General features: G+C 64.5%; 48 protein-coding genes (1 of these 48 cut by a window edge). 24 read left to right on the forward strand and 24 right to left on the reverse strand.

Annotation, left to right across the window (positions count from 1 at the left end):
* Positions 1–60: the 3' portion of a dihydroneopterin aldolase gene (folB, locus tag OEJ36_RS19040; RefSeq protein WP_263402850.1), read on the forward strand. It extends 294 nt beyond the left edge of the window; only the last 60 of its 354 coding nucleotides appear in the window; its start codon lies beyond the left edge, outside the window; it ends in the stop codon at positions 58–60.
* Entirely contained in the window at positions 51–593 is a 543-nt protein-coding gene (gene folK / locus OEJ36_RS19045) for a 2-amino-4-hydroxy-6-hydroxymethyldihydropteridine diphosphokinase (RefSeq protein WP_263402851.1), read from the forward strand. The genes folB and folK overlap by 10 nt, the downstream gene beginning before the upstream one ends.
* Here the strand turns inward: folK and OEJ36_RS19050 are convergent.
* From OEJ36_RS19050 to OEJ36_RS19105, 12 genes are all read right to left on the reverse strand, one after another.
* Positions 566–1798 (reverse strand): multifunctional CCA addition/repair protein, encoded by a 1233-nt coding sequence (locus OEJ36_RS19050; protein WP_263402852.1) that lies wholly within the window; start codon positions 1796–1798, stop codon positions 566–568. The genes folK and OEJ36_RS19050 overlap by 28 nt on opposite strands.
* On the reverse strand, positions 1764–2345 hold the full coding sequence (locus tag OEJ36_RS19055; RefSeq protein ID WP_263402853.1) for a hypothetical protein: 582 nt from the start codon (positions 2343–2345) through the stop codon (positions 1764–1766). Before OEJ36_RS19055 ends, OEJ36_RS19050 begins: the two co-directional genes overlap by 35 nt.
* A gap of 59 nt (positions 2346–2404) precedes the next feature.
* Entirely contained in the window at positions 2405–3970 is a 1566-nt protein-coding gene (locus OEJ36_RS19060; RefSeq protein WP_263402854.1) for a SpoVR family protein, read from the reverse strand.
* A gap of 10 nt (positions 3971–3980) precedes the next feature.
* Positions 3981–5252 carry a YeaH/YhbH family protein gene (locus OEJ36_RS19065; RefSeq protein WP_043244110.1) on the reverse strand — a complete coding sequence of 424 codons (1272 nt, stop codon included), beginning with the start codon at positions 5250–5252 and terminating at the stop codon, positions 3981–3983.
* Between the two features lie 112 nt (positions 5253–5364).
* Entirely contained in the window at positions 5365–7287 is a 1923-nt protein-coding gene (locus OEJ36_RS19070) for a PrkA family serine protein kinase (RefSeq protein WP_263402855.1), read from the reverse strand.
* A gap of 278 nt (positions 7288–7565) precedes the next feature.
* Positions 7566–7895, reverse strand: coding sequence for a thiosulfate sulfurtransferase GlpE (gene glpE, locus OEJ36_RS19075; protein ID WP_263402856.1), 330 nt, complete (start codon positions 7893–7895; stop codon positions 7566–7568).
* A complete protein-coding gene (locus OEJ36_RS19080; RefSeq protein ID WP_263402857.1) occupies positions 7892–8716 on the reverse strand; it encodes a symmetrical bis(5'-nucleosyl)-tetraphosphatase in 825 nt (274 codons plus the stop codon). The genes glpE and OEJ36_RS19080 overlap by 4 nt, the downstream gene beginning before the upstream one ends.
* Before the next feature lie 11 nt (positions 8717–8727).
* Positions 8728–9108, reverse strand: coding sequence for a Co2+/Mg2+ efflux protein ApaG (gene apaG / locus OEJ36_RS19085; RefSeq protein WP_263402858.1), 381 nt, complete (start codon positions 9106–9108; stop codon positions 8728–8730).
* 38 nt (positions 9109–9146) lie between these two features.
* A complete protein-coding gene (gene rsmA / locus OEJ36_RS19090) occupies positions 9147–9950 on the reverse strand; it encodes a 16S rRNA (adenine(1518)-N(6)/adenine(1519)-N(6))-dimethyltransferase RsmA (RefSeq protein WP_021221593.1) in 804 nt (267 codons plus the stop codon).
* 121 nt (positions 9951–10071) lie between these two features.
* Positions 10072–11061 carry a 4-hydroxythreonine-4-phosphate dehydrogenase PdxA gene (pdxA, locus tag OEJ36_RS19095; RefSeq protein WP_263402859.1) on the reverse strand — a complete coding sequence of 330 codons (990 nt, stop codon included), beginning with the start codon at positions 11059–11061 and terminating at the stop codon, positions 10072–10074.
* A gap of 78 nt (positions 11062–11139) precedes the next feature.
* Positions 11140–12432, reverse strand: coding sequence for a peptidylprolyl isomerase (locus OEJ36_RS19100; RefSeq protein ID WP_031288521.1), 1293 nt, complete (start codon positions 12430–12432; stop codon positions 11140–11142).
* On the reverse strand, positions 12413–15193 hold the full coding sequence (locus OEJ36_RS19105; protein WP_263402860.1) for an LPS-assembly protein LptD: 2781 nt from the start codon (positions 15191–15193) through the stop codon (positions 12413–12415). The genes OEJ36_RS19100 and OEJ36_RS19105 overlap by 20 nt, the downstream gene beginning before the upstream one ends.
* A gap of 127 nt (positions 15194–15320) precedes the next feature.
* Here OEJ36_RS19105 and OEJ36_RS19110 point away from each other — a divergent pair, with 127 nt between their 5' ends.
* The 3 genes from OEJ36_RS19110 to OEJ36_RS19120 are packed head-to-tail and all read left to right on the forward strand — an operon-like array spanning position 15321 to position 17786.
* Positions 15321–16346, forward strand: a complete 1026-nt coding sequence (locus tag OEJ36_RS19110) for an aminoglycoside phosphotransferase family protein (protein ID WP_263402861.1) — start codon at positions 15321–15323, stop codon at positions 16344–16346.
* Complete coding sequence (murU, locus tag OEJ36_RS19115) at positions 16343–17017, forward strand: N-acetylmuramate alpha-1-phosphate uridylyltransferase MurU (RefSeq protein ID WP_263402862.1); 675 nt, start codon at positions 16343–16345, stop codon at positions 17015–17017. The genes OEJ36_RS19110 and murU overlap by 4 nt, the downstream gene beginning before the upstream one ends.
* A 1-nt stretch (position 17018) precedes the next feature.
* Complete coding sequence (locus tag OEJ36_RS19120) at positions 17019–17786, forward strand: TerB family tellurite resistance protein (protein WP_263402863.1); 768 nt, start codon at positions 17019–17021, stop codon at positions 17784–17786.
* Here OEJ36_RS19120 and OEJ36_RS19125 read toward each other — a convergent pair.
* Positions 17783–18835, reverse strand: coding sequence for an alpha/beta hydrolase family protein (locus OEJ36_RS19125; protein ID WP_263402864.1), 1053 nt, complete (start codon positions 18833–18835; stop codon positions 17783–17785). The genes OEJ36_RS19120 and OEJ36_RS19125 overlap by 4 nt on opposite strands.
* A 142-nt stretch (positions 18836–18977) precedes the next feature.
* Between OEJ36_RS19125 and OEJ36_RS19130 the strand changes: the two genes are divergently transcribed.
* The 12 genes from OEJ36_RS19130 to trpC all read left to right on the forward strand — a co-directional run bounded on the left by OEJ36_RS19130 (position 18978) and on the right by trpC (position 32199).
* The gene (locus OEJ36_RS19130) at positions 18978–21377 is read left to right on the forward strand and encodes a PAS domain S-box protein (protein ID WP_263402865.1); all 2400 of its coding nucleotides are present in this window, start codon (positions 18978–18980) and stop codon (positions 21375–21377) included.
* Positions 21374–22003 carry a response regulator transcription factor gene (locus tag OEJ36_RS19135; protein WP_021221602.1) on the forward strand — a complete coding sequence of 210 codons (630 nt, stop codon included), beginning with the start codon at positions 21374–21376 and terminating at the stop codon, positions 22001–22003. Before OEJ36_RS19130 ends, OEJ36_RS19135 begins: the two co-directional genes overlap by 4 nt.
* A gap of 153 nt (positions 22004–22156) precedes the next feature.
* The gene (locus OEJ36_RS19140; protein WP_021221603.1) at positions 22157–23266 is read left to right on the forward strand and encodes an ABC transporter ATP-binding protein; all 1110 of its coding nucleotides are present in this window, start codon (positions 22157–22159) and stop codon (positions 23264–23266) included.
* A gap of 52 nt (positions 23267–23318) precedes the next feature.
* Positions 23319–24350, forward strand: a complete 1032-nt coding sequence (locus OEJ36_RS19145; RefSeq protein ID WP_021221604.1) for an ABC transporter substrate-binding protein — start codon at positions 23319–23321, stop codon at positions 24348–24350.
* A gap of 69 nt (positions 24351–24419) precedes the next feature.
* Positions 24420–25652, forward strand: a complete 1233-nt coding sequence (locus OEJ36_RS19150; protein WP_263402866.1) for an ABC transporter permease — start codon at positions 24420–24422, stop codon at positions 25650–25652.
* Between the two features lie 11 nt (positions 25653–25663).
* Positions 25664–26491, forward strand: a complete 828-nt coding sequence (locus OEJ36_RS19155; RefSeq protein WP_021221606.1) for an ABC transporter permease — start codon at positions 25664–25666, stop codon at positions 26489–26491.
* Positions 26492–26627: 136 nt separating this feature from the next.
* On the forward strand, positions 26628–27296 hold the full coding sequence (gene rpe, locus OEJ36_RS19160; RefSeq protein WP_021221607.1) for a ribulose-phosphate 3-epimerase: 669 nt from the start codon (positions 26628–26630) through the stop codon (positions 27294–27296).
* A complete protein-coding gene (locus OEJ36_RS19165) occupies positions 27296–28135 on the forward strand; it encodes a phosphoglycolate phosphatase (protein ID WP_021221608.1) in 840 nt (279 codons plus the stop codon). The genes rpe and OEJ36_RS19165 overlap by 1 nt, the downstream gene beginning before the upstream one ends.
* A gap of 88 nt (positions 28136–28223) precedes the next feature.
* A complete protein-coding gene (trpE, locus tag OEJ36_RS19170) occupies positions 28224–29711 on the forward strand; it encodes an anthranilate synthase component I (RefSeq protein ID WP_263402867.1) in 1488 nt (495 codons plus the stop codon).
* 10 nt (positions 29712–29721) lie between these two features.
* Positions 29722–30315, forward strand: coding sequence for an aminodeoxychorismate/anthranilate synthase component II (locus OEJ36_RS19175; protein WP_021221610.1), 594 nt, complete (start codon positions 29722–29724; stop codon positions 30313–30315).
* A gap of 1 nt (position 30316) precedes the next feature.
* Positions 30317–31366, forward strand: coding sequence for an anthranilate phosphoribosyltransferase (gene trpD / locus OEJ36_RS19180; protein ID WP_021221611.1), 1050 nt, complete (start codon positions 30317–30319; stop codon positions 31364–31366).
* On the forward strand, positions 31363–32199 hold the full coding sequence (gene trpC, locus OEJ36_RS19185; protein WP_263402868.1) for an indole-3-glycerol phosphate synthase TrpC: 837 nt from the start codon (positions 31363–31365) through the stop codon (positions 32197–32199). The genes trpD and trpC overlap by 4 nt, the downstream gene beginning before the upstream one ends.
* A gap of 54 nt (positions 32200–32253) precedes the next feature.
* Here the strand turns inward: trpC and crp are convergent, their stop codons facing one another.
* A complete protein-coding gene (gene crp, locus OEJ36_RS19190; RefSeq protein ID WP_021221613.1) occupies positions 32254–32898 on the reverse strand; it encodes a cAMP-activated global transcriptional regulator CRP in 645 nt (214 codons plus the stop codon).
* A gap of 238 nt (positions 32899–33136) precedes the next feature.
* Between crp and OEJ36_RS19195 the strand changes: the two genes are divergently transcribed.
* Together OEJ36_RS19195 and speD are read left to right on the forward strand one after the other, a co-directional pair.
* The gene (locus OEJ36_RS19195) at positions 33137–33559 is read left to right on the forward strand and encodes an OsmC family protein (RefSeq protein ID WP_021221614.1); all 423 of its coding nucleotides are present in this window, start codon (positions 33137–33139) and stop codon (positions 33557–33559) included.
* A 226-nt stretch (positions 33560–33785) separates the two neighbouring features.
* The gene (gene speD / locus OEJ36_RS19200; RefSeq protein ID WP_021221615.1) at positions 33786–34580 is read left to right on the forward strand and encodes an adenosylmethionine decarboxylase; all 795 of its coding nucleotides are present in this window, start codon (positions 33786–33788) and stop codon (positions 34578–34580) included.
* A 127-nt stretch (positions 34581–34707) separates the two neighbouring features.
* On the opposite strand, the gene coq7 is transcribed toward speD, so the two are convergent.
* From coq7 to OEJ36_RS19215, 3 genes are all read right to left on the reverse strand, one after another.
* Positions 34708–35355 carry a 2-polyprenyl-3-methyl-6-methoxy-1,4-benzoquinone monooxygenase gene (coq7, locus tag OEJ36_RS19205; protein WP_263402869.1) on the reverse strand — a complete coding sequence of 216 codons (648 nt, stop codon included), beginning with the start codon at positions 35353–35355 and terminating at the stop codon, positions 34708–34710.
* Positions 35356–35423: 68 nt separating this feature from the next.
* Positions 35424–36233 carry a formylglycine-generating enzyme family protein gene (locus OEJ36_RS19210; RefSeq protein WP_263402870.1) on the reverse strand — a complete coding sequence of 270 codons (810 nt, stop codon included), beginning with the start codon at positions 36231–36233 and terminating at the stop codon, positions 35424–35426.
* Positions 36233–36571 (reverse strand): histidine triad nucleotide-binding protein, encoded by a 339-nt coding sequence (locus OEJ36_RS19215; RefSeq protein WP_263402871.1) that lies wholly within the window; start codon positions 36569–36571, stop codon positions 36233–36235. Before OEJ36_RS19215 ends, OEJ36_RS19210 begins: the two co-directional genes overlap by 1 nt.
* Positions 36572–36660: 89 nt before the next feature.
* Here OEJ36_RS19215 and OEJ36_RS19220 point away from each other — a divergent pair, with 89 nt between their 5' ends.
* Positions 36661–38142, forward strand: a complete 1482-nt coding sequence (locus OEJ36_RS19220; RefSeq protein ID WP_263402872.1) for an AAA family ATPase — start codon at positions 36661–36663, stop codon at positions 38140–38142.
* A gap of 43 nt (positions 38143–38185) precedes the next feature.
* Here OEJ36_RS19220 and OEJ36_RS19225 read toward each other — a convergent pair whose 3' ends face one another.
* From OEJ36_RS19225 to hemJ, 5 genes are all read right to left on the reverse strand, one after another.
* Positions 38186–38974 carry an SDR family NAD(P)-dependent oxidoreductase gene (locus tag OEJ36_RS19225; RefSeq protein WP_263402873.1) on the reverse strand — a complete coding sequence of 263 codons (789 nt, stop codon included), beginning with the start codon at positions 38972–38974 and terminating at the stop codon, positions 38186–38188.
* Between the two features lie 53 nt (positions 38975–39027).
* Complete coding sequence (locus tag OEJ36_RS19230; RefSeq protein WP_263402874.1) at positions 39028–40146, reverse strand: DUF805 domain-containing protein; 1119 nt, start codon at positions 40144–40146, stop codon at positions 39028–39030.
* Between the two features lie 96 nt (positions 40147–40242).
* A complete protein-coding gene (locus OEJ36_RS19235; RefSeq protein WP_263402875.1) occupies positions 40243–41505 on the reverse strand; it encodes an alanine racemase in 1263 nt (420 codons plus the stop codon).
* Positions 41502–42464, reverse strand: coding sequence for an NAD(P)H-dependent flavin oxidoreductase (locus tag OEJ36_RS19240; protein WP_263402876.1), 963 nt, complete (start codon positions 42462–42464; stop codon positions 41502–41504). Before OEJ36_RS19240 ends, OEJ36_RS19235 begins: the two co-directional genes overlap by 4 nt.
* 31 nt (positions 42465–42495) lie before the next feature.
* Positions 42496–42921, reverse strand: a complete 426-nt coding sequence (gene hemJ, locus OEJ36_RS19245; protein ID WP_021221624.1) for a protoporphyrinogen oxidase HemJ — start codon at positions 42919–42921, stop codon at positions 42496–42498.
* Between the two features lie 192 nt (positions 42922–43113).
* On the opposite strand from hemJ, the gene OEJ36_RS19250 reads away from it, so the two are divergent.
* The 3 genes from OEJ36_RS19250 to erpA all read left to right on the forward strand — a co-directional run bounded on the left by OEJ36_RS19250 (position 43114) and on the right by erpA (position 44690).
* Positions 43114–43839, forward strand: a complete 726-nt coding sequence (locus OEJ36_RS19250) for a DUF6776 family protein (protein WP_263402877.1) — start codon at positions 43114–43116, stop codon at positions 43837–43839.
* 5 nt (positions 43840–43844) lie between these two features.
* The gene (locus tag OEJ36_RS19255) at positions 43845–44258 is read left to right on the forward strand and encodes a polymer-forming cytoskeletal protein (protein ID WP_263402878.1); all 414 of its coding nucleotides are present in this window, start codon (positions 43845–43847) and stop codon (positions 44256–44258) included.
* Positions 44259–44339: 81 nt separating this feature from the next.
* Entirely contained in the window at positions 44340–44690 is a 351-nt protein-coding gene (gene erpA / locus OEJ36_RS19260) for an iron-sulfur cluster insertion protein ErpA (protein WP_031288532.1), read from the forward strand.
* 62 nt (positions 44691–44752) lie between these two features.
* Here the strand turns inward: erpA and OEJ36_RS19265 are convergent, their stop codons facing one another.
* Together OEJ36_RS19265 and OEJ36_RS19270 are read right to left on the reverse strand one after the other, a co-directional pair.
* Positions 44753–45844 (reverse strand): anhydro-N-acetylmuramic acid kinase, encoded by a 1092-nt coding sequence (locus OEJ36_RS19265; protein WP_263402880.1) that lies wholly within the window; start codon positions 45842–45844, stop codon positions 44753–44755.
* Positions 45845–45848: 4 nt separating this feature from the next.
* Positions 45849–47288 (reverse strand): peptidoglycan DD-metalloendopeptidase family protein, encoded by a 1440-nt coding sequence (locus OEJ36_RS19270; protein WP_263402881.1) that lies wholly within the window; start codon positions 47286–47288, stop codon positions 45849–45851.
* A gap of 181 nt (positions 47289–47469) precedes the next feature.
* Between OEJ36_RS19270 and tyrS the strand changes: the two genes are divergently transcribed.
* On the forward strand, positions 47470–48669 hold the full coding sequence (gene tyrS / locus OEJ36_RS19275; RefSeq protein WP_263402884.1) for a tyrosine--tRNA ligase: 1200 nt from the start codon (positions 47470–47472) through the stop codon (positions 48667–48669).
* The last annotated feature ends 66 nt before the right edge of the window (positions 48670–48735 follow it).

A 48735-nucleotide genomic window follows, 5' to 3' on the forward strand; every position in this document is an offset into this window, starting at 1 on the left:
CCCGGTGCGGTCCCCGCTGCCAGCAGCGTTGGCGTGGAGATTGAACGCGGATGCCGCTGATACCGGTTCTGCTGGGCCTGGGCAGCAATATCGGGCGTGAAGAACACCTGCGGGCCGGCCTCGATGCGCTGGCCGCTTTCCTTCATGAGATCCATTGCTCGCCGGTGTTCGAAAGCCAGCCGGTGGGCATCAAGAGCGGGCCTTTCTACAACCTGGTGGTGGCGGCGATGACCGACCTGCCACTGATGGCGCTGGACCGCCGCCTCAAGTTCATCGAGGCCGACAACGGCCGCTATGCGCCGGACCGCAAGGGCTTGCCCCTGGATATCGATGTGTTGCTTTACGACGACCTGGTGGGCAGCTTCGATGGCCTGGCATTGCCACGTGCGGAGGTGTTGAAGAACGCGTTCGTGCTCTGGCCCCTGGCACTGGTAGCGCCTGAGCGCCTGCACCCGGGTGAGGGGCGCAGCTTCGCGGAGCTTTGGGCAGCGGCGCAGATCCAGCAGCAGCTTTGGCCGGTGCCTTTCGAATGGCAGGGGCGCCAGTTGACGCCCTCCGATCTGCTTCAGGCCTTCCCCGCGCCTTCCTTGTAGGCCTTCAGTGCCTTCAGGCGCTCGAGCCTGAGCGCTTCGCCCAGTTCCGCCCCCTTATAGCCCTTCTCCAGCAGTGGCTGGACCGCTACTGCGCGCGCGGCTTCGGCGGCGCCTCGCAGGTAGTCGGCCTGGGGGTATTCGCGTTGCTCCAGGCCGTGCCGGCCTCGGGCGTCCATCTCGCAGGCCGCGATGAATTCCTCGAAGCGCTGCGGGCGGCGGTAGACATCGAAACGGGCGAGCAGCTCTACCAGGGTCGAGGCGCGGAGTTCGGTGGCGCGGTGGGCATGTGTGTGGAATTCGCCCACCAGTATTGCCAGTTCTTGGCAGTCCCGAGGCGCCTTGCAGCGTTCGTTGACCTGCTGGATCAGCTTGAGGCCGCGCTGTTCGTGGGCTATGTGCCGAGGCCATTCCTCTTCGGGCGTCTCGCCTTTGCCCAGGTCGTGCAGCAGGCAGGCCCAGCGCACGGTGAGGGGCTGGTCGTGTTCCGCGCACTGTTGCAGCACCGCCAGCACGTGCAGCCCGGAGTCCACCTCCGGGTGATGATGCTCGGGCTGGGGCACGCCGAACAGGGCGTCCAGTTCCGGCATCCAGGCTTGCAGTGCACCGCAATCGCGCAGCACCTGGATGAACACGTCCGGGCGCGGCTCCATCAGGGCGCGGGAGATTTCCTTCCAGCTGCGCTCTGCAGTCAGGGCGTCCAGCTCGCCGGACTCGGCGATTTCCCGCATCAGTGCGATGGTTTCCGTCGCGACGCTGAAGCCGAGTGGCGCATAGCGGGCGGCGAAGCGGGCCACGCGCAGCACGCGCAGCGGGTCTTCGGCGAAGGCGGGGGAGACGTGGCGGAGGATGCGTTGTTCAAGATCGCGCTGGCCGCCATAGGGGTCGACCAGCGTGCCGTGTTCGTCTTCGGCGATGGCGTTGACGGTGAGGTCGCGGCGGATCAGGTCCTCTTCGAGGCTGACGTCCGGGTTGGCGAAGAAGGTGAATCCGCCATAGCCGCGCCCGCTTTTGCGTTCGGTGCGTGCCAGCGCGTATTCCTCGCCGCTCTGCGGGTGGAGGAACACGGGAAAGTCCGCGCCGACCGGCTTGAAGCCCTGTTCGAGCATTTCTTCGGCGGTTGCGCCGACCACGACCCAGTCCACTTCCGTGACCGGGCGACCCAACAAGCGGTCACGAACCGCGCCGCCCACCTTGTATATCTGCATGCTCACCTCCGAGGGTGCGGAGGATAGCAGCCCGCTCGCTGGCTGCGATGGGGATTTGCCGGGTTAGGGCTTCCACTGCGCTTTGCAGCAGCTCGGCGCTGTCCCAGGCGGGACTCAGGCCGGTGCTGGCGATGCCCTCCCAGAGCACCTGGCCGTCCAGGTCGGTGATGCGCAGGCGCAAGGTACCGGTTTCATCACGCAGGCGGTGGATGGCCTGGTAGGGGCCGAGCGGGCTGGGCGGTGCCTGGTCCACCTTGAGTTCCAGCGGTGCGTCCTGCAGGGCCAGCCAGTAATAGATGCGCAGCTCGGGCGCCTGGCTTTCGTGATAGCCACGGGTCGCCAGGCCTTGGCGGAGCAATGGGTCGAGCCGGGCGTAGTGCTCACGATAGGGGGCTTGGCCGAGCAGCGCCTGTTCCGGAGGAACCAGCTGGAAGCTGTGGCGAGCGGTCAGGTCGCCGCCGTCCGGGTGCAACACCTGGATGCTGGGGATATGGGTGGAGCAGGTGGCCAGGACCAGGCACAACAGCAGGACGAGGAACAGGCGCATCGACGCTCTCCATGGGCGATGACCGCATGCTCGGGGGCGCCCGGCATGCGGTCAACCGATCAAATGGGCGGGATGACCAGGTCCAGGCGCGGGTATTCGCCGTCTTCGCTGCGCTCGCCCTTGGGCGGTACGTGATGAGTACCGGTGATCTGCTCGCCGTTCATGGTTTCCAGGTGGATGTCGAAGCCCCAGAGGCGGTGCAGGTGGCGCAGCACCTCCTCGGTGGATTCGCCCAGGGGCTTGCGGTCGTGTTGCTGGTGGCGAAGGGTCAGGGAGCGGTCGCCACGACGGTCGACGTTCCAGATCTGCACGTTGGGCTCGCGGTTGCCGAGGTTGTACTGCGCCGCGAGGGTTTCGCGGATCTGCCGGTAGCCGGGCTCGTCGTGGATGGCGGGGACCAGCAGCTCGTCCTTCTGGTCGTCATCGAGGATGCTGAACAGCTTGAAGTCGCGGATCACCTTGGGCGACAGGTACTGGAGGATGAAGCTTTCGTCCTTGAAGCTCTTCATGGCGAATTTGATGGTGGAGAGCCAGTCGCCGCCGGCGATGTCGGGGAACCAGCGTTTGTCTTCCTCGGTGGGCTCCTCGCACATGCGGCGGATGTCGCGGTACATGGCGAAGCCCAGGGCGTAGGGGTTGATGCCGCTGTAGTAGGGGCTGTCGAAGCCGGGCTGGAATACGACACTGGTGTGGGACTGGAGGAACTCGAGCATGAAGCCTTCGGTGACCAGGCCTTCGTCGTAGAGGTCGTTCATCAAGGTGTAGTGCCAGAAGGTGGCCCAGCCTTCGTTCATGACCTGGGTCTGGCGCTGGGGATAGAAGTACTGGGCGATCTTGCGCACGATGCGCACGATCTCGCGCTGCCAGGGCTCCAGCAGCGGTGCGTGCTTCTCGATGAAGTAGAGGATGTTTTCCTGGGGTTCCGGCGGGAAGCGCCGGTTGTCCTTGTCACCGCCCTTGCCCGCTCCCTTGGGAATGGTGCGCCAGAGGTCGTTGATCTGCTTCTGCAGGTGCTCTTCGCGCTCCTTTTGCCGGCGCCGTTCTTCTTCGGCGGAAATCGGGTAGGGGCGCTTGTAGCGGTCGACGCCGTAGTTCATCAGGGCGTGGCAGGAGTCCAGCAGGTCTTCCACCGCGTCGATGCCGTGGCGCTCCTCGCATTGCATGATGTACTGCTTGGCGAACACCAGGTAATCGATGATCGAACTGGCGTCGGTCCAGGTGCGGAACAGGTAGTTGCCCTTGAAGAAGCTGTTGTGGCCGTAGCAGGCGTGGGCGATCACCAGCGCCTGCATGGTGATGGTGTTTTCCTCCATCAGGTAGGCGATGCAGGGGTCGGAGTTGATCACGATCTCGTAAGCCAGGCCCATCTGCCCGCGGGAGTAGCCTTTTTCGGTGGCCAGGAAGTGCTTGCCATAGGACCAGTGGTGGTAGCCCAGCGGCATGCCCACAGAGGCGTAGGCGTCCATCATCTGCTCGGCCGTGATGACTTCGATCTGATTGGGGTAGGTGTCCAGGGCGTAGCGCTCGGCCAGCCGGCTGATCTCGCGGTCGTAAGTGCGGATCAGGTCGAAGGTCCACTCCGACCCGGTGGAGATGGGTTGCCTTTTCTTCTCTGTGGCAGTCATGTCACGGCCCTCAGGTAACCAGTCGGCGCTGGAAGAGTTCGCGGAACACGGGGTAGATATCGCCGGGGGAGACGATCTGCTGCTGGGCGAAGGTGTCGGCGAAGGTGTCGCAGACCTGCTCGTATTCGAACCACAGCGCCTGGTGCTCGCGCGGGGTGATCTCGACGTAGGTGTAGTACTGCACGAAGGGCATGATCTGCTTGATCAGGATGTCCCGGCAGATGGGCGAGTCGTCGTTCCAGTTGTCGCCGTCCGAGGCCTGTGCCGCATAGATGTTCCATTCGTTGACGGGGTAGCGCTCGGCCATGATCTCCTGCATCAGCTTGAGGGCGCTGGAGACGATGGTGCCCCCCGTTTCGCGGGAGTAGAAGAACTCTTCCTCGTCGACTTCGCGGGCGCTGGTGTGGTGGCGGATGAACACCACTTCGATCTTGTCGTAGTTCCGTTTGAGGAACAGGTACAGGAGGATGAAAAAGCGCTTGGCGATGTCCTTGGTCGCCTGGGTCATGGAGCCGGAGACGTCCATCAGGCAGAACATCACCGCCTTGGAGCTGGGGTTGGGCTGCTTGACCAGCAGGTTGTACTTGAGGTCGAAGGTGTCGAGGAAAGGCACCCGTTCGATTCGCGCCCGCAGCTTGAGAATCTCCGCTTCCAGTTCCTGGATGTCGCCGAAGTTGTCCGGCTCCTCCCGCTTGAGCCTGGCAAGTTCCTCCCGCGCCACACGCAGCTTCGCGCGGCTGGAACCGGAAAGGGCAATGCGGCGGGCATGGGCCGAGCGCAAAGTGCGGATGATGTTGATGCGTGAGGGGTTGCCCTCGTTGCTGATACCGGCGCGCACGGTCTTGAAGGTGTCGGAGCCGGTGAGGTGACGCTTTACCAGGTTGGGCAGCTCCAGGTCCTCGAACATGAAGTCGAGGAATTCTTCCTGGGTGATCTGGAAGACGAACTCGTCCATGCCTTCGCCGGAGTTGCTGGCCTTGCCACTGCCGCGCCCGCCGCCACCGCCTTGCGGACGGGGGATGCGTTCGCCTGTGGTGAATTCCTTGTTGCCCGGGTGGACGATGGTCTGCCGGCCGCCACGGCCGTGATGCAGCACGGGCTCGTCGATGTCGCGGCCGGGAATGCTGATCTGCTCGCCATGCTCCATGTCGGTGATGGAGCGGCGGCTGACGGCTTCCTCCACCGCCTTCTTGATGTGGTCGCGGTACCGCCTGAGGAAGCGCTGGCGGTTCACCGTGCTCTTGTTCTTGCCGTTCAGGCGTCGGTCGATCACGTAGCTCATGGATGCCCCTCCGGGGCAGCTTCAAGTCGCAGGCTGCACGCTGCAAGGAGAAGCGCAGGGCATCGGCCCCCGCTCCTTCTTGCCGCTTGAAGCCTGGAGCTTGTGGCTGCTGTTACTGCGACTTGCGTACCCGCAGGTACCACTCGGACAGCAGGCGAACCTGTTTCTCGGTGTAGCCGCGCTCGACCATGCGTTTGACGAAATCGTTGTGTTTCTGCTGTTCGTCCTTGCTGCCCTTGGCGTTGAAGCTGATGACCGGCAGCAGGTCCTCGGTGTTGGAGAACATTTTCTTCTCGATCACCACCCGCAGTTTCTCGTAGCTGAGCCAGGTGGGGTTCTTGCCGTTGTTGTTGGCCCGGGCGCGCAGCACGAAGTTGACGATCTCGTTGCGGAAATCCTTCGGGTTGCTGATGCCGGCGGGTTTCTCGATCTTCTCCAGTTCTTCGTTGAGGGCGACACGGTTGAGGATCTCGCCGGTTTCCGGGTCGCGGTATTCCTGATCCTGGATCCAGAAGTCGGCGTAGAGCACGTAACGGTCGAAGATGTTCTGGCCGTATTCGCTGTAGGACTCGAGGTAGGCGGTCTGGATTTCCTTGCCGATGAACTCGATGTAGCGCGGTGCCAGGTATTCCTTGATGAAGCGCAGGTAGCGCTCACGCACTTCGGCGGGGAATTGTTCCTGCTCGATCTGCTGTTCCAGCACGTAGAGCAGGTGAACCGGGTTGGCTGCCACTTCGTGCGGATCGAAGTTGAACACCTTGGAAAGGATCTTGAAGGCGAAACGGGTGGAGAGGCCGTTCATGCCTTCGTCGACGCCAGCGGAGTCGCGGTATTCCTGGATCGACTTGGCCTTGGGGTCGGTGTCCTTGAGGTTCTCGCCGTCGTAGACGCGCATCTTCGAGTAGATATTGGAGTTCTCCGGCTCCTTGAGGCGCGAAAGGGCTGAGAACTGCGCGAGCATCTTCAGGGTGTCGGGCGCGCAGTGGGCGTTGGCCAGGGAGCTGTTGGCCAAGAGCTTGTCGTAGATCTTGATCTCGTCGTTGACGCGCAGGCAGTAGGGCACCTTGACGATGTAGATCCGGTCGATGAACGCCTCGTTGTTCTTGTTGTTGCGGAAGCTGTGCCATTCCGATTCGTTGGAGTGAGCCAGCAGGATGCCCTGGAACGGGATCGCCCCGAGGCCCTCGGTGCTGTTGTAGTTGCCTTCCTGGGTCGCGGTCAGCAGCGGGTGCAGCACCTTGATCGGCGCCTTGAACATCTCGACGAACTCCATCAGGCCCTGGTTGGCCCGGCACAGCGCGCCCGAGTAGCTGTAGGCGTCGGCATCGTTCTGCGGGAATTCCTCCAGCTTGCGGATATCCACCTTGCCCACCAGGGCAGAGATGTCCTGGTTGTTCTCGTCACCGGGCTCGGTCTTGGCCACGGCGATCTGGTTGAGGATGGAGGGGTAGAGCTTGACCACGCGGAACTGGCTGATGTCGCCGCCGAACTCGGCGAGGCGCTTGGTGGCCCAGGGCGACATGATGGTGGAGAGGTAGCGGCGGGGAATGCCGTAGTCCTCTTCGAGGATGGCGCCGTCTTCGGTGGCATTGAACAGCCCGAGGGGCGACTCGAACACCGGCGACCCCTTGATCGCGTAGAAGGGCACTTTCTCGATCAGTTGCTTGAGCTTCTCGGCCAGGGAGGATTTGCCGCCGCCCACTGGGCCCAGGAGATAGAGGATCTGCTTCTTCTCTTCCAGGCCCTGGGCGCCGTGGCGGAAGAAGGCGACGATCTGGTCGATGCAGTCTTCCATGCCGTGGAAGTCGGCGAAGGCCGGGTAACGGCGTATCACCTTGTTGGAGAAGATCCGCGAAAGCCTCGAGTCGGTGGAGGTGTCCAACAGCTCCGGCTCACCGATGGCCATCAGCATCCGTTCGGCTGAGGTGGCATAGGCGCTGCGGTCCTGCTTGCACAGGTCGAGATATTCCTGAAGGGAATATTCCTCCTGGCGGGTCGCCTCGAAGCGTTGTTGGAAGTGGCTGAAAATGCTCATTGCGTCACCTCGCTGGATACTGGGAGCCGGCGGGATCGGATATGCGGGTGCGGGCAGTCAGCCGACGAGTCAGCCGATGAGAATCCCCCAGAACACCTAATGGTCGCTGCCGATGGCCCGGAACCGGTGTGCCGGCTCTCCCCTTTTGGATGGCCTGACCTAAGAGTAGTTCGGAATCCGGGAGGTCAAGGATGACGGAAGGATAACAAGAGATTGCCGTTCGTCAGGCCGCAGCGCTAGGCCAGTGATGGCGCGGGATTGCGCCATCGAGAAAATTTTTACTCGGCGCTGCCCTGGGCGACTTCGGCGGGGTAGGTGGCGCGCCAGAGCTCGAAGCCACCGTCCAGGCTGTAGACGTCGGAGAAGCCCTGGCCCACGAGGTAGGCGGCGGCCCCCTGGCTGGAGTTGCCGTGGTAGCAGGTGACGATCAGGGGCTTGTCGAGGTCGGCCTTGGCGATGAAGTCGGCGAGGGAGTAGTTGTCCAGATGCTGCGAGCCGGTGATGTGGCCATTGGCGTAGCTCTGCGGGTCACGGATGTCGACCACCTGGGCACCTTGTTCGCGCAGTGCCTGGGCCCGCTCCGGGGGGATGCGTTGGAATTCGCTCATGCTTTGTTCTCCTCGCAGCTGCAACTGATGCGTTCGCCGCTGTCGACGTTCAGAAGGGTCATGGCCCCGCCCCAGACACAGCCGGTGTCGAGGGCGAAGAGGCCGGGTTCGTCGCATTTGCCTTCCAGGGCCGCCCAATGGCCGAAGATGATCTTCTGACCACGGGTCTTGCGTTCGGCGTGGCTGAACCAGGGGGCGTAACCGGGGGGGGCGGTATCAACGCCTTCCTTGCTTTTCAGGTCCAGAACGCCATCGGCCGTGCAGAAGCGCATGCGGGTGAAGTAGTTGGTGATGACACGCAGGCGGGCAATGCCTTGCAGGTCACTGTCCCATTTCGCCGGCTCATTGCCGTACATGCCGTCAAGGAAGAGTGGCAGGCGCTTGTCATCCAGCAATACCTCCTCCACTTCGGCGGCACGTTTCCGCGCTTTGGCCAGGGTCCAGTTGGGCGGGATGCCGGCGTGGACCATGGCGATGTCGCGCTGCTCGTCATAGTGCATCAGCTTTTGCTGGCGCAGCCATTCGAGCAGGTCGGCGGCATCAGGCGCTTCGATGATCTCGCGCAGGGTGTCCGACTTCTTCAGGCGCTCGGTGTTGTGAGCGACCGCCAGCAGGTGCAGGTCGTGGTTGCCGAGCACGCAGACCAGGCTGTCGCGCATGGCGTAGAGGAAACGCAGGGTTTCCAGCGATTTCGGGCCGCGGTTGACCAAGTCACCCACCAGCCACAGGCGATCGCGTATCGGGTCGAAGGCTACGCGCTCCAGCAGGCATTTCAGTGGATCGAGGCAGCCCTGGAGGTCACCCACTGCGTAAACCGTCATGGGGGCTCCTGTCAGTGCAGCGCGCCGGGAACGGCCAGGCGGAAGGGGGCGATCTCGGCGTCGAAGCGTTTACCGTCCTCGGCCACCATCTGGTAGCTGCCCTGCATGGTGCCGACGCGGGTCGCCATGACCGTGCCGCTGCTGTAGACGTGGCTCGCGCCCGGCTCGATCAGTGGTTGCTGGCCGACGACGCCGGCACCCCGCACTTCCTGCACATGGCCGTCGCCATCGGTGATCACCCAGTGGCGAGATACCAGCTTGGCCGGCAGCTCGCCATCGTTGCGGATGGTCACGGTGTAGGAGAAGGCGAAGCGGTTTTGCTCGGGCTGCGACTGCTCCGGAAGGAAGCGGGTGGTGACACTGACGGCGACCAGGTAGCGGGAATCGGGCACGGGACTGTTCTCTGGAACCGGAATGAAAGTCTAGGGCGTCAGGCGCCGGTTGTCTGTTCGGCCAACTGGTCGGCCAGGCGCACGAAAGCGGCCAGGTCCAGTTGCTCGGGGCGCAGGCCACCGTCGACACCGGCTGCTTCGATGGCATGGCTATCGAGCAGGCCCTTGAGTGTATTGCGCAGGGTCTTGCGGCGCTGGTTGAAGGCTTCGCGCACGATGCGCTCCAGCAGGCGATGATCCTTGGCCGGGTGCGGCAGGACTTCATGGGGTACCAGGCGCACGATGGCAGAGTCCACCTTGGGCGGTGGGTTGAAGGCGCCGGGGCCGACGTTGAACAGGTGCTCCACGCGGCAGTGGTACTGGACCATGATCGACAGCCGCCCCCAGTCGCCGCCACCCGGCTCGGCGGCCAGGCGCTCCACCACTTCCTTCTGCAGCATGAAGTGCATGTCGCGGATCAGGTGCGCGTTGCTCAGCAGGTGGAAGATCAGCGGGGTGGAGATGTTGTAGGGCAGGTTGCCGACCACCCGCAGGCTGTGAGGCTCGGCGTTGAGCTGGTTGAAGTCGAACTTCAGGGCGTCGCCCTGGTTCAGCTTGAAGCGTGGCTCGTGCCCGAACTTGCTCTGCAGGATCGGGATCAGGTCCAGGTCCAGCTCGATGACGTCCAGTTGCGCACCGCTGCCCAGCAACCCTTCGGTCAAGGCGCCCTGGCCCGGGCCGATTTCCAGCAGGCGCTCGCCTTCCTTGGCATGGATGCCGCGAAGGATGCGATGGATGACGCCAGCGTCGTGCAGGAAGTTCTGGCCAAAGCGCTTGCGCGCACGGTGTTGGTATTCGGACATTGCAGGCTCCAGGTGGAGCAGCTTGAAGCCGGTAGCTTGAAGCTGGAAACGGGGAAAGGCGCGGAGTTTACAGCATTGCGCCGATCAGGCCGAAATGTGCTGCTGATCGGCGCGCTGTGGCTCAGCCTCGGCTGGCGGCCATCTCGTAGGCCGTATCCAGCGCCACCTGCAGGCTGCCCCCGTCGATGCGTCCGGTTCCGGCCAGGTCCAGGGCGGTGCCGTGGTCCACCGACGTGCGGATGATGGGCAGGCCGAGGGTGACGTTGACCGCGGCGCCGAAGCCCTTGTATTTAAGCACTGGCAGGCCCTGGTCGTGGTACATCGCCAGCACCGCGTCGCAATGTTCCAGGTGCTTGGGGGTGAACAGGGTGTCGGCAGGCAGCGGGCCGATCAGGTTCAGGCCTTCGTTGCGCAGGCGCTCCAGGCAGGGCTCGATGACCTCGATCTCCTCGCGCCCCAGGTGGCCACCTTCGCCCGCATGGGGGTTGAGGCCGCACACCAGGATGCGCGGGTTGGGCAGGCCGAACTTCTCCACCAGGTCGGCGTGGAGGATGCGGGTGACCCGCTCCAGGCGTTCGCTGGTGATGGCAGCGGCAACATCCTTCAGTGGCAGGTGCGTGGTCACCAGGGCGACGCGCAGGCCGCGGGTGGCGAGCATCATCACCACCTGCGCGGTATGGGTGAGCTCGGCAAGGAACTCCGTATGCCCGGAGAAGGCGATGCCGGCCTCGTTGATCACGCCCTTGTGCACGGGCGCGGTGATCATCCCGGCGAAATGGCCATCCAGGCAGCCCTTGCCCGCACGGGTCAGGGTTTCCAGCACGTAGCCGGCATTGGCCCGTTCGAGCACGCCGGGCTGGACGGGAGCTTGCAGGGGGGTGTCCCAGACGTAGAGTGCGCCTGCTTGTGCCGGCTCTTCAGGCCAGGCAGCGGGCGAGACGGGCGTGACACGGATGTCGAGGCCGAGCTGGCCGGCGCGCTCTTCCAGCAGCGCTTGGCTGGCAATGGCGATCAGGGGGTAGGGCTGGCGCTCGCGGGACAGGAGCAGGCAGAGGTCCGGGCCGATGCCGGCGGGTTCACCAGGGGTGAGGGCGAAGCGGGGAATGGGCATTGCGGGGCTCTCCGGCTGTGGCGCGTGGCGGCGATTGTACCGCCAGCACGCCGCCCTGCGTGGCAGGGCGCCGAAGAATCAGAGCTTGGTTTCGACGTACGCCTCGTCGCGGATCTGGCGCAGCCAGGCTTGCAGCTCTTCGTCGTACTTGCGGTTACGCAGGACGTTGATGGCTTGCTGCTCGCGCATCTGGTCGGCGCTGTCGGTGGCGCGACGGCCCAGGACTTCCAGCACGTGCCAGCCATAGGGGCTCTTGAACGGGCGGGACAGCTGGCCGGCCGGGGTCTTGGCCATGACTTCGCGGAACTCGGGAACCAGCGCGTTGGGGTCGATCCAGTTCAGGTCGCCGCCATTGAGGGCAGAGCCCGGATCCTCGGAGAAGCTCTTCGCCAGGTCGGCGAAGTCTTCACCGGACTTGATGCGCTCATAGAGGCGTTCGGCCAGGCGCTCGGTGTCGGCTTCGCTGCGAATCTCGCTCGGCTTGAGCAGGATGTGGCGAACGTGCACTTCATCTCGAACCTGGGTGCTACCGCCACGCTTGTCCAGCAGCTTGAGGATGATGAAGCCACCCGGGGTACGCACAGGCTCGGTGACTTCACCGGGTGCCAGGGCGCTGATCATGCCGTCGAAGGGCGGCGGCAGCTGGGCAGCCTTGCGCCAGCCGATCTCGCCGCCTTCCAGAGCGGTTTCGCCTGCGGAGCGGGAAATCGCTAGTTGGGCGAAGTCGGCGCCTTGCTGCAGTTGCTGGTAGAGCTCCTTGGCCTGGCGGTCGGCAGCCTGGATGGTTTCGGGCGAGGAACCGTCCGCAACCGGGATCAGGATATTGGCCAGGTGGAATTCTTCGGAGAGCTGCATCTTGCCCAGGTCGGAGGCGAGGAAGTTCTGCACTTCCTGGTCGGTGACCTGGATGCGCTCCGCCACGCGACGCTGGCGGACGCGGCTGATGACCATCTCGCGACGGACCTGGTCGCGGGCGTCCTCATAGGAGAGGCCGTCCTGGGCCAGGGCGCCACGGAATTGCTCGACGCTCATGCCATTGCGCTGGGCGATGGCTTCGATGGCCTGGTTCAGTTCCTCATCGGTGATGCGGATGCCGGAGCGGTCGCCGATCTGCAGCTGGATGTTCTCGATGATCAGGCGTTCCAGAACCTGCTGGCCCAGTACATGCTCGGGGGGCAACGCGGACCCGCGCTTGGCGATGGTCTGCTGCACCTCGTGGACGCGCTGGTCGAGCTGGCTCTGCATGATCACGTCGTTGTCGACGATGGCCACGACGCGGTCGATCGACTGGACCTCGGCATGCACGGCACCACCGAGGAACAGGGCGCCCAGCAGCAGCGGGCGGAGACAATCAGAAAGCTTGGTCTTCACGTTCACGGTAACCTTGGATGCCTTTGTCGAGGAAGCTTTCAACCTTGTTGCCGATCACGCCACCGAGGCCCTTGAACACGATCTGCAGGAAGATGCCACGGTCGGCACTTTCGTTGAGCTCGGGCGAAAGGGTGGTCTCGTCGTAGTCGACCCAGTAGCGGTTGATCAGACGGAGTTTCCAGCAGCAGCTGTCGTACTCGAAGCCACCGAAGGCTTCCAGGGTGCGACTGCGGTTGTAGTCGTACTGCCAGCGGGCGATGGCATTCCACTGCGGGACGATCGGCCAGATGACGGATGCGTCATGCTGCTGGACCTTGTAGTAGTCCTTGATCACGCGGCCGGTGACGTTATCGATGTAGTCGCCGCCTTCCTGCCACTTGCCGGTGGTCTGGTTGTAGACCACGGCGTCGTTGCGGTAGCGGTAGCCGAAGTTGACTACCTTGTTGACGTCGTCTTCCGGCTGGTAGTGGAACATCAGGCTGCCGGAGCGGGTACGACCGGCATCCGGGTCCCAGTTGAAGTCGGAGGACAGGCGCCAGTCACGGTTGAAGCGGTACAGGTACTCCAGTGCGTAGGGAGAAACACTGGATTGTGCCGAGCTGCGATTGCGATAGTCGATGCCGGGCAGTTGTACCTTGCGGTCTTCGAAGTAGAAGGCCTGACCGATGCTGAAGCGCTGACGCTCGAAGCCATTGGGCAGGATCCAGCGGTTGGTCAGGCCCAGGGAGACCTGATTGGCATCGCCTACACGGTCACGCCCGGAGAAGCGGTTCTCGCGGAACAGCGAGGAATAGCTGAAGGCGCTTTCGCTGCTGTCGAAGATCGGGATGTTGTCCTGCTTCTCCTCGGGGACGTAGAGGTAGAACAGGCGCGGTTCCAGGGTCTGCTTGTACTGCTTGCCGAAGAGCTCGGTGTTGCGATCGAAGTACAGGCCACTGTCGACACTGAAGACCGGTATGTTGCGGTCTTCGCTGCTGTTGAACTCCTGTCCTGCGGCCAGGCTGCTCTTGCCTTTCTGGTCCAGGTCCAGATCGTACTGGGTGTAGAGGTACTTGACCGAGGGTTTGAAGAAGCCGTAGGTCCAGTCCAGTGGCAGGCTTACCCCTGGCTCCACATGGATCCGATTGCCGTTGGCACGAGCCAGCCCGGTAATGAGCTCGTCATACCAAGCGGTATTCGAGTTACCGTCCTCATCGGTAAACGTACCCTTGCGCAGGTCACGTTCAAAGCGCACGAACTCGGTGGAGTAGGAGAACTTCAGGCCACCGGCATCAACCGGCAGCACGCCGTCCAGGGTGATCTGGGGCAGGCGGTCGTACGGGGTGATCTCGGTGACTGTCGTCATTTCATAGGCATGGGCATTCAGCCTCGCGGTGTAGCTATCGCCACGCCAGGTGAGGGCACCTTGCTGGTTGACGTAGGACGATTGCTCGACGCCCAGTTCGGTCTGCAGGTCCTGGAAGTAGTAAGGATCACTGATGTCGGTGTAGTCCACCTCGGTCATCAGGCGTTCGTCCAGGCCGCCCTTGTGTTGCCAGTTGTAGAGCCAGCGCTTGTCCTTGTACTCGGACTGCAGCTTGCGCTCGTCTTCCTCGTCATTCAGGTACGCACCACCGAACTGACCTTCGCTGCTCTTGGTCAGGTAGCGGAACTCGCCTTCCATCAGCAGGCCACGTTTGGCCATGTAGCGCGGATAGAGGGTGGCGTCGTAGTTCGGCGCGAGGTTGAAGTAGTAGGGCGTCAGCAGGGAGAAGCCGGTGTCGCTGCTGGTGCCGATGCTCGGCGGGAGGAAGCCGGACTGGCGACGGTCATCGATGGGGAAATAGATGTAGGGGGTATAGAACACCGGAATGTCCTTGACCCGCAGCGTCACGTTGGTCGCGGTGCCGAAGCCGGTGGCCGGGTTCAGCTTGATGTTGTTGCCCTTCAGGTGCCAGGCATTGTCGCCCGGCTCGCAACGGGTGTAGGTGCCGTCCTTCAAGCGGATGATCGCGTCTTCCTGGCGCTTGGCGTACAGGGCGCTACCGCGGGTGTGCGATTTGTGCAGCACGTACTCGGCGTTGTCGATCTGCGCTTCGCCGTTGTCCAGTTGCAGTTCGGCCTTGTCGCCGACTACCAGGGCGCCGTTGTCGCGCAGCTTGACGTTGCCTACCAACTCGCCACGGTTCTCGGCCTGCAGCAGGTTCGCCTCGTCGGCTTCCACCTGCATGCTGCCCTGGCGCAGGACCACATCACCGGCAAGGGTCGCGACCTGCTTTTCCTGCTCGTAGCGCGAGGCCTTGGCGGAAACGTAGGTGGGCGCATCTTCCGGCGGGGTCTTGTCGTTCATGCCGGGACGGCGTGGTTCGACATAGGCGCCTGCGCAGTACGGGCCGGCTTCGGCCAGTTGCGCTGCGGTCAGCTTGTCGCGCGGAACCCAGTCCAGATGGCTGAAGTCTGCACTACGGGAGGCGAGTGCCTTGCCACCGGCTTCGGTGACCAGCGTCGTCCGGGCTTCGGCCGGTTCGGACTTGCCGCCCGTGGCTGCAGTGCCTGCTACGCCGACCCGGGAACTCACGGCGCTTTCGCTGTGAATGGGGCGAGGGGGCAGGCTCTCAGCTGTCGCCTTGGGCGCACAGGCCCAACTGCCGGAGGCGGACGCCTGGCAGTCGAACTGCTCGGCGGCGACTACGAACTGAGTGGCTACAGGCTGCATTGCCAGCAGGCTGCCGGTGACCAGCAGGGGGAATTTTTTACGAAACGCGGGGGATTTTACTGCCATCTTGTTAGTCCGGGCTTCCTGCGCGCCATCGGCCCGCGGGGGCCGCACGCCTCTCGATGGGCTGAAAAAGATGCTGGATAATAAAGCATGACCCGCGCAACGGCTAGCGCCGTCGGAGACCCTTGTAATGCCCCATGAAGATGTACGCCTTCAACAACTTAGCGCCTGGCTGGACCAGCGACTGCCCGCCTTGTTCCGTGCCGAAGGCTGGGGCGAAGTGCCCCCCGCCGATCTGCTGCCAGCCAGCAGTGACGCGAGTTTCCGCCGTTATTTCCGTTGGCAGGCGGAGGGCCGCAGCCTGATCCTGATGGATGCTCCGCCGCCCCAGGAAGACTGCCGCCCCTTCGTCAAAGTGGCCGAAATGCTCGCCGAGGCCGGTGTGCATGTGCCGCGGATTCTTGCGGCGGACCTGGAGCAGGGCTTCCTCTTGCTCGATGATCTGGGTCGCCAGACCTATCTCGAGGTGATCGACGCCGATAACGCCGATGCCTTGTTCGACGATGCGTTCCAGGCATTGCTTGCCCTGCAGAAGCGCAGCTTCGAGGTGCCGATGCCGGCCTACGACGACGCCTTGCTGCGTCGCGAATTGCAGCTGTTCCCCGACTGGTACCTGCAGCGCCACCTGGGCATCGAGCTGTCCGGTGAGCGCCTGGCTGCCTGGCAACGTGTGTGCGACCTGCTGATCACCAGCGCCCTCGAGCAGCCCCGTGTGCTGGTGCACCGCGACTACATGCCGCGGAACCTGATGCTCAGTACACCCAACCCGGGTGTGCTGGATTTCCAGGATGCGGTCTACGGCCCTGTCACCTACGACGTCACCAGCCTGTTCAAGGACGCCTTCCTCAGTTGGCCCGAAGCACGCGTGCGTGCCTGGCTGGAGCGCTACTGGAACCTCGCCCGCGAGGCCGGTATCCCGGTACAGCCGCAACTGGATGATTTCCTTCGTGCCAGCGACCTGATGGGCGTGCAGCGTCACCTCAAGGTCATCGGCATCTTCGCGCGCATCTGCCATCGTGATGGCAAGCCCAAGTACCTGGGTGATGTCCCGCGCTTCTTCTCCTATATAGAGGCAGTGATCGAGCGTCGTCCCGAGCTGGCCGATCTCAAGGCACTGTTCGACTCCCTGCCGCAGGCCGAGGCGGTGACCCCATGAGGGCGATGATCCTCGCGGCGGGCAAGGGCGAGCGCATGCGCCCGTTGACGCTGCACACCCCCAAGCCGCTGGTGCGTGCCGCCGGCACCCCGCTGATCGAGTTCCACATCCGCGCCTTGGCGGCGGCCGGCTTCCGCGAGCTGGTGATCAACCACGCCTGGCTCGGCCAGCAGATCGAGGATCACCTGGGCAGCGGCGAGCGTTTCGGCGTTTCCATCCGCTACTCGCCGGAAGGCGAGCCCCTGGAAACCGGGGGCGGCATTCACCGCGCACTACCGCTGCTGGGGGACGAGCCTTTCCTCGTGGTCAACGGTGATATCTGGACCGACTACGATTTCGCCGCACTGGAGGGCTTCCCGCTGCAAGGGCTGGCCCATCTGGTGCTGGCGGATAACCCCGCTCACCACCCGGGTGGCGATTTTATCCTCGATCAAGACGTGGTCCGTGACGGTGTGCCCGGCCAGCCAGGCCTGACCTACAGCGGCATCGCCGTGTTGCACCCCGCGCTTTTCGAAGGGAGCAGTGCCGGAGCCTTCAAGCTGGCGCCGTTGCTGCGCCAGGCCATGGGCGAAGGGCGCGTCAGTGGCGAGTACTTCACCGGTCGCTGGGTGGATGTCGGCACCCACGAGCGCCTGGCGGAAGTCGAGCGCCTGATCGAGGCGGAGCGCTGAGATGTTCTGGCCCGTCACGTTGCTCGGCGCCATCGTCGGCATGTTCATCGCCAGCATTCCGGGCGCGTTACTCGGTGGCCTGCTTGGCCAGGTGGTGGATCGCCGGCTTAAGCTGGATTCCTGGGCCAGCTTGCGGGCACGCTTGCGGCGTGGCACGGCTGTGGAGCAGGAGGACCTGCTTTTCGTGCTGCTCGGCCGCCTGGCCAAGAGCGAGGGGCGGGTCGTGGACCTGCATATCCAGCAGGCCCGTGCCGAGATGCGCCGCCTTGGGCTGGACGAGGCCGGGCAGCGCCGGGCGATCGTCGCCTTCACCCGGGGCAAGTCCGAGCCGGTCGACCTGTACCTGCCCCTGCGCGGGCTGCGTTATCAGCGTGCCGAAGGCGAGGCGTTGCTGCGCAGCTGCTGGCAGATGGCGGCAGCGGATGGCCGGGTTGGCAAGCACGAGCGGGAACTGATCCTGCTCTGGGGCAAATGGCTGGATTGGCCGGCGGAGCAGGTGGAAGCCCTGTGCGCCGGCTTCGATATTCCTGGCGGTGCGCCTGTGCGTCGTGGCAGTGCCTACCAGGATGCCCTGGCGCTACTGGGGGTGAACGCCAACAGTGAGCCGGCGGCGATCAAGCGCGCCTACCGGCGTTTGATCAGCCGCAACCACCCGGACAAGCTGGCCGGCGCCGGGGCCAGCCCGCAGCGTGTGCGCGAGGCCACCGAGAAAACCCGTGAGTTGCACAACGCCTACAGCCTGATCCGCGAGCGCCACGGCTTCCGCTAGATACCCGGCGACTGCGGGATGATGGGCGCCGGCGCGGCCGCGGGTGCCTTTTTCCCCGGTGCCTGCAGGTGCGATTCGAGCCAGCCGCGCACCCGCCGGAACAACTGCTCCTGGTCGGCGTTCCGGTCCGGCAACGTCTTCAGACCCACTTGCACATAGGCCGGGTGCTTGTCGCGCTTGCTCGCCTGCAGGCGCTTGAGGGCGGCTGCGCTGTCCAGGGGCCGGTCCTTGTAGAAGAAATCACCGATGGATTGCTTGAGCTTGGGCGCCGAGTCCTCCAGGGCCGGGCTGTAGCCGGGCGGTACCTCGGCATCCACCAGCACCAGGTTGTCGATGCCGGCGGACGGCGCATCGCTCAAGGCCTGCACGGCCCAATAGGCACCGCTGCCGTGGCCGAGCAGGACGATGGTCTTCGGGCCCTGCTGGTTGGCGAAGGCAATGGCCGCCTGGATGCGCGCGGCGATCCGCGTGGCCTGGGCCTTGCGTTCTTCCTCGGCGCTGAGAACCGGCTGCGCCGAGTCGGTGGAGGGCTCGGCGCTGCCCGCCTGCTCGGGCGTGGGCGGTGGAGTGGCCGGGTCGGCCTTCTCGGTTTTCGCATCGCCGTCGGCGGGTGGTTCGGCCTGTTCCACCGGGCGCGGTGGCGGCTCGTTGCCCTTGGGATCGGGCAGGGTGAGGCTGAGGCTGTGCCAGCCGACATCCGGCAGCTTGTTGCGCAGCGGCGCGACCGCCCGAGGCCAGTCGGCGCTCTCGCCATCACCGGGCAGCAGGATCACCACGCCATTGGGCTCGGCTACATTGGCCGGCTTCCACAGGGCCAGGAACGCATCGTCGCCGGCCTTCAGCTGTTGCTGTTCCTTCTGGGGCAACTGGCGCTCCAGGGCACTGGCGTCTTCCTGGCTGCGTTCTTCCAGGGGCGCGCGCTCCACCGGCGCTTCCGTGGCGGCGCTCTCGTCCTTCTTTTCGGCCGGCGGGTCTTCGCCGTGGGCGATCGTCGGCAGCAGCAGCGCGAGGCAAAGGGCGGCGAGTGTCGGGCGAGGGGCTCGGAGCATCAGAAGATTCCACGGAGTGGCCATAGGCACGCAGCCTAATGGCTAGGCCGGTATTTGTCAGGCGCACCTTCGCCTCGGCAGGGATGCTGGAGTAAGGTACGTCGGCTTCGTTCTCGGGCAGCCTGGCTGTGCGGAGTTTCCTGTGATTCGTTCGTTGTGTCTCTTCCTTCTCACCTGCTGCCTGGCGGCTTCCCTGGGCGCTGCCCCCGCATCCACGCCAGTCGTACTGGAGCCGCCGCTGCGCGAGTGGCTGGATCAGCACGAGCAGTTGCGTGCCGGCGTGGTGCTGCAGGCGCCTTATGCGCAGCTGGACCGCCGCCTGCAGCAGCTCTCCGGCGTCAACGTGGAGCTGCTCGACTGGGTCGCCGCCGCACTCGGCGTGCGCCTGGTCTGGCGCACCTTCGCCGATAACGCCGAGCTGGAGCATGCCCTGCGCACCGGGCAGATCGACCTCGCGCCCGGTCTCAGCCAAACCCCTGGCGGCCTGCGCCTGTGGCTGTTCTCCGACCCCTATATGCGCGTGCCGCAGTTGGTGGTGGGGGAGCGTGGCAACGGCGGCGCCGTGGATATCGAGAAGCTCGGCGGTGATGAGCCCGTGGCGGTGCGCGCACCCAGCGCGGTGGCGGACTACCTGCGCGCCACCTATTCCAATGTTGCCGTGCAGGGCGTGGGCAGTGAGCGCCAGGCCCTGCGTGCGGTGCTGGAGCAGCAGGTGAAGTTCGCGGTGATAGACGAAGCGCAGCTCAGCCGGCTGTCTCGCGAGCAGGAGTTCTCTGGCCTTGCGGTGGTGGGCGACATCGGTTTTCCCCAGTTGCTGCGAGTGGCGACCCGGCGCGACTGGCCGCAGCTCTCCACGGCGGTGGACGCCGCGCTGCGCACCATTCCGCCCAAGGACCTGGACCAGTTGCACGAGCGCTGGCTGCAGCCCAAGTACCCGCGCATGGGCGAGTCGCCCGGTTTCTGGCAGAACCTCAGCCTGCTGCTCGGCCTGTTGTTCCTCAGCGCGGCGGCGATCATCTACTGGCTGCGCCGTCAGCAGCGCAGCCTGGAGAAGCGCCTGCTGGAGGCGCGGCATGCCATCCAATTGCGTGAGACGGCGGAGGAGGCGCTGCGCCTCACCCAGTTCTCCATCGACAACAGCACCATCGGCATCCTCTGGGTCAACTGGGACAGCCATGTGCGCTATGCCAATCGTGCCGTGGAACAGATGCTCGGCTACGAGGCCGGCGGCCTCACCGATCGCCCCCTGGCGCATATCCAGCCGCAGCTGGACATGGACCGCTGGCTCAACCTCTGGCGCCGCGCGCGCAACCACGATGAAAGTGCGCAGACCTTCGAGACCGCCTGCCTGCGCGCCGATGGCAGCGAGATGCCGGCGGACGTTTCCCTGAGCTTCCTGCGCTTCGGCACCTCCGAGTACCTGGTGGTGTTCCTCACCGACGTCACCGAGCGCCGCCGTGCCCATGCCGCCCTGGAGGAGAGCGAGGCACGCCTCAAGGGCATCGCCTCCAACGTGCCGGGCCTGGTGTTCCGCCTGGAGCGCCTGCGTGCCGGCGAAGACGCCGAGTTCGCCTTCATCGGCGCCGGCAGCGAGGCCCTGGTGGGCTATAGCGCCGGTGAGTTGCTGGACACCGGGCGTGGCATCCGTGGCCTGGTGCACCCGGACGATGTCGACGGCTACTGGGCCAGCCAGATGGCGGCGCTGGCGGCTGACCGCGACTGGCACTGGCAGGGCCGCGTCCTCACCCGCGAAGGCCAGCAGCGCTGGGCCGATATCAAGGCCAGTGCACGTCTTTTCGAGGACGGCCGCGCCACCTGGGACGGCGTGGTCTGGGACATCACCGCCAACAAGCAGATCGAACTCGAACTGGCCGCTTCCCGTGCCCAGCTGCGGGACCTGTCGGCGCACCTGGAAAGCGTGCGCGAGGAGGAGAAGGCGCGCATCGCCCGCGAAGTGCACGACGAACTGGGCCAGGTGCTCACCGTGCTCAAGCTGGAAACCTCCATGTGCGAGCTGGCCTATGGCGAGCTGGACCCCGGCCTGGGCGAGCGCCTGAACAGCATGAAGCGCCTCATCGCCCAGCTCTTCCAGCTGGTGCGCGATGTGGCCACGGCCTTGCGCCCGCCCATCCTCGATGCCGGCATCGGTTCGGCCATCGAGTGGCAGGCACGGCGCTTCGAGGCACGAACCGGCATTCCCTGCCTGGTGCGGGTGCCGGAGGTGCTGCCGCAGCTGTCGGACGCCAAGGCCATCGGCCTGTTCCGTATCCTTCAGGAGGCACTGACCAACGTCATGCGCCACGCCCAGGCCCACAGCGTGGAAGTGGCGCTGGAGCTGGAAGACGGCGGCCTGCAACTGATCGTCAGCGACGATGGCGTGGGCTTCGACCCCGCTGCCTGCCGACCGGGCGTATCCTTCGGCCTCGTCGGCATGCGCGAGCGGGTGTTGATGCTGGGCGGCGACCTGTCGATCGACAGCCAGCCGGGAGACGGCGCCACGCTGGTGGTGCGCGTCGCTTTGGACAAGGAGAAGAGCAGGTGATCCGAGTATTGGTGGCCGAAGACCACACCATCGTCCGCGAGGGCATCAAGCAGTTGATCGGCCTGGCCAAGGACCTGTGCGTGGTGGGTGAGGCGGGCAATGGCGAGCAGTTGCTCGACACCCTGCGGCAGACGCCCTGCGAGGTGGTGCTGCTGGATATCTCCATGCCCGGCGTCAACGGCCTGGAGGCCATTCCGCGCATCCGTGCCCTGACCAACCCGCCGGCGGTGCTGGTGCTGTCGATGCACGACGAGGTGCAGATGGCGGCGCGCGCGCTGAAGATCGGCGCTGCCGGCTACGCCACCAAGGACAGTGACCCGGCGCTGCTGCTCACCGCCATCCGCAAGGTCGCGTCCGGTGGCCGCTACATCGACCCCGAGCTGGCCGACCGCATGGTGTTCGAAGTGGGCCTGACCGATTCGCGCCCGCCCCACGCGCTGTTGTCCGAGCGCGAGTTCTCGGTGTTCGAGCGCCTGGTGAAGGGGGAGGGCGTCAACGAGATCGCCCAGCACCTGGCAGTCAGCGGCAAGACCGTGAGCACCCACAAGGCGCGCCTGATGCAGAAACTCGGCGCCCATTCGGTGGCCGATCTGGTCAAGTACGCGGTGGAGCACAAGCTGGTCTGAATACCTGATCGACCCGCTGGGAATTGTAGGGCTCGCCCTACACGCGATCCTCCGCCGCCCTTATAGCAATCTCTCATAGCGCCCGATTTGCGTGGCTTGCCGGCTTCTCTAGTCTCTGGGGACGGCATAAACAAAAATCACAAAGGTGCGGTGATGGCCTCCATTCCGGCGAACGATGTACTGGTCAGCTTCCGTGGCGTGCAAAAGAGCTACGACGGCGAGTCGCTCATCGTCAAAGACCTCAACCTGGACATTCGCAAAGGCGAGTTCCTGACCCTGCTGGGCCCCTCCGGCTCCGGCAAGACCACCAGCCTGATGATGCTCGCCGGGTTCGAGACCCCGACCAATGGCGAGATCCTCCTGGCCGGGCGCTCGATCAACAACGTGCCGCCGCACAAGCGCGACATCGGCATGGTGTTCCAGAACTACGCGTTGTTCCCGCACATGACGGTGGCCGAGAACCTGGCCTTCCCGCTCACCGTGCGCGGCATGAACAAGACCGACATCAGCGAACGCGTGAAGCGCGCGCTGTCCATGGTCCAGCTCGACGCCTTCCGCAACCGCTACCCGGCCCAGCTCTCCGGCGGCCAGCAGCAGCGCGTGGCCCTGGCCCGCGCCCTGGTGTTCGAGCCGCAGCTGGTGCTGATGGACGAGCCGCTGGGCGCGCTCGACAAGCAGCTGCGCGAGCACATGCAGATGGAGATCAAGCACATCCACCAGCGCCTGGGCGTGACGGTGGTGTACGTGACCCACGACCAGGGCGAGGCGCTGACCATGTCCGACCGCGTGGCGGTGTTCCATCAGGGCGAGATCCAGCAGATCGCACCACCCCGCGAGCTCTACGAAGCCCCCAGCAACACCTTCGTGGCCAACTTCATCGGTGAGAACAACCGCCTCAACGGCCAGCTGGTCAGCCGTGATGGCGAGCGCTGCGTGGTCAGCCTGGCCCGTGGCGAGAAGGTCGAGGCGCTGGCGGTCAACGTCGGCCAGCCGGGCGAGCCGGTGACCCTGTCGATCCGCCCCGAACGGATACGCCTGAACGGTGGCAGCGAGCGCTGCGCGAACCGCTTCTCCGGCCGCGTCGAGGAGTTCGTCTACCTGGGCGACCACGTGCGCATCCGCATGGAGGTGTGTGGCAAGCCCGACTTCTTCGTCAAGCAACCCATTGCCGAGCTCGACCCCGCATTGGCGGTAGGCGACGTGGTGTCCCTCGGTTGGCAAGTGGAGCACGTGCGCGCACTGGACCCGCTGATAGCGGACTGACGACGCGGCGGCACCCCGGCATTACCCACCCAGCACTATGGAGAAAACAACAATGTCCAAATCCTTGAAGCTCACTGCCCTTGCGTTGGGGCTGGCATGCGCCGCACAGGCCATGGCAGCCGACCTGACCGTCGTTTCATTCGGCGGCGCGAACAAGAATGCCCAGGTGAAGGCGTTCTACGAACCCTTCCAGGCGTCCACCAGCAACAAGATCATCGCCGGCGAGTACAACGGCGAGATGGCCAAGGTGAAAGCCATGGTCGATACCGGCAGCGTTTCCTGGAACCTGGTGGAGGTCGAATCCCCCGAGCTGGCCCGTGGCTGTGACGAGGGCCTGTTCGAAGAGCTGGACCCGGCGCAGTTCGGCAAGGCCGAGGACTTCGTGCCCGGCGCCGTCCAGCCCTGCGGCGTGGGCTTCTTCGTCTGGTCCACCGTGCTCGCCTACAACGCCGACAAGCTGAAGAGCGCCCCCACCAGCTGGGCCGACTTCTGGGACACCGGCAAATTCCCGGGCAAGCGCGGCCTGCGCAAAGGCGCCAAGTACACCCTGGAGTTCGCCCTGATGGCCGACGGCGTCGCGCCCAAGGACGTCTACACCGTGCTCGCCACCAAGGAAGGCCAGGACCGCGCCTTCAAGAAGCTCGACCAGATCAAACCGAGCATCCAGTGGTGGGAAGCCGGCGCCCAGCCGCCGCAGTTCCTCGCCTCCGGCGACGTGGTCATGAGCTCCGCCTACAACGGTCGCATCGCCGCCGTGCAGAAGGAGAGCAACCTCAAGGTAGTGTGGACCGGCGGCATCTACGACTTCGACGCCTGGGCCATCCCGAAGGGCGCCAAGGATCAGGACGCCGCGCTGAAGTTCATCGCCTTCTCGGTCAAGCCCGAGCAGCAGAAGATCTACTCCGAGAACATCGCCTACGGTCCGGCCAACAAGCAGGCGGTACCGCTGCTGGACAAGGGCCTGCTCAAGGACATGCCGACCACGCCTGAGAACATCAAGGACCAGGTCGCCATGAACGTGACCTTCTGGGCCGACTACGGCGAGCAGCTGGAACAACGCTTCAACTCCTGGGCCGCCAAGTAACCGGCCACCCAGCACATCCCCTCCTCCTCGCGGGGGAGGGGAGTACCCAGAGATCCACCGGAGTTCGCCATGGCCACCCTCGTTGCCGGCCCGACCCTCAAGCAACGCCTTGCGCGTGCCGAGCGGGTCAACCGCCTGAAGTCCCAGGCCCTGATCCTGCCGCTGCTGCTGTTCCTCCTGCTGACCTTCCTGGTCCCCATCGGCACCCTGCTCTACAAGAGCGTGAGCAACCCCGAGGTGGTCGGCGCGCTGCCGCGTACCGTCGAGGCGATCGCCGCCTGGGACGGCAAGGCGCTGCCCGATGAGCCGGCCTACAAGGCCCTGGCCGAAGACCTGGCCGCTGCGCGCAAGAACCAGACCGTCGGCGATCTTTCCAAGCGCCTGAACATGGAGCTGGCCGGCTATCGCAGCCTGATGGCCAAGACCGCCCGCGCACTGCCGTTCAAGGAAACCCCCGCTTCCTACAAGGACGCGATGGAAGGCCTCGACGAGCGCTGGGGCGACCCGGCCTACTGGCAGGCGATCCGCCGCAACGCCTCCAGCCTGACCCCCTATTACCTGCTGGCGGCCGTCGACCATCGCATCGACGACCTCGGCGAAGTCGCCCCGGCGACGCCTGACCAGGCCATTTACCTGGACATCTTCACCCGCACCTTCTGGATGGGCGCGGTGATCACCCTCATCTGCCTGGTGCTGGCCTATCCGCTGGCCTACCTGCTGGCCAACCTGCCGACGCGCAAGAGCAACCTGCTGATGATCCTGGTGCTGCTGCCGTTCTGGACCTCGATCCTGGTGCGCGTGGCGGCCTGGATCGTGCTGCTGCAGTCCGGCGGCCTGATCAACGGGGCGCTGCTCAAGCTCGGGCTGATCGACCAGCCGCTGCAACTGGTGTTCAACCGCACCGGCGTCTACGTGGCGATGGTGCACATCATGCTGCCGTTCATGATCCTGCCGATCTACAGCGTGATGAAGGGCATCTCGCCCACCTACATGCGTGCGGCGATCTCCCTCGGCTGCCACCCCTTCGCCAGCTTCTGGCGGGTGTATTTCCCGCAGACCGTGGCGGGTGTAGGCGCGGGTTGCCTGCTGGTGTTCATCCTGTCCATCGGCTACTACATCACCCCGGCGCTGCTGGGCAGCCCGAACGACCAGATGGTCAGCTACTTCGTCGCCTTCTTCACCAACACCACCATCAACTGGGGCATGGCCACGGCCCTGGGCGGCATGCTGCTGCTGGCCACCATGGTGCTCTACGTCGTCTACAGCTGGCTGGTGGGCGCCGGCCGCCTGCGCCTGGGTTGAGGAGATAAGAAATGCTGAGTCCCTACATGTCTCCGGTCGAGCGCCTGTGGTTCTACACCCTGCGCATCCTCTGTGGTCTGGTGCTGCTGTTCCTGATCCTGCCGGTGCTGGTGATCATCCCGCTGTCGTTCAACTCTGGCACCTTCCTGGTCTACCCGCTGCAGGGCTTCTCCCTGCGCTGGTACGCGGACTTCTTCGGCTCGGCCGAGTGGATGCGCGCGCTGACCAACAGCATCATCGTCGCCCCGGCCGCGACCTTGCTGGCGATGGTCTTCGGCACCCTGGCCTCCATCGGCCTGACCCGGGGCGAGTTCCGCGGCAAGGCGCTGGTGATGAGCCTGCTGATCTCGCCGATGGTGGTGCCGGTGGTGATCATCGGTGTCGCCAGCTACCTGTTCTTCGCCCCGCTGGGGCTGGGCAACAGCTACCTGTCGCTGATCCTGGTGCACGCGGTGCTCGGCGTGCCCTTCGTCATCATCACCGTATCGGCCACCCTGCAGGGCTTCAACCACAACCTGGTGCGCGCCGCCGCCAGCCTGGGCGCGCCGCCACTGACCGCGTTCTTCCGCGTGACCCTGCCGCTGATCGCGCCGGGGGTGATTTCGGGGGCGCTGTTCGCCTTCGCCACCTCCTTCGACGAAGTGGTGGTGACCCTGTTCCTCGCCGGCCCCGAGCAGGCCACCCTGCCGAGGCAGATGTTCAGCGGCATCCGCGAGAACCTCAGCCCCACCATCGCGGCGGCGGCGACCCTGCTGATCGGCTTCTCCGTGGTGCTGTTGCTGGTGCTGGAGTGGCTGCGCGGCCGCAGCGAAAAACTGCGTACGTCGATGCCCGAGTAACGGCGCGACAGGTCGGAAACGGGGAGCCAAGGCTCCCCGTTTGCATTGTGGCGGGGCATCGCTGATGTATGACAAAGCCATGGAGGCGGACTCAGGCTACAATCCGCGCCACCGTGATTCTGCTCCGAGGTCTGTCATGCAACCCTTCGCCATCGCACCGTCGATCCTTTCCGCCGATTTCGCCCGCCTGGGCGAGGAAGTCGACAACGTGCTCGCCGCTGGCGCCGATATCGTCCACTTCGACGTGATGGACAACCACTACGTGCCCAACCTGACCATCGGCCCGATGGTCTGCTCGGCGCTGCGCAAGTACGGCGTCACCGCGCCCATCGACGTGCACCTGATGGTCTCGCCGGTGGATCGCATCATCGGCGACTTCATCGAGGCCGGTGCCACCTACATCACCTTCCACCCGGAAGCCTCCCTGCACGTCGACCGTTCCCTGCAGCTGATCCGCGACGGCGGCTGCAAGGCCGGCCTGGTGTTCAACCCGGCAGCGGGCCTGGACGCGCTGAAGTACGTGATGGACAAGGTCGACATGATCCTGCTGATGAGCGTGAACCCCGGCTTCGGCGGGCAGAAGTTCATCCCCGGGACCCTCGACAAGCTGCGTGAGGCGCGCGCGCTGATCGACGCCTCCGGCCGCGATATCCGCCTGGAGATCGACGGCGGCGTCAACGTGAAGAACATCCGCGAGATCGCCGCTGCGGGTGCTGACACCTTCGTCGCCGGCTCGGCCATCTTCAACACGCCGGACTACGCCGAAGTCATCGCCGCCATGCGCGCCGAGCTGGCCCAGGCCTGATGAGCGCCCTGCAGCGGCTGTTCGACGGGCGCCTGCCGCGCCTGGTGATGTTCGACCTGGATGGCACCCTGGTGGATTCGGTGCCCGACCTCGCTGCCGCCATCGACCGCATGCTCGTCACCCTCGGCCGCCCGGCCGCGGGTATCGAGCAGGTGCGCGAATGGGTCGGCAACGGTGCCCGGGTGCTGGTGCGCCGCGCCCTGGCCGGTGGCCTCGATCATGCCGCCGTGCATGACGAGGACGCCGAGAAGGCGCTGGAGATCTTCATGGAGGCCTACGCCGACAGCCATTCGCTGACGGTGGTCTACCCGGGCGTCGCCGAGACTCTCAAGTGGCTGAAGAAGAAAGGCGTCGAGCTGGCGCTGATCACCAACAAGCCGGAGCGCTTCGTCGCCCCCTTGCTGGACGAGATGAAGCTCGGTCGTTACTTCCCGCTGATCATCGCCGGCGACACCCTGCCCCAGCAGAAGCCCGACCCGGCGGCACTGCTCCATGTGATGCACATGACCGGCACCAGCCGCACCGAATCGCTGTTCATCGGTGACTCGCGCAACGACGTGCTGGCAGCCAAGGCGGCCGGCGTGCAGTGCGTGGCGTTGAGCTACGGCTACAACCACGGACGGCCCATCAGCGAAGAGGAGCCGGCCCTGGTGGTGGACGACCTGCGTGAGCTGCTGCCTGGCGGTTGCGCGGCAAACGGCGCTGCGCTAATGTCGCCCGACTCCCCAGATCATCTGCCTCACAGAGATAGAAACGTGCTGGTTCCCTGCAAGCGTTGGCTCGAACGAGCCGGAATGAAGATCATCAAGGCCGCGGCCCGTTGGCGCTGGCGCGCCTGATTTGATTCTGGCCGGATACTCCGGCGCGTTTGCACACCGACGTTTTTTTCTCCAGGAGCCTCCGGGCTCCTCGCCCACGAGGCTGATCATGACCCGCGATGAATTCCTGCGTTTGGCCGCTGAAGGCTACAACCGCATCCCGCTCGCGTTCGAAACCCTGGCGGATTTCGACACCCCCCTTTCCCTCTACCTGAAACTGGCCGACACGCCGTACTCCTACCTGCTGGAGTCGGTACAGGGCGGCGAGAAGTGGGGTCGTTACTCGATCATCGGGCTGGAAAGCCGCACCGTCCTGCGCGCCCATGGCCACCAGGTCAGCGTGAGCGTCGACGGCCAGGTGGTGGAGAGCCAGGAGAGCGAAGACCCGCTGGGCTTCGTCGAGGCCTTCAAGGATCGCTACAAGGTGGCGCCCATCGCCGGGCTGCCGCGCTTCAACGGCGGGCTGGTGGGTTACTTCGGCTACGACTGCGTGCGCTACGTCGAGAAGCGCCTGGCCAACTGCCCGAACCCCGATCCGCTGGGCACCCCGGACATCCTGCTGATGGTCTCGGACGCCGTGGTGGTGTTCGACAACCTGGCCGGCAAGCTGCACGCCATCGTGCTGGTGGACCCGAGCGCCCCTGACGCCTTCGAGCAGGGCCAGGCGGCCCTCGCCGAGCTGCGCCAGAAGCTGCGCCTGCCGATCACCCCGCGCCTGGGCGTGGACCCGGCGCTGCAGTTCTCCGAAGACCTGCCCTACCGCTCCAGCTCCACCCGTGAGGAGTACGAGCAGGCGGTACGCGAGATCAAGGAGTTCATCCTCGCCGGCGACTGCATGCAGGTGGTGATCTCCCAGCGCATGACCATCGATTTCAAGGCCGCGCCCATCGACCTCTACCGGGCGCTGCGCTGCTTCAACCCGACGCCCTACATGTACTTCTTCAACTTCGGCGATTTCCACGTGGTGGGCAGCTCGCCGGAGGTGCTGGTGCGGGTCGAGGACGGCCTGGTCACCGTGCGCCCCATCGCCGGCACTCGCCCGCGTGGCGCCACCGAGGAAGCCGACCTGGCGCTTGAGGAGGACCTGCTCTCCGACGCCAAGGAGCTGGCCGAGCACCTGATGCTCATCGACCTGGGCCGCAACGATGTTGGCCGCGTCTCCTCCACCGGCTCGGTGAAGGTCACCGAGAAGATGGTGATCGAGCGCTACTCCAACGTGATGCACATCGTCTCCAACGTCACCGGGCAGCTGAAGGACGGCGTCTCGGCGATGGACGCGCTGCGCGCCATCCTGCCGGCCGGCACCCTCTCCGGGGCGCCGAAGATCCGCGCGATGGAGATCATCGACCAGCTCGAACCGGTCAAGCGTGGCGTCTACGGCGGCGCCGTGGGCTACCTGGCCTGGAACGGCAACATGGACACCGCCATCGCGATTCGCACGGCGGTCATCAAGGACGGCCAACTGCACGTGCAGGCAGGCGCGGGAATCGTCGCCGACTCGGTCCCGGCACTGGAATGGGAGGAGACGCTGAACAAGCGCCGCGCCATGTTCCGTGCCGTGGCTCTCGCCGAACAGACCGCCAAGACCGACGCCTGAGGATCGCTCCATGTTGCTGATGATCGATAACTACGACTCTTTTACCTACAACGTGGTGCAGTACCTGGGCGAACTGGGTGCTGATGTCCATGTGATCCGCAACGACGAACTCTCCGTCGCCGAGATCGAAGCCCTGAACCCCGAGCGCATCGTGGTTTCACCCGGCCCCTGCACGCCTACCGAGGCGGGCGTGTCGCTGGAGGTGATCACCCACTTCGCCGGCAAGCTGCCGATCCTCGGCGTGTGCCTGGGTCACCAGAGCATCGGCCAGGCTTTCGGCGGCGACGTGGTGCGTGCGCGCCAGGCCATGCATGGCAAGACCAGCCCGGTGTTCCACGAGGACCTGGGCGTGTTCGAAGGGCTGAACAACCCGCTGACCGTGACCCGTTACCACTCCCTGGTGGTGAAGCGCGAGACGCTGCCGGAGTGCCTGGAGATCACCGCCTGGACCCAGCACGCCGACGGCGCCGTGGACGAGATCATGGGCCTGCGCCACAAGACGCTGAACATCGAGGGTGTGCAATTCCATCCGGAATCCATACTCACCGAGCAGGGCCACGAGCTGCTGGCCAATTTCCTCAAGCAACAAGGCGGGGTGCGCTGAGATGGATATCAAGGAAGCCCTCAACCGCGTGGTCAACCAGCTGGACCTGACCACCGAGGAAATGCAGGACGTAATGCGCCTGATCATGACCGGCCAGTGCACCGACGCGCAGATCGGCGCCTTCCTCATGGGGATGCGCATGAAGAGCGAGACCATCGACGAGATCGTCGGCGCGGTTTCGGTGATGCGCGAGCTGGCCAGCCGTGTCGAACTGGGCTCCCTGGCCCGGGTGGTCGACGTGGTCGGCACCGGTGGCGACGGCGCCAACATCTTCAACGTCTCCTCGGCCGCGAGCTTCGTGGTCGCCGCTGCGGGGGGCAAGGTCGCCAAGCACGGCAACCGTGCGGTGTCCGGCAAGACCGGCAGCGCCGACGTGCTGGAAGCGGCCGGCATCTACCTGGACCTGAAGCCCGAACAGGTGGCGCGCTGCATCGAGCACGTCGGCGTCGGCTTCATGTTCGCCCAGGTCCATCACAAGGCGATGAAGTACGCCGCCGGCCCGCGTCGCGAGCTGGGGCTGCGCACCCTGTTCAACATGCTTGGCCCGCTTACGAATCCGGCCGGTGTGAAGCACCAGGTGGTCGGCGTGTTCAGCCAGGCGCTGTGCCGCCCGCTGGCCGAGGTGCTCAAGCGCCTGGGCAGCGAGCACATCCTGGTGGTGCATTCGAAGGATGGCCTGGACGAGATCAGTCTCGCTGCTCCGACCCATGTCGCCGAACTCAAGGACGGCGTGGTCACCGAGTACCAGGTGCAGCCCGAGGACTTCGGCATCAAGAGCCAGAGCCTGATCGGCCTCGCCGTGGACAGCCCGCAGCAGTCGCTGGAACTGATCCGCGACGCCCTGGGCCGTCGCAAGACCGAGAATGGCCAGAAGGCTGCTGAGATGATCGTGCTCAACGCCGGTGCTGCGCTCTATGCAGCGGACCACGCGAGCACCTTCAAAGAGGGCGTGCAGCTCGCCCACGACGCACTGCATACCGGCCTCGCCCGCGAGAAGCTGGAAGAATTGGCCTCCTTTACCGCGGTGTTCCGAGTGGAGAATGAAGCGTGAGCATCCCTACCGTTCTTGAAAAGATCCTGGCCCGCAAGGCCGAGGAAGTCGCCGAGCGCCGCCTGCGCGTGCCGCTGGCAGAAGTCGAGGCGCTGGCCCGTGCCGCCGATGCGCCCCGTGGGTTTGCCCGTGCGTTGCTGGAGCAGGCTGCACGCAAGCAGCCGGCGGTGATCGCCGAGATCAAGAAGGCCTCCCCGAGCAAGGGCGTCATCCGCGAGAACTTCGTGCCGGCGCAGATCGCCCGCAGCTACCAGGACGGCGGCGCTACCTGCCTTTCGGTGCTGACCGATGTCGACTTCTTCCAGGGCGGCGACGCCTACCTGCAGGAAGCCCGCGCAGCCTGCTTGCTGCCGGTGATCCGCAAGGATTTCCTCATCGACCCCTACCAGGTGGTCGAGGCGCGTGCGCTGGGTGCCGACTGCGTGCTGCTGATCGTCTCCGCCCTCTCCGATGCGCAGATGGCCGAGCTGGCGAAGACCGCCAAGGATGTGGGGCTGGATGTACTGGTGGAGGTGCACGATGGCGATGAACTGGAGCGTGCGCTGAACACCCTGGATACGCCGCTGGTGGGTATCAACAACCGCAACCTGCACACCTTCGAGGTGAGCCTGGATATCACCCTGGACCTGTTGCCGATGATCCCGCGTGATCGCCTGGTGATCACCGAGAGCGGCATCCTCAACCGTGCGGACGTGGAGCTGATGGAAGTCAGCGAGGTGTTCGGCTTCCTAGTGGGCGAGGCGTTCATGCGTGCCGAGGAACCGGGCACGGAGCTGCGCCGGCTGTTCTTCCCCGAGCGTGGCGGGGTGAGCCGGGCGATCGATCCTGATTGACTGGAAGTGCACATGGAAAAGCCGGCGTCCTGCCGGCTTTTTCATGTGCGCGTCTTAGCGGGTACCGAATACCACCATGGTCTTGCCTTTGACGTGTACCAGGCCCTGTTCCTCCAGGCTCTTGAGTACGCGGCCGACCATTTCACGCGAGCAACCGACGATGCGACCGATCTCCTGACGGGTGATCTTGATCTGCATGCCATCCGGGTGCGTCATGGCGTCGGGTTGCTTGCACAGGTCCAGCAGGGTGCGAGCGACACGACCGGTGACGTCGAGGAATGCCAGGTCGCCGACCTTGCGCGTGGTGTTGCGCAGGCGGTCCGCCATCTGGCTGCCCAGGGCGTAGAGGATCTCCGGGTCCTGCTGGGTCAGTTCGCGGAACTTGGCGTAGCTGAGCTCAGCCACTTCGCATTCCGTCTTGGCCCGTACCCAGGCACTGCGTTCCTTCTCGGTACCTTCCTTTTCGAACAACCCCATCTCACCGAAGAAGTCCCCGGAGTTGAGATAGGCGATGATCATTTCGCGGCCGTCGTCATCCTCGATGAGGATGGTGACCGAGCCTTTGATGATGAAGAAGAGCGTCTCGCAGCGGTCGCCCGCATAGATGATGGTGCTCTTTGCCGTATAACGGCGGCGATGACAGTGCGCTAGCAGCTTGTCGAGGTTCTTGATCTTTGGTGTGAGGGTAATAGCTACCATGCCCGAGTCCCGAAATTTTAAAGGTAAGCCTTTGTCCAACAGGCACTTTCTTATTAGTTATCTGGCTAAGTGTGCCAGTTATCCGGCGTCAGCTTAACAGACGGTTCGTGACCGGTGATCCGAAATTGAGACGCAGGTAACAACTGGCGGGGAACTAAACGACCAACGTATGTGACACGCGGCCATTCCAGGCGCTGTGATAAGCTGGCGACCCTTTTTTTCAGCCTGGAGTCTGGCGATGAAAGCGCGTATCCAGTGGGCAGGAGAAGCCCTGTTCGTCGGCGAGTCCGGCAGTGGTCATGCCGTGGTGATGGACGGCCCGCCGGAGAGTGGCGGCCGCAATCTCGGCGTGCGCCCGATGGAGATGCTGCTCATCGGCCTGGGTGGCTGCACCAACTTCGACGTGGTCAGCATCCTCAAGAAATCCCGCCAGCCGGTGGAGAGCTGCGAGGCTTTCCTCGAGGCCGAGCGCGCTGATGAAGACCCCAAGGTTTTCACCAAGATCCACGTGCACTTCGTGGTCAAGGGCCGCGGCCTGAAGGAAGCGCAGGTCAAGCGCGCCGTCGAACTCTCCGCCGAGAAGTATTGCTCCGCATCGATCATGCTCGGCCGTGCCGGTGTCGAGATCACCCACGACTACGAAATCGTCGAGCTCGGCTGACCCACCGACATCCGATCATCACATTCGGGGCGCAGACTCTGGCAGGTGACGCCCGTCATCTGCATAATGCGCCCCCTCGTTTTTCCGGGGCAATCCGCCCCAGAACCGATAACCACAATCGCCATCGCGAAGAGGTGTAAACCGTCCTACGCAGAAGTCACTGTGCGCTTCTGACGGGCATGCTCAACCACGCGGCAGGGCCGCAATGAACAGAGAGTTCCCAACGGTGAAAAGCAAACTCAAGCTCCACGGGTTCAATAACCTGACGAAGACCTTGAGCTTCAACATCTATGACATCTGCTATGCAGAGACCCCCGAGGACCAGCAGGCCTACGTCGAGTACATCAATGAAGAGTACGACGCCGAACGCCTGACCCAGATCCTCACCGACGTGGTCGACATCATAGGTGCGAACATCCTCAACATTGCCCGCCAGGATTACGATCCCCAGGGCGCCAGCGTGACCATCCTCATTTCCGAGCAGCCGGTGACCCCCACCGACAGCCAGATCGAGGAATCCCCCGGCCCGCTGCCCGAGACCATCCTGGCCCATCTGGACAAGAGCCACATCACCGTTCACACCTACCCGGAGATCCATCCGGTGTCGGGGATCGCGACCTTCCGCGTGGACATCGACGTTTCCACCTGCGGCGTGATCTCGCCCCTGAAGGCGCTCAACTACCTGATCCACCAGTTCGACTCGGACATCGTCACCGTCGACTATCGCGTGCGTGGTTTCACCCGCGATGTGGAAGGCAAGAAGCACTTCATCGACCACGAGATCAACTCGATCCAGAACTACCTCTCCGACGATACCCAGGACGCGTACCAGATGACGGACGTGAACGTGTACCAGGAGAACCTGTTCCACACCAAGATGCTGTTGAAGAACTTCGACCTGGACAACTACCTGTTCGGCGACGCGACCTCCAACCTGACCGCTGAGCAGCGCAAGCAGGTCGAAGAGCGTGTTCGGCACGAGATGCTGGAGATCTTCTACGCGCGCAATATGCCGCGCTGAAGCGCGGGGGCTGCCAGCTCGAAGCTGCAAGCCGCACGTGAAAAGCACAAAGGGCGCCTAGGCGCCCTTTGTCGTTCTTGCAGTGTGTCGTTTTCTTGCAGCTTGAGGCTTGCAGCTTGCCGCTGCTTTAAACCCTATAGGTGCTCTTGGTCATGACCTTGGAGAGCAGGGTCATGCCGAACTTCACCGGAGCCGGGAAGCGCAGGCCGCCGGCGTCCAGTGCGGTGGTGGCGTGCTGCTCCTCGTCGGTGCGCATCTGTTCGAGGATGGCGCGGGACTTGGCGTCATCGGCAGGAATCTGCTGCAGGTGGTCGTCCAGGTGCTTGCAGACCTGGTCCTCGGTGGCGGCGACGAAGCCGAGGCTGACCTTGTCACTGATCAGGCCGGCAACGGCGCCGACGCCGAAGGACAGACCATAGAACAGCGGGTTGAGCACGCTGGGACGGCCGCCCAGCTCACGGATACGCTGCTCGCACCAGGCCAGGTGGTCGATTTCCTCTTCGGCGGCATGTTCCATCGCCTTGCGCACTTCCGGCAGCTTGGCGGTCAGTGCCTGCCCCTGGTATAGCGCCTGGGCGCAGACCTCGCCGGTGTGGTTGATGCGCATCAGGCCGGTGACGTGGCGGCTGTCCGCCTCGCTCATGGGGGCCTCGTCCTGCAGGTTCGCCGGGTTGGGGCGATAGGGCTGGCCCTTGAACGGCAGCAGGGTCTTGAGCGCGGCATCGGCCTGGAGCAGGAAGCGGTCAACGGGGGAGTACTGGCGTTCGGTGGCCATGGGGCACCTCCGGTAGGCAAGAATGCCGGGCAGTTTAACCCATCGGGCCTGCCCGGGTTTGACCGGGATCAGTCCAGCTCGCGCAGCACCCGGAAGCCCAGGGCGTAGTCATCGTGCCCCGGTTGCTTGAGATCGCGCAGGCTGGTGCGCAGGTACGCCGGCCCGCTGTTCCAGGCACCACCCCGGACCACTCGAGGGCTGCGATCCAGCAAGGCTGCGGCTTGCGCCTCGCTGCCGTCGAAGGGGGCAGCGAAGCGCGAGGCGGTCCATTCCCAGACGTTGCCGGCGGTGTCGTGCAGGCCGAAGGCATTGGCCGGGTACTGGCCGACCTGCGCGGTTTTGCCGCGGATCGCGTTGGGGGTGCCGCAGCCCCGGCAATGGGCCCGTGGTACGCTCTCGCTGCTGTCCAGTTCGTCGCCCCACCAGTAGTAGCCTGCACCACCGGCCCGTGCGGCGTATTCCCATTCCGCCTCGGTGGGCAGCCGGTAGCGCTGGCCGGTGACGCTGCTCAGCCAGTCGCAATAGGCGCGGGCGTCGAACCAGCTGATATGGATCACTGGACGCTGGCCGGAGAGGCCCCAGCCTTCGTTGTCGGGCATCGGCTTGCCGGTGGCGCTGGCGTAGCGCTGCCAGTCATCGAAGGTCAGCTCGAAGCGGCCAATGGCGAAGGGCTTGTCGATGGTCACGCGGTGGGTGGGGCGCTCGTTGTCGTTACCGCGCCCGGTGGCATCGCCCATGAGGAACTCGCCGGCAGGGACGATCACCAGTTCCGGGCCCTGGGCGCCGTCCGGCAGGCTGTCGCGCAGGCGTTCGCCGGCCTGTTGGGCCAGGGCGGCGAGTGGTAGCAGCGAGAGGGCGAGGAGTAGCGTGCGGCGCATCAGCCCGGCGGCCAGTGCAGCTGGCGCTGCCCGAGCACGTGCATGTGGATGTGGTAGACGGTCTGGCCGCCCAGCTCGTTGCAGTTCATCACCACGCGGAAGCCTTCATCGCAGCCCTGCTCCTTGGCCAGGCGCTGGGCGGTGTGGACGATATGCCCGGTCAGCGCCTTGTCGTCCTCGGTGAGGTCGTTGAGGGTGTTGATGTGCTTTTTCGGGATCACCAGGAAGTGCACCGGGGCTTGTGGCGCGATGTCGTGGAAGGCGATCACGTGATCGTCTTCATAGAGCTTGCGTGCGGGAATATCCCCAGCGACGATTTTGCAGAACAGACAGTCCACGGACATTCTCCGGCCTGTTATAAGAAGCCCCCGAGTTTAGCGGCGCGTGATTATCCCGGCCAGCCCGCCTGGCCGCACAAGGAGCCTGTGTGAAGAACGACATCCACGATCTGGGGCTGGTGCTGGACTCCAAGGTCAAACTCATCGTCATCGAGTCCTGGGACGAGCAGCGCGTGCTGGAAACCCTGACCACCCTGGCGGTGAAGCGCGGGCTGGGCCTGTTCACCTGGGCGGTGACCGAGGGCCTGCAGCGCCTTGGTTTTGGTGGCGACCCCGTGGGTGACGGCGCCAGTACCGACGCCGAGGCAGCGCTGCGGCTGATCAAGGCCGACCCGCAGCCCAACCTCTACGTGATGTGCGACCTGCATCCCTTCTTCGACGACAACCCCAAGCTGGTGCGCCTGCTCAAGGAAGTCGCCATGGCCGAGGCGATCCACAAGCCGACCCTGGTGCTGGTTTCCCACGCGCTGAAGCTGCCGGCGGAGGTTCAGCGCTACAGCGCCCGCTTCAGCCTGGCGTTGCCGAACGAGGACGAGTTGCTGGCCATCGTTCGCGAAGAAGCCACGCGCTGGAGCGAGCGCAACCGTGGCGCCCGTGTGCGCACCGACAACCGCACCCTGCAGCAGGTGGTGAAGAACCTGCGTGGCCTCAGCCACGGTGAGGCGCGCTCGCTGGCGCGCAACGTGATCTGCGACGACGGCGCCATCACTCAGGAAGACCTGCCGGAGCTGAACAAGACCAAGTTCCAGCTGCTGGACCTGGAAGGCGTGCTCAGCTTCGAATACGACACCGCGCGTTTCGCCGATGTCGGCGGCTTGGCCAACCTCAAGCGCTGGCTGGGTGAGCGCCAGGGCGCTTTCATGGAGGCCAAGCCGGCCAGCATGCCCAAAGGCATGTTGCTGGTGGGCGTGCAGGGCGGTGGCAAGAGCCTGGCGGCCAAGGCGGTGGCGGGGCTTTGGGGGCTGCCGTTGCTGCGCCTGGACTTCGCCTGCCTGTACAACAAGTTCTTCGGCGAAACCGAGCGCAACCTGCGGGACGCGCTCAAGCTGGCCGAGCAGATGGCGCCCTGCGTGTTGTGGATGGATGAGCTGGAGAAGGGCCTGGCCAGTGGCGACCAGGACGGTGGCGTGAGCCAGCGTGTGCTGGGTACGTTGCTGACCTGGATGTCGGAGCGCAAGGCACCCGTGTTCATGGTGGCCACTGCCAACGCCATTCACCGTTTGCCGCCGGAGTTGGTGCGCAAGGGGCGTTTCGACGAGCTGTTCTTCGTCGATCTGCCGGGGAGCGAGGTGCGGGCCGAGATCTTCCGCATCCACCTGTCCCGTCGCGATATCGACCCGGCGCAGTTCGATCTGCCGATCCTGGCGGCGTCCAGCGATGGTTTCTCCGGTGCCGAGATCGAGCAGGCCGTGGTGGGGATGCTCTATGCCGCGCAGGCTGCCCAGGCCAGCGTGAGCCAGGCGCTGCTGTTGCAGCAGTTGCTGGGTACGGCACCGCTGTCGGTGGTGATGGCCGAGGAGCAGGCCAAGCTGCGGGCCTGGGCCGACGGGCGCTGCGTGAAGGCCGATTGAGCGGGTGGGTGGACAGAAGAAAGGCGCCTCGCGGCGCCTTTTTCTATTTCGGTAGGTAGGCCTTGTTGATCCGCCCGGCCAGGCGCCGGACCAGCCAGCGCGGCGACAGGCGTGGGCTCATCGCCAGCAGGCGGTTGCGCCAGCCGGGGATGATGATGGCGCGGTTCTTCTCCAGCGCCTTCACCGTGATCAGCGCGACTTCTTCGGCGCTCATCATCAGCTTGCTGCCTTCCAGCTTCTCGTCGGCCATCCGTGCACCGCGGAAGAAGGCGGTGCGGGTCGGGCCGGGGCAGAGCACCGAGACGCCGACGCCATGGACCTTCAACTCCTCGCGCAGGCCTTCCGAGAAGTGCAGTACGTAGGCCTTGCTGGCGTAGTAGTTGCTCATCCAGGCGCCGGGCTGGAAGCCGGCCACCGACGCGACGTTGAGAATCTGCCCGGTACCACGGCTGGCCATGGCGCCGCCGATCTCGTGACAGAGGCGGGCGAGGGCGAGGACGTTGAGTTCGATCAGTTCCTGCTCGCGGCTCCAGTCCTGTTCGACATAGAGGCCGGAGGTGCCGATGCCGGCGTTGTTCACCAGCAGGTCGATTTCCCGCTCACCCTGGTTGAGCTCATGAAGCAGGCCTGAAAGCTGCAGCGGTTCGGCGAGGTCACAGGTGCGGTAGAGCACTTCGACGCCGAAGCGCTGGGTCAGCTCGTAGGCGATGCTTTCCAGCGCGTCACGTTGCCGGGCCACCAGGATCAGGTGGCGACCCCGCCGGGCCAGGGCTTCCGCCAGGGCCAGGCCGAGGCCGCTGGAGGCGCCGGTAATCAGGGCAAAACGAGGCATCGGGAATCTCCGTGTCGGGGCCGGGTTGGACAACGTCAGCCCCGGGAGGTTGCTCAGTTGGACTCGTTCTCTTCCTGTTCGGCGGCCGCGTCGCCCTCGTCCATCGACTCGTCCGGCTCTGCATAGGGCGCGGCTTCGTCGGTCGGTTCGGCATAGTCAGCGCTATCGCCATCGGCCGGCATCTCGTAGTTGCTCATCTCGGAGCGCTCCACGTAGTCCTGGTAGGCCGGGATGCTGATGGCGGCGAGGATGCCGAAGACCACCGGTATGATCAGCCACATCCAGGCCAGGACCTTGACGGCAGTGGTGTTCGGCGGCGGCGGTGCACCGAAGCGGTTGGCGCCGGTGGTGCCGGGGATGAACAGCAGCAGCAGGGGGAAGACGCTGCCGACAATGGGCACGAAGTTCAGCAGGTAGAGCCAGCCCGACCAGCCGATGTCGTGCAGGCGCTGAACGTTGATCTGCACGCTGACGACGATGGCGGCGATACCCAGCACGGTGGCGATGAGGCCGCCGACGACCGGGTGGATGGCGAAGCCGATGCCTGCGCCGACGCCAAGCACGACCAGCAGCGCGATCATGAACACGAAGGACCAGGCCAGGTAGCGCACTCGGCCGATACGACCGGTGATGCCGAAGGGGCGCAGTTCGCAGTATTGGGGCAGCGCCTCGCCGACCTGGGCCTGCGGGGTGGCGTAAGGCGAGGCGCCCGGTGCCACGGCCGACGATGCGACGGCGGGAGCGGCTTCAGCCAGTTGTGCCTGACGGGCGAGGAATTTCTCGATGATGATGCCGCACGCCTGGCACTCGCCGGACTTGGCCTGCTCGTGGCCACACTTGGGGCAGGTCATGGTGCCGGTGTCCTGCTCGCTTTCTGCTGCGGCGAGGGTTTCCGGGTTCGGGTGGTCTTCGGTTTCCACCAGGCTGAAGCCAGCGGCGAAGTCCTGTTCCTTGCGTACCTGGGCACCGGCCCGCTGCAGGGCGGCCAGGTATTTGTCTGCCTCGACCTCTTCGAGGTCACGTTTCAGCGCCACGGGGCGCCCGCCGAACAGGCTGTCGATCTTGCTGGCATCGCTCTTGAACAGCTTGGCCAGGTTCTCCTTGACAGTTTCCAATGCCGCACCGGGCATCAGTTCTCCTTCGAAGACGATCTTGTAGCGGGCATCGGACATGCGGGCATCCTTGTCAGCGGCTGGTTAGGGATGGCACAGCGTAATGGTGGCGCACCCTGCGGCACAAGCGGGCTGCCGCACAAAAAACAGAGCTGGTCAGGCGGCTGGCTGCGGCTTCCATGTGCCGACGAGGCGCCCGTGACGGAGCAGGCGCAGTTGGCCGAAGCCGCTGAACAGTCCTTCGGACAGGAGAGGCCGCAGGAACACCCAGTCGTCGACGCCGAGCCCGGTCGTTGCCGAGCCGATCAGGCGCTCCTGGTTGGGGCTGCGCCCGTAGATGCCGTCATAGGCCAGGCCTGCGGGGGATGCGGGGTCGGCGGGCCAGCCTCCTCCATAGAGGTAGTAGGCGTTCTGCCGGTTGGGATTCCAGGCTTCGAGCACGCCCTGGGCCTGTTGCAGGTAGGGGAGGGGGCCGCGTTGAACCTTGAGTACCGGCGTGGCGATCCACACCGCGCTCTGGTGGCTGGCCAGGAGGGGCGTGTCGAACTCGGCGGGCTTGAGCAGGGCCGAGCCGACGGCGACTTCGTTCAGCGGTGTCGGCCCCTTGGCGTGCAGGGCATAGGTGAGACTGCCAGCGCCATTGAGCAGGGGTTGCCTGGGCCAGATGGCGGGGAAGGCGCGTGCGGTATCGATGAAGGCTGTGTATCGCTCGTTGGCGGCAGTAAAGGCTTGCTGGCTGTCGGTCCAGAACGGTGCGTGGGCTACCTGGGCGTCGTAGCCCATCAGCCCGCGCAGTTGCAGCAGCGTGCTGTTGTCGGCGAGCAGTCGCAGCGTCTGCGCCAGGTGGGTGGCATCCGGGTGGCCGCCGCGCTGCAGGCCGATATCGATCTCCAGGGCGATGATCATGGGCTTCTGCAGGGCCTTGGCGAGCTCGAGGTACTGCACGAGGCGCTGCGGGCTGTCGATCAGCCAGGTGAGCTGGCGTGAAGGGTCGAAGCCAAGGCCATTGGGCAACTGCTGGTAGAAGGCGAGGGCGGCGGCCACCGGCAGCGGCTTGCCCAGCAGCAGGTCGGCGTCGGGGAAGGCCTGTGCCAACTGGTTGGCCTGGGGTTGGTGGAAGACCATGAAGCGGCGCGTAGCCAGGCGTTTGGCGAGGTAGTCCAGCAGGCCATTGGAAGCCAGGGACTTGGCCACCAGGCGCAGGGGCAGTTTGCCCAGGCGCTGGGCGAGCAGGTCGGCATTGGCGTCCAGCCGGTCGAGGTCGATGACCAGCTGCGGCACGCCGCCGCCTTCCTGCTTCAACAGGCTCTGCAGGTCGGCGAAGTAGGGTGTATGGGGGCGCCCCTGGTCACCAGGGCGCACAGCCCAGAGCCCGAGCGCCCCGAGTGCGCCCAGGCCGAGCAGGTGACGGCGTTTCAACGGGGCCAGCGCTGGCCGAGTTGGCTGGCCCTCTGGAGGGCGGCGCGGTACTCGTTATCCAGGCGCTTCACCAGTTCCTCCACCGTTGGCAGGTCTTCGATGTCGCCCACGCCCTGGCCGGCGGACCAGACGGTCTTCCAGGCTTTTGCTTCGTCACTGATGGGCTTGAGCTTTTCGCCGTAGTTGACGTCGGCCTTGTCGGTGAGGCGCTTGAGGTCGTAGCCGGCGGCTTCGAGGCTCTGGCGCATGAAGCTGGCCGGTACGCCGGAGACGGCGGGCGTGTGGACGATATCGGCGGCCTTGGCGTCGAGGATCATCTGTTTGTAGGGGGTGTCGGCGTTGCTCTGCCGGGTGGCGATGAAACGGGTACCGAGGTAGGCGAGGTCGGCACCGAGCATCTGTGCGGCGAGTATCTCGTGGCCGTGGTTGAGGCAGCCGGCCAGCAGCAGGGTCTTGTCGAAGAACTGGCGGATTTCGGCGACAAGGGCGAAGGGGCTCCAGGTGCCGGCATGGCCACCGGCTCCGGCGGCCACCGCGATCAGCCCATCGACGCCGGCTTCGGCGGCCTTTTCGGCATGGCGGCGGGTGGTGACGTCATGGAACACCAGACCACCGTAGCTGTGCACCGCGTCGACCACTTCCTTCACCGCCCCCAGGCTGGTGATGACGATGGGGACCTTCTTTTCTACGCAGATGGCCAGGTCCGCCTGCAGCCTGGGGTTGCTGTTATGGACGATGAGGTTGACCGCATAGGGCGCGGCGTCCGCCGCCAGGCCCGCCTCGATCTCGTCGAGCCAGGCGCGGAAGCCGGCACTGTCACGCTGGTTGAGGGCGGGGAAGCTGCCGACGATGCCCGCATTGCTGCAGGCCAGGACCAGTTCCGGGGTCGAAACCAGGAACATGGGTGCCGCGACGACGGGCAGGCGCAGGCGTTGTTCAAGCAGGGCGGGCAGTGACATCGGGCATTCCTCTCTATCGGTCATTCGTGAGTCAGAAGGGTTTGATCACCACCAGGATGACGATGGCGAGCAGGAACAGGACCGGGACTTCGTTGAACCAGCGGTAGAACACATGGCTGCGGCCGTTCTCGCCGCGGGCGAAGCGCTTGAGCATGGCGCCGCAGACGTGGTGGTAGCCGATCAGCAGGAACACCAGGGTGAGCTTGGCGTGCAGCCAGCCCTGTTTGAACCAGGCAGGGTTGAGGTAGAGCATGCCGGCGCCGAGCAGCAGGGTGAGGACCATGGAGGGCTGCATGATGCCGCGATAGAGCTTGCGCTCCATGATGCTGAAACGTTCGCGGCTGGGCGCGTCTTCGGCCGAGGCGTGATAGACGAACAGGCGTGGCAGGTAGAAGAGGCCGGCGAACCAGCATACGACGGCGATGATGTGGAAGGCCTTGAGCCAGAGGTAGAGCATCGGATGTTCCCTGATGTGAGGTGGGTCCGATAGTAGAGGCTCCGGCGGTCACGCGTCACCTCGACGGTTGGCCCTTGGCCGATGCGGCTTTATCATCGGCGGCTTTCCAGTTGGTAGGGTGCGGTCGATGTTCAAGCTAGCTAAGAGGGATGGCGTTCTGCCTCTCCGATCGCACTGCGCCGGGCGTCACTGATGTCGCGCTGGGAGGTCCGCATCAGCGACCCGCGCCGTGAGCGGCTGGTGCGCTGGTTGGTACTGGTCCTGTTGCTGGCGCTGCCGGTGGTGTTCTTCGCCGGTGGCTGGTTGCGAGCCGAAGGCATGGCGGATGCCGTGGCGGAGCGCGACAGCCTGCGCGTGCAGCTGGATGAACGTACCCGGGCACTCGAACAGTTGCAGCAGCGCCAGGCGGTACTGGTAAGCGGTGAGCGACTGGGGCTCCAGGCCAACGAGCAGAGCCGCCAGACCATCAAGATGATGGAAGAGCAGGTTTTCAAGCTGCAGCAGGAGCTGGCGTTCTACCGGGGCGTGCTGGCGCCGGACAGCCGCCGCGAGGGATTGCGTATCCGCGCTTTCGAGTTGCATGGCACGGACCAGCCACAGCGCTTCCGTTTCCGGCTGATGCTCAGTCGGGTCGGCAAGGATGACCAGCCGATCAAGGGCACGCTGCGTGTGCGCGTGATCGGCCGCCAGGATGGCAAGGAGGCGAGCCTTGAGCTGGCGACGCTTTCCCGCGAGATGACGCAGCAGGATGTTGTGTTTTCCTTCAAGCACTTCCAGGCGATTCCCGAAGCGGGACGTTTCGCCGAGCTGGAGCTGCCGGAAGGCTTCAGTCCCCGTCAGGTAAAGGTGCGCGCGCAAGTGGACGGCCAGCAGAAACCGCTGGAGCGCACATTCGAGTGGATTGACGAGGAGTCATGACGAGCATGTTCAACAAACAGAAACCCAAGGCTGATCTGCAGCGCTTCAGCGGCAAGACCAGCATCATCGCCATCGGCGCGGAACTGGAGGGCGATCTGCGTTTCCAGGGCGCGGTGCAGGTGGACGGTCGCCTCAAGGGCAACCTCAATGCCAGCGAAGGGCTGGTCAGGGTCAGCGTCGAAGGCCTGGTGGAGGGCGACATTCGCGCGCCTCACGTGATCATCGACGGGGAAGTGGTCGGTGATGTATTCGCCTCCGAGCACCTGGAGCTGGGTGCCAAGGCACGGGTACGCGGCAACCTCTATTACGGGCTCATGGAAATGGCCATGGGGGCGCAGATAGAAGGGCGCCTCGGGCACATCAAGGAAGCGCAACGCCTGTTGGAGGCGCCAGCCGGTCCGGAAAGCCGGGACGCTTAATAGTTGACCAGTTTTCTAGGGTAAGCGGATAATGCGTGGCCACAGCGCAGTAAGGCGGCGTCAAGCCGGGAGAGTTACAGCATGAGTGTCGAATCCTTCACCCCCACAGCCCTGATGTTTACGCATGGAGCGGCAAACAAGGTGAAGAACCTGATCGATGAGGAAGGCAATCCGCGGCTCAAGCTGCGCGTCTTCGTCACGGGCGGTGGCTGTTCGGGCTTCCAATACGGTTTCACGTTCGATGAAGACGTGGCTGACGATGACACCATCGTCGAGCGCGATGGCGTGAGCCTGGTGGTCGATCCCATGAGCTTCCAGTACCTGGCTGGTGCGGAAGTGGATTACCAGGAAGGTCTCGAAGGCTCGCGCTTCGTGATCAAGAACCCGAATGCCGCCACTACCTGCGGCTGCGGTTCGTCCTTCTCGATCTGATCATCCTTCGCTGATACCGAAACGCCGTGCTTATGCACGGCGTTTTCGTTTGTGCCGTTTGGTCAGGCGGGGTAGATGGCGCCGAGGATGCGCAGGCCCTTGGCGCCGGTCACGCTCGGGCGGTTGGTGGGGATGCCTTCCAGGCAGCAATGGGCGAGCCAGGCGAACGCCATGGCCTCGACCCAGTCCGCCGGTACGCCGCGGCTGTCGGTGCTGCTGACCTGGGTGCCGGGCAGTAGCTCGGCGAGGCGTTGCATCAAGGTGCCATTGTGGGCGCCACCGCCGCAGACCAGCAGATCGCGGGTTTCCGCTTGGGATGCCTTGAGTGCGTCTGCCATGGTGCGAGCGCTGAGCTCAAGAAGGGTGGCTTGCACGTCCTCTGCCTTGAAGGCGGGGAGCTTGGCCAGTTGCGTTTGCAGCCAAGGCAGGTTGAACAGTTCCCGGCCAGTGCTCTTGGGGCCGCGCGTGCTGAAAAAATCGTCCTTCAGCAGCGTGCTCAGCAACTGCGGCTGGACCTGGCCACTGGCTGCCCAGGCGCCATCACGGTCGTAGTCCTGGCCGAGGTTGAGCTGGATCCAGGCATCCATGAGCACGTTGCCGGGCCCGCAATCGAAGCCGCGCACTTGCTGGTTGGACTCGATCAGGCTGAGGTTGCTGAACCCACCGATATTGAGCACGGCCCGGTTGCCACTGTCATTGTCGAAGAGCGCCTCGTGGAAGGCTGGTACCAGGGGGGCACCCTGGCCGCTGGCCGCGACGTCGCGGCGCCGGAAGTCACCGACCACTGTAATACCGGTGAGCTCGGCCAGCAGGGCGCAGTTGCCGATCTGGATCGTGAAGCCCCGTGCCGGTTCGTGGCGCACGGTCTGGCCGTGGCTGCCGATAGCACGGATATCTGCGGCTGTGAGGCCTTCTTCACGGAGCAGATGGGCGATTCCCGAGGCGGCCAGCTCCACCCAGCGTTGTTCGGCCAAGGCCGCGCGTGCGAGTTCGTCTTCGCCTGGTGAACATAGCGAGAGCAGTTCCTGGCGGAGCGTGTCGGGCATGGGGATGTAGTGCGAGGCGATCAGGCGGGTGTGTTCGCCTTGGTCGATCAAAGCGATGTCCAGCCCGTCCAGGCTGGTTCCGGACATCACTCCGAGGTAGCGCGGCATCGAATCAGCGCTTGTTCTGCGCGAGCATGGTGGCCTTTTCCTGGTCCATGCGTGCCATCAGCGGCTTGCTCATCTGCAGGAAGCGCTTCTTCTCTGCAGCGGCGAGCGGGTCAGCCATGGGCAGCTTCACACCGAGCGGGTCGACGTGCTGCCCGTTCACCTGGAACTCATAGTGCAGGTGCGGGCCGGTGGAAAGACCCGTGGTACCGATGTAGCCGATGATCTGACCTTGTTTGACGGTGCCGCCGGTCTTGATGCCTTTGGCGAAACCCTGCATGTGGCCATAGAGCGTACGGTACTTGCCGCTGTGCTGGATGATCACTGCGTTGCCGTAGCCGCCGCGACGTCCGGCCAGGAAGATCTTGCCGTCACCGGTTGCCTTGATCGGCGTGCCGCGAGGCGCTGCGTAGTCGACGCCCTTGTGTGCGCGGATCTTGTTGAGGATCGGATGGCGACGGCCGAGCGAGAAGCGCGAGCTGATGCGGGCGAAGTCCACCGGGGTACGGATGAATGCCTTGCGCATGCTGGTGCCGTCATCACGGAAGTAGCTGGCGATGCCCTGGTTGCTGGTGAAACGCACGGCGCTGTAGGTCTTGCCGCGGTTGGTGAAGCGAGCGGCGAGGATGTTGCCGGTGCCCACCTGCTTGCCGTTCACCGACTTCTCTTCATAGATGACTTCGAATTCGTCGCCTTCACGGATGTCGAGGGCGAAGTCGATGTCGTAATCGAAGATATTGGCCAGGTCCATTGTCAGGTTGTGAGACATGCCTGCACGCTTGGCCGAGAGGAACAGGGAACTGTCGATGACGCCATGGGCGTAGGCGGTATGAATGTCCGGCTTGGCCAGGTCGCGTTTGAAGTCATAGCCCTTGTCGGTTTTGGACAGGGTGACGGTCTCAAGGTCGCTGAGCTTGGAGTGCAGGCTCTGCAGTTCACCCTCGGGGCTCAGGCGGAACTCGAAGGCCTGGCCGATCTTCAGGCGGCTGAGGTCTTTGGCATCCTTGCTGCTGTTGAGCACATCGTGCAACACGGTTGCGGACAGGCCGACCTTGCTGAACAGGGTCGACAGGGTATCGCCATTGCCTACGGTGACCGTATGCAGGCCGGGGTCTTTCGGGGGTTCGCTGGAGGCAAGGTCGCCCTGGGTCTTTTCGTCCTTGTCCGCGTCTTTATCGGCGCTGTTCTGGTTGTCTGCAGGGCGCTCGATGTTGGCGAATGGCGAGCTGCCCTCTTCCCCGATGACTGCGTCTGGTCGGAGGTCGTCCTTTTCCTGGATGAGGGCCTCTGAGCCGTTCTCCATTTCCAGGTTGATGTAGGTCTTCTTCGCCTCGACCTCGCGAGACGGGAACACCAGCAAAGCCAGGCTGAGCAGCGCAGCTACACCGCTTGCGGCCAGCAAATGGCTTTTCGGGTAGCGCGGCGCTTTAGGAACAATATGCGTCATGGCGAGTGGTGTTTTTTAGAATGTGAACTAACTGCCTAAAATATAACCAAAATCCGGTGTAGGCAACCTCAAGATCCTGCCTTCCGCCGGTTGGTACCGCCCCGGGCGCAAAACTTGTAATTAGTCAGCGATCTTGTATGTTTGGTTCCCTTTCGGTTTCTCTAGTGTTTACGGGGCTGTCATGAAGTCGGTTGAAGAGCAGCTGGCGCTTATCAAGCGCGGCGCGGAAGAGGTTCTGGTCGAGTCCGAGCTGGTTGAAAAGCTCAAGCGGGGGCAGCCCCTTCGTATCAAGGCGGGGTTCGATCCGACCGCGCCCGATCTGCACCTCGGTCATACCGTCCTTATTAATAAGCTGCGTCAGTTCCAGGAGCTGGGCCATCAGGTCATCTTCCTTATAGGTGACTTCACCGGGATGATCGGTGACCCCAGCGGCAAAAGCGCCACTCGCCCACCTTTGACTCGCGAGCAGGTCCTGGACAATGCCGAGACCTACAAGACCCAGGTCTTCAAGATTCTCGACCCGGCCAAGACCGAGGTGGCGTTCAACTCCACCTGGATGGACCAGTTGAGCCCGGCGGACTTCATTCGCCTGTCTTCGCAGTACACCGTCGCTCGCATGCTGGAGCGCGATGACTTCGACAAGCGCTACACCACCAACCAGCCCATTGCTATCCATGAGTTCCTCTATCCGCTGGTTCAGGGGTACGACTCGGTGGCTTTGCGTGCGGATGTGGAGCTGGGGGGTACTGATCAGAAGTTCAACCTGCTGATGGGGCGTGAGCTGCAGCGTGCTTATGGGCAGGACTCTCAGTGCATCGTCACCATGCCGCTGCTCGAGGGCTTGGATGGTGTGAAGAAGATGTCCAAGTCCCTGGGTAACTATGTGGGTATCCAGGAAGCGCCGGGCGTTATGTACAGCAAGCTCGTTTCCATTCCTGATGTGCTCATGTGGCGTTACTTCGAGCTGCTCAGCTTCCGCTCCATGGAGGAGATCGAGCAGTTCCGTCGTGATGTCGAGCAGGGTGCCAATCCGCGTGACATCAAGATCAAGCTGGCCGAAGAGATCGTCGCTCGTTTCCATGGCGAGGAAGCTGCGGCGTCTGCTCATCGCTCCGCGGGTAACCGCATGAAGGAAGGTGAGCTTCCGGAAGACCTGCCAGAGGTCGAGCTGCTATCTATAGAGGACATGCCCATTGCGTCCGTCCTTAATAAGGCAGGGCTGGTGAAGAACGCTGCTGTCGCTCGTGATCTGCTCGGCTCGGGAGGTGTACGTGTTGATGGCGTCGTTGTGGATCGCGGCTTCATCTTCAAGCTCGGCGCCGTGCACGTCTGCCAGGCCGGAAAGAAGGCGTTTGCGCGCATCTCGTTGAAGGCTGAATGATTTTTTCATTTAAGTGTTGACGTGCCGTTTCGGATCCCTATAATGCGCACCACTTCCACAGCAGAA

Source organism: Pseudomonas sp. PDM13, from assembly GCF_025685765.1.
Lineage (GTDB): Bacteria > Pseudomonadota > Gammaproteobacteria > Pseudomonadales > Pseudomonadaceae > Metapseudomonas > Metapseudomonas solani.

Coding starts and splice junctions, on each gene's coding strand:
- folK (WP_263402851.1), top strand. CDS start 51: ATGCCGCTGATACCGGTTCTGCTGGGCCTGGGCAGCAATATCGGGCGT.
- OEJ36_RS19050 (WP_263402852.1), bottom strand. CDS start 1,798: ATGCAGATATACAAGGTGGGCGGCGCGGTTCGTGACCGCTTGTTGGGT.
- OEJ36_RS19055 (WP_263402853.1), bottom strand. CDS start 2,345: ATGCGCCTGTTCCTCGTCCTGCTGTTGTGCCTGGTCCTGGCCACCTGC.
- OEJ36_RS19060 (WP_263402854.1), bottom strand. CDS start 3,970: ATGACTGCCACAGAGAAGAAAAGGCAACCCATCTCCACCGGGTCGGAG.
- OEJ36_RS19065 (WP_043244110.1), bottom strand. CDS start 5,252: ATGAGCTACGTGATCGACCGACGCCTGAACGGCAAGAACAAGAGCACG.
- OEJ36_RS19070 (WP_263402855.1), bottom strand. CDS start 7,287: ATGAGCATTTTCAGCCACTTCCAACAACGCTTCGAGGCGACCCGCCAG.
- glpE (WP_263402856.1), bottom strand. CDS start 7,895: ATGAGCGAATTCCAACGCATCCCCCCGGAGCGGGCCCAGGCACTGCGC.
- OEJ36_RS19080 (WP_263402857.1), bottom strand. CDS start 8,716: ATGACGGTTTACGCAGTGGGTGACCTCCAGGGCTGCCTCGATCCACTG.
- rsmA (WP_021221593.1), bottom strand. CDS start 9,950: ATGTCCGAATACCAACACCGTGCGCGCAAGCGCTTTGGCCAGAACTTC.
- pdxA (WP_263402859.1), bottom strand. CDS start 11,061: ATGCCCATTCCCCGCTTCGCCCTCACCCCTGGTGAACCCGCCGGCATC.
- OEJ36_RS19105 (WP_263402860.1), bottom strand. CDS start 15,193: ATGGCAGTAAAATCCCCCGCGTTTCGTAAAAAATTCCCCCTGCTGGTC.
- OEJ36_RS19110 (WP_263402861.1), top strand. CDS start 15,321: ATGCCCCATGAAGATGTACGCCTTCAACAACTTAGCGCCTGGCTGGAC.
- murU (WP_263402862.1), top strand. CDS start 16,343: ATGAGGGCGATGATCCTCGCGGCGGGCAAGGGCGAGCGCATGCGCCCG.
- OEJ36_RS19120 (WP_263402863.1), top strand. CDS start 17,019: ATGTTCTGGCCCGTCACGTTGCTCGGCGCCATCGTCGGCATGTTCATC.
- OEJ36_RS19125 (WP_263402864.1), bottom strand. CDS start 18,835: ATGCTCCGAGCCCCTCGCCCGACACTCGCCGCCCTTTGCCTCGCGCTG.
- OEJ36_RS19140 (WP_021221603.1), top strand. CDS start 22,157: ATGGCCTCCATTCCGGCGAACGATGTACTGGTCAGCTTCCGTGGCGTG.
- OEJ36_RS19145 (WP_021221604.1), top strand. CDS start 23,319: ATGTCCAAATCCTTGAAGCTCACTGCCCTTGCGTTGGGGCTGGCATGC.
- OEJ36_RS19150 (WP_263402866.1), top strand. CDS start 24,420: ATGGCCACCCTCGTTGCCGGCCCGACCCTCAAGCAACGCCTTGCGCGT.
- OEJ36_RS19155 (WP_021221606.1), top strand. CDS start 25,664: ATGCTGAGTCCCTACATGTCTCCGGTCGAGCGCCTGTGGTTCTACACC.
- rpe (WP_021221607.1), top strand. CDS start 26,628: ATGCAACCCTTCGCCATCGCACCGTCGATCCTTTCCGCCGATTTCGCC.
- OEJ36_RS19165 (WP_021221608.1), top strand. CDS start 27,296: ATGAGCGCCCTGCAGCGGCTGTTCGACGGGCGCCTGCCGCGCCTGGTG.
- trpE (WP_263402867.1), top strand. CDS start 28,224: ATGACCCGCGATGAATTCCTGCGTTTGGCCGCTGAAGGCTACAACCGC.
- OEJ36_RS19175 (WP_021221610.1), top strand. CDS start 29,722: ATGTTGCTGATGATCGATAACTACGACTCTTTTACCTACAACGTGGTG.
- trpD (WP_021221611.1), top strand. CDS start 30,317: ATGGATATCAAGGAAGCCCTCAACCGCGTGGTCAACCAGCTGGACCTG.
- crp (WP_021221613.1), bottom strand. CDS start 32,898: ATGGTAGCTATTACCCTCACACCAAAGATCAAGAACCTCGACAAGCTG.
- OEJ36_RS19195 (WP_021221614.1), top strand. CDS start 33,137: ATGAAAGCGCGTATCCAGTGGGCAGGAGAAGCCCTGTTCGTCGGCGAG.
- coq7 (WP_263402869.1), bottom strand. CDS start 35,355: ATGGCCACCGAACGCCAGTACTCCCCCGTTGACCGCTTCCTGCTCCAG.
- OEJ36_RS19210 (WP_263402870.1), bottom strand. CDS start 36,233: ATGCGCCGCACGCTACTCCTCGCCCTCTCGCTGCTACCACTCGCCGCC.
- OEJ36_RS19225 (WP_263402873.1), bottom strand. CDS start 38,974: ATGCCTCGTTTTGCCCTGATTACCGGCGCCTCCAGCGGCCTCGGCCTG.
- OEJ36_RS19230 (WP_263402874.1), bottom strand. CDS start 40,146: ATGTCCGATGCCCGCTACAAGATCGTCTTCGAAGGAGAACTGATGCCC.
- OEJ36_RS19240 (WP_263402876.1), bottom strand. CDS start 42,464: ATGTCACTGCCCGCCCTGCTTGAACAACGCCTGCGCCTGCCCGTCGTC.
- hemJ (WP_021221624.1), bottom strand. CDS start 42,921: ATGCTCTACCTCTGGCTCAAGGCCTTCCACATCATCGCCGTCGTATGC.
- OEJ36_RS19250 (WP_263402877.1), top strand. CDS start 43,114: ATGTCGCGCTGGGAGGTCCGCATCAGCGACCCGCGCCGTGAGCGGCTG.
- OEJ36_RS19255 (WP_263402878.1), top strand. CDS start 43,845: ATGTTCAACAAACAGAAACCCAAGGCTGATCTGCAGCGCTTCAGCGGC.
- erpA (WP_031288532.1), top strand. CDS start 44,340: ATGAGTGTCGAATCCTTCACCCCCACAGCCCTGATGTTTACGCATGGA.
- OEJ36_RS19265 (WP_263402880.1), bottom strand. CDS start 45,844: ATGCCGCGCTACCTCGGAGTGATGTCCGGAACCAGCCTGGACGGGCTG.
- OEJ36_RS19270 (WP_263402881.1), bottom strand. CDS start 47,288: ATGACGCATATTGTTCCTAAAGCGCCGCGCTACCCGAAAAGCCATTTG.
- tyrS (WP_263402884.1), top strand. CDS start 47,470: ATGAAGTCGGTTGAAGAGCAGCTGGCGCTTATCAAGCGCGGCGCGGAA.